The sequence below is a fragment of the Methanobrevibacter sp. UBA412 genome, assembly GCA_002495685.1.
GTDB lineage: Archaea > Methanobacteriota > Methanobacteria > Methanobacteriales > Methanobacteriaceae > Methanobrevibacter_A > Methanobrevibacter_A acididurans.
Window position 1 is genome coordinate 9,350 of the sequence record DAGJ01000024.1, and the last position, 57,671, is coordinate 67,020.

Below are 57,671 nucleotides of genomic sequence, written 5' to 3' on the forward strand. Positions count from 1 at the left end.
TCAACTAAGTTTTTGACAGTGCCAATAAATATTTTAACAAATTATATAAAACATTAAGATTAAAAAAATTATTATTTATAATAAATTATTTTTAGGTTTTTAGAAAAATGATTAAATTTATTTTAAAATTTATAGGGTCTGAAGAAAAGAAAGAAGTCTTCATTGATGATCAAACATTTTTTGATTATTCTAATGGAGTTGATAATGGAATTAATGAAAGTTCCGATTCAGATTCAGCTAATTTGATATTAGATTTGGGAACAAATGATTATAAAATCAAATATTCAAATTCTTTTAATCATGTAGTTTTAAATCACATATTTAAATTTGAAATCAATCAACCTTTTTTTGAATCCCTTCCTATTTTTAAAGATTTAGGTTTAAAAGAAATTTTGGAGAATATGGAGGAGAATTCAGAGTGTAAATTCAATATTTTCATTTTTCAAGATGATGTTTTAATGCATAATTTTAAAATAACTATTATAAGAACTCCTCACTCTTATGTATGTTTATCTTCATCTATAGGAAATAAATATTTTAAACAAATTTCTCCGCGTGTTTTAAAGTCTTCATCTGAAGCTATATGTTTTATTCAAGATAAAGTAATTGTTTATGTTAATAATTCATTTGCTAATCTAATTTCAAAATCAGTAGAACAATTAGAGGGTTTAAAATTGTATCCTGGAATGAATTTTCCTGGAGCTGACGATAATCAATTATTAAAAGCATTTAACGATTTAAATGAGGGTAAATATTTTTATCATAATCAAGATTTAAAAACAAAAGTTAATGGTGTTGAATGTAGTTTTAAAATTTTTTTATCTGCAATGTCTTATAAAAATAATCCTGCAGTTTTACTTACAGCTATTGATGTTACTAAACAAAATTTATTAAATGAAATTTCATTTAATAATAATAATGAGATTCAAACTCTTAGAAGTATTGGAAATATTGCAGTGTTTAAACAAAAAATTAATAATGCGGAAATAACTTGGTCTCCTGAATATTTAACAATTATGGGTAAATTACCAACTTATAAATCACTCAAATCTGATTTATTTGATTACATTATAGATGAAGATAAAAATTTATTTGAAAAAACATGGATTAAATCTATTAGGACAAAAAATGATGCAATTTCAGAGTTTAGGATTAAAAATGATGAAGGTAAATTAAAATATTTATATTTATACTCTAAAATTCAGTATGAGAATAATGGGAAAATTGTATCAATTAATGGTTTTATCCAAGATAGGACTGAAATTAATGAAAGTAGATATAAATTATTAAATGAATTAGACCAAAGAGAAAATGCAATTAAAGAGATGCATTATGAATCTCAAAAAATATTAGATAATATTTTGAATCAAACAGATTTAAAGTTAAATACTGAAAATTTTAGCCCTAAATTCATTGTGGAAAAATCTCAGAATAGACGTAATGCTTTAAATTTAATTCAAGAAAAAATACATGAATCTCCTAATATATCTTCAATTAATGTTATTGATACATTAAATCCATTTATTAAAGTTCAATTAAAATTTTATAATGTAACTAATGTGAATTTTAATGTTAAAGTTTTAGCTAATATTTTTGTGTCCAGAAAGACAATGATTATCTTAGCATTAATAATAAATGAAATTATAGATAATATAATAAGAGAAGTTTCTACTTATCAAGAAGAAGAAGTTATAATGCGAGTAGATTTAAATGTACAGAAACATATTTCTATTTTTGTAGAAACTAGTGTTACAAATATTTATGCTCAATCTGATTTATCAACTAAAATTCTCAAATATTTAGTCAATGAATTGAAAGGTAGTTTAAAAATCAAAAGAAAAGAATTTAATACTTTAATTGATATATTTTTAGAACAAGAAAGTGTTTAATTTAAAGTTTTAATATTTCTTTAGAAAATAGAATTTTTATTTTTTTTCAGTTTGATCAAGTTCTTCTAATCTTTTTTGAAATTTTTTTATTTCTATATTTAAATCTTGTAAATTTAATAAAAGATGGCTTGCTTCAACACAGTCATCTGATTTTATAAATGAGTATATTTGAGTTAAATATTCTTTTTTTAATATTTGCAAAGAATCTTCTAAATTGATTAATGTTTCTTTATCATAATCATATATACTACTTTTATCGTTAATTTTTTAATCTCCAAAATGTTTTAATTTTTAGAATCTTTAGATTTTTTAATTGCAATTTTGATAATATACTTTAATTCACGATCATTGAATGGCTTAGATATATAACCTGAAGGTGTAGTTTTTAATGCATTTTCAATTATCTCTTTATTGGTATTTGCAGTTAAAAATATAATTGGTATATCTTTTGTTTTTTGTATTTCTTGTGTAGCTTCAATACCATTCATTTCCCCTTTCAACATTATATCCATAAGAATTAAATCGGGATTAACTTCATCAGCTTTTTTAACTGCTTCTTCTCCGTAAGCAATAGTTCCTGGAACATTATAACCAAAATCTTCAAGTCTTAATTTAATGTCTAATGCAGTAATCATTTCATCTTCAACTACTAAAATGGTATCTTTGTTTTCTTTAGAAACTTCTGCAGTTTTGTTTTCTTTTTGTTGATTTGGTTTTTTTATTGGTTTCTTTTGGGGTTGTTTTGGAATTGTTTCTTTATTTGCTGCTTCTGATTTCCCAATACTTTCTTCTATTGCGTTTTTAAATTCATTATCATCAAAGGGCTTTTTAATTACATCAACATTAGTAAAGTTTGATTCTTCAAGAATTTTTTGACCATCATGCCCAGTTAAATAAATAACATTTATTCCATCTTCTAATATTTTTTGGGATGCTTCTATTCCATTCATATCTCCTTTCAGACCAACATCCATAAGAACAAGATTTGGTTTTTTGTTTAATGCTGTTTCGATTGCTTTTTCTCCGTCTGAAACAATTCCTATAATCTCATAACCCATGTCTTCAAGACGAAATTTTATATCAGTTGCGGTTATGAGTTCGTCTTCAACAATAAGAATTTTCTTTTTGGACATCTTTTTTCTTCCTTAATATAATTCCTTAATTTAAAAGTTTTATGTGTAAAAATTTTAATTTATTAATTTTTAAAAAGAATTAAATAATTTTTTAATTATTATATCTTTTTAAAAAAATATGATATGGAAATCTTAAAATTTTAAATTTTTTATATATCTATTTATTTTTTCTGTATTGTATATAAATTTTATTATAATTTTCATTTTTATTTTTATAAATTTTTTAATAATTTAAAATTTAAATAATAAGTTTAATAGATTATACTATAATAATGAATTTTTCTCTGATATGTTTCATTTTAAAATTTTTGGAGGAATATTTAATTTGAAAAAAATTTGATTAAAAATTAAAATTTTTTTAGACTTTGGAGGAATTGATTATGGCTAGAGAATATGTGGGTGAACAAAAGCTGTTGAGAGATGTTCATCATGATGTTAAAAATAATTTGCAAGTACTTATAAGTTTATTGAATTTAGAGGGTCGTTTTGATACTTCTACAAAAAAAGAAATTATTGAAAAATCTGGTGAAAGAATTAGATCCATGGCCTTATCTCATGAAAAGGTTTATGAATCAGAAGATATTGCACATGTTAATTTAAATAGTTTTTTGACTTCTTTTGTTAGAGATATGAATGCTTTAAGTTCTCAACCTAATATTACTACAAATATTGATGCTGAGGATATTGAAGTAAAATTAGATGTTTCTATTCCTTTAGGCTTAATAATTAATGAAATTTTATCTAATACTGCAAAACATGCTTTTCCGAATAATGAGGAGGGTAATTTGAATATTAGTTTAAAAAAAGATGAATCTGATGCTATTTTAATAATAAGTGATGATGGTGTGGGAATGCCTGAGGATGTTGGTCCGGGTAATTCTTTAGGTATGACTATTATTTATAGTTTAGCTGGCCAAATAAATGCTGATTTAACTCTTGATAAAGAAAATGGTACAAAATATATTATTAAATTCCCTATTGAACAATGAAGAATTTATTCTTATTTTTTTTAACTCAAGTTTAAATAGTATAAAGAACTTATCTAAAATATAGTATATGAATTTTTTAAATTTTATTATTAAATTCAATTTTAAATTAATCAATTTAACTAATTATAGGTGTTTGAATGGCAAAGAAAGATGATAAAATGAGTATGCCTATGAGTGGTGCGGGTTTAGTAAGATATTTTGATGATGAAAGTGTAGGACCAAAACTTTCTCCTGAAGTTATCGTTGTTGTAACAATTATCTTAGCTATTTTCTGTTTCGTTTTAAGATACTCAGTTTAAACAATTTAAATTTAACAATAAATATTTTTTATTACTTTTTTGAAAAAAGTATTCTTCTATTTTTAAATTATTTTTTATTTTTAAATATTTTTTTTATTAACATTAAATAAAAAAATTTTAATATTGAATTTTTATACACATATTATTTGTATATAAAATCTAAATTAAAAAAAATAATGAATAGATAATATAAAAATTTTAATTAATACAGTTATTTAGTGATATAATGGATTATTTCAAAAGATTAGAGCAAGAAACAAAAGATTTGTATGAAATAGCTAATAAAGCTAGATCTAAAGGTTTAGATGTTGAAACTAAAACTGAAATTCCATTAGCAAAGGATTTAGCAGAAAGAGTAGAGGGGCTTGTAGGTCCAGAAGGTATAGCTAAACGAATCAAAGAATTAGAAAATGATATGAGTAGGGAAGAAGTTGCATTTCAAATAGCTGCTGAAATAGCTTCTCAAGATGTTGATGAAACTGGGGAAAAAGAAGCTGAAAAGAAAGAACAACTTGCTGATCAAGGTTTAAGGACTGCTTTAGCTATATTGACTGAAGGGGTTGTTGCAGCTCCATTAGAAGGCATAGCTAAAGTTGCTATTAAAAAGAATTTTGATAATACTAAATATTTAGCTGTTTATTTTGCTGGACCTATTCGTAGTGCTGGAGGTACTGCTGCTGCATTAGCTGTTTTATTAGGGGATAAAATTAAACTTGCCACTGGATTAAGTAATTATAAACCTATTAATGATGAAATAGAAAGATATGTTGAAGAAGTTGAGTTATATGAATCAGAAGTTACTAATCTTCAATATTCTCCAACTTCTGATGAAGTAAGAACTGCTGCAAGTAATATACCAGTTGAAGTAACTGGAGAAGCTACTGATCAGATTGAAGTTTCACATAAAGATATGGAAAGGGTAGAAACAAATAATATTCGGGGTGGAGCACTTCTTGCTATGATTGAAGGAATTGTCCAAAAAGCTAAAAAGATTATCAAATATTCAAATACATTAGGGTTACCTGGTTGGGATTGGTTAAAGGAGTTTACACATGAAAAACCTAAAGAGGATGAAAAAGAGGATGAAAATAAAGAAGATTCCTCACCTAAATATATCCAAGATATTATTGGTGGTAGACCAGTATTAGGTTATCCTTCTGAAAAAGGGGCTTTTAGATTAAGATATGGGCGGTCTCGAAATACTGGTTTAGCTGCTATGGGTGTTAATCCTGCAACTATGGAATTAGTGGGATTTTTAGCGGTAGGTACTCAACTAAAAATCGAATTTCCAGGTAAAGGAACTTGTGTTGTTCCAGTAGATTCTATTGATGGGCCTATTGTTAAACTTAAAAATGGTAATGTAATTAAAGTGGATACTGTTAAGGAAGCTAAGAAAGTTAAAAATAATGTTTCTGAAATTCTCTTTTTAGGAGATATGCTAGTTGCATTTGGAGAATTTTTAAGAAACAATCAACCAATGTTAGGTGCTGCTTGGTGTGAGGAGTGGTGGATTGAAACAATTAGAAATTCCAAGAAATATATTAATGATAATAAAAATTTAGATTTGGAAAAACTTGAAACTGAAAAATTATCTGCTAAGGAAGCATTTAATTTTTCAGAAGAATATGATGTTCCTTTACACCCTAATTATGTCTATTACTATAATGATGTTACAATAAAAGATTTGAATGCTTTAATCAAATGGTTAAATTCTTTTAAAGATTCTTTTATTGAAGGTGAAGTTTTTGTCTTAGATCTTTCTTACCAAAAACGTATTTTAGAAGTATTAGGAATACCTCATGAATTAAAAGATTCTAAAGTACTAATTAATTCGGAAATAGCCTATGCGTTATTACATACTTTAACTAATAATCTAGATGAATCTAAAGATAGTACTATTGATGCTTTAAATGATATTTCTAATATTGAAATTAAAAATAAAGCTCCTACTTATATAGGAACTCGTGTGGGTCGGCCTGAAAAATCTAAAGAAAGATTAATGAAACCTGCACCTCATTCACTTTTCCCCATAGGTCATGATGGTGGAAGTAGAAGATTAATTGCAGAAGCTGCTAAAAAAGGTAATATTAGAGTTGATATTGCAAGAAGAAAATGCCCTGAATGTCAATCAATTTCATTTTCATCTTTATGTCCTAATTGTGGAACACCAACTATAAAAGGCAATCCTAAAACAAGAACAATTAATTTAGGGGCAATGTTAAAAAAAGCTTCAGATAATGTTGGAGTAAGACAAGTTGATGAAATGAAAGGTGTTGTAGGTTTAATTTCTGAGGATAAATTACCTGAACCTTTAGAAAAAGGTATTTTACGAGCTAAAAATAATGTATATACTTTTAAAGAAGCTACTATTAGACATGATTCTACAGATTTACCATTAACACATTTTATTCCAAGTGAAATTGGGGTTACTGTAAAAAAACTTTTGGATATGGGTTATGAACACGATTGTTATGGTCAACCAATTGAAAATGAAAATCAAATTATTGAACTAAAAGTTCAGGATATTGTTGTTTCTACAAATTGTGGAGAATATTTAGTTAATGTGGCCAATTATATAGATGATTTATTAGAAAAATTTTATGGAATGGATCGTTTTTATAATGCTACCTGTAAAGAAGATTTAATCGGTCAATTAATTGCAGGTTTAGCTCCTCATACATCTGCAGGTGTTTTAGGTCGTATTGTAGGGTTTACAGAAGCTTTAGCTTGTTATGCTCATCCTTATTTCCATTCTGCTAAAAGAAGAAATTGTGATAGTGATGAAGACAGTGTTATTCTTTTGTTAGATGCTTTAATTAATTTTTCAAAATCTTATCTTCCAAGTACTCGTGGAGGAAGTATGGATGCTCCATTAGTTTTATCTTCTAGAATTGATCCTGAAGAAATAGATGATGAATCTCAGAAAGTAGATATTATGTCTAAATTTTCTTTAGAATTTTTTGAAAAAACTCAAAAGCCATATAAACCTTCAGAACTTTTAGAGTATGTTGATAATGTTGGAATGCATCTTGGTACTCCAGAACAATATGAAAATTTAATGTTTTCTCATCATACTTCTAGTATTCATGCTGGACCTCATCTTTGTCTTTATAAAAGGTTAAATTCAATGCCTGATAAAGTTGAAGCTCAAATTAATCTTGCTGAAAAAGTTAGAGCTGTTGATCAACGTGGTGTTGTTGAAGGTGTTCTTTCTTCTCATTTTTTACCTGATATTATGGGGAATGTTCGAGCATTTTCTAGACAGAAAGTTAGATGTACTAAATGTAATGCTAAATATAGGAGAATGCCACTTACAGGTAAATGTAAGTGTGGAGGTAACCTTGTTATGAGTGTTTCTAAAGGTTCAGTTACTAAATATCTTGAAATATCCCAAAATTTAGTTAATAGATATCCAGTTTCTCATTATTTATCTCAAAGATTAGAAATTCAAGAATTTGGTATTAATTCTTTATTTGAAAGTGATAAATCTAAGCAAAGTTCTTTAGATATATTCTTTGGTTAATCTTTTTTAGTATTACTTTTTAAAATTTTTTTTATTTTATTTAACTATCCTTAATATTCAGAATTACTATTTTTCTGTTGTTATATCTTTATTATTGATTTATACTCTCTTAAATTAATGATTATTAATTATTTATTTAAATTTAATATTTATTACTCCTCTTTTTATCTTATTTATTCTCTTTGAAGTAATACTTTGATTAATTTTATATACTTATTTTCACAGAATATAATATGTTAAGTTTCCGTGATTTTTGGTTTTAATATTGTGATTTAATTATTTATTAATGCATTTTTGCACAAAATAATTAATTCATTTTGTTTATTTACGAACCTTTAGTAAAGTTACGAACATTTATATAATAGTAAGGATAAACAACTTTATTATATAAAATAAATTATTTTCACGAAAAAAAAAAAAAATAGAAATTTTTTATTTATTACCAATGTGGGGTATTATATAATGGAAAACAAATTCAAAACTGGTGTAGTTACACCAAAAGTTAAATTAACTGTAGTAAAAAATAGTGGTGTTGTTGAAAAATTTACTTATGAAAAATTATTAAAATCTTTAGTAATGGTTGAAGCTCCATTTTTTGAATGTGAAAAAATAGTTTCAGATGTTGTAGGGTCATTATATGATGGAATAACAACTAAAGAAATTAAAAAAATGGTTTATGAAGATTTAGAAGTAGTTGATCCAGAAGCAGCAAATAAATACTTAGCAAAAGTAACTTTAAAAGTTAGAACTTCAAGAGATAAAATAGAACCATTTGATTTATCAAGAATAGCAAATACATTAATAGAAGAAACAGGTGCAAGTCAAGAAACAGCATTTCAAATTGCTTCAGATGTATGGAAAGAGCTTAAAAAATTAGATGTTGAATATTTAACTGCTCCTATGATAAGAGAAATTGTTAATACAAAACTTGTTGAATATGGGTTAGAAGATTTAAGAAGTAAATATACACGTTTAGGAATTCCAGTTTATAATATTACTAATTTAATTGAAAATGGTAATAGAAGTAATGCAAATATGATGCATAATCCTGAAACCATACATAAATATGTTGCAGATGAAGCATTAAAACAATATGCATTATTACATATGTTACCTACTAAATTAGCAGATGCTCATATGAGTGGGGATATTCATATCCATGATTTAGAATACTTTGCATCTAGACCGTTAAATTGTTTACAACATGATATAAGATCTTTTATTAAATATGGTTTAAAAGTTGATGGTTCTGGAGATCATACAAGTGTGGCTAGTGCACCTTCACATATGGAAACATTAATGAACCATACTGGGGAAGTAATGCTTGCAGCTCAACAAAATATGAGTGGTGGACAAGCTATGAGTTTATGGAATGTATTTGTTGCTCCATTTGCTCGTGGTAGATCTTATGAAGAAGTTAAACAATGTGTGCAAATGTTAATATATAATTTAAACATGGCATATGCTGCAAGAGGTTCACAAGTACCATTTACAAGTATGCAATTAGAATTTGGAGTGCCTGACTTCTTAAAAGATGTAACTGCATATGGACCAAATGGATTAAATGTAGGGACCTATGGTGATTTTGAAGAAGAAACTCGTATGATAGAAAGAGCATTTACTGAAATGTTACTTAAAGGAGATGCTGAAGGAAAACCTCATTTATTCCCAAATACTATTTACACTTTAAGACCTGAAACTTATAAAGGAGATTATGAAGAAGATTTAAGATTAGTGCATGAATTAAGTGCCAAGTATGGATCTAGTTATTTTGTAAATATGTTCCCTGATTACCGTGGAAATATGGCTAATTATATGGGTTGCCGAACACAATTACAAGATAACTGGACTGGGGACTGGGAAACTGATTGTTTACGGACAGGAAACCTTGCTTATTGTACAATGAATCTTCCAAGAATGGGATATACTTCTAAAGATGAAGATGAAGTATTTGAACAATTAGATGACAAAATGAAAATGGTTGAAGAAGTATTAATGATTCGTCGTCAACAAGGGTTACATGCCTTAAATGATTGGAATATATTACCTTTCCTCACCCAAGACTATGAAGATGATACTTATTATCACATAAATAATGCAACATTGTCCTTTGGTTTTAATGGATTAAATGAAATGTTACTTGCATTATTTGGTGCAGGTATAGAAGATAAAGATAGTAATAAATTTGGTGTTAAAGTTGTAAAATATATAAACGACCATGCACACGATTTACAAGAAGAAACAGGTTTACGTTGGAGTACTATTCAAACTCCTGCAGAAAGTACAGCATATAGATTTGCATCTTTAGATCATGAAATGTTTGGGGATAAAGCTATATTGAATGGAACACAAGGTGCTTATTACTATACTAACAGTAGTCATGTACCTGTTGATACAGATGTTTCATTAGTAAGTAAAATCAAAACAGAAGAACAATATCATCGTTACACTCCTGGTGGACATATTTTCCATGCTTTCATGGGTGAGTCTTACAGTGATCCTGACAGTTTAATGAGTTTAACTGAAAAGATTGCTAAAAATAGTGATATAGGATTCTGGGCTTACAGTTCAGCTTTAAGCTTTTGTTTAAAATGTAAAACATTAATGAAAGGTTTAAACAATAAATGTCCAACATGTGGTGAAACTGATGAAGTTGAATGGTATGATCGTATTACTGGTTATGTTCAACAAGTAGGCCATGCAAAATCATCTAATGGTGGATGGAATGCTGGTAAGAAACAAGAACTTATGGACCGTCGTCGATTTGAAAATGAATAATTATTTTTCTTTTCATTTTTAAATTTTTATTATCCTAATTAATTTTATTTTTCTCATTTTTTCTTATTTTTAAAATTTTTTATAATAAACTTTAAATAATTATAAAATAAAATTTATAACAATAATTAAAGGTTATGTTTGTAAATTATTTTAATTTAAATTTACTTCATTTATCTTATATATAAAGGTGGTTTATATTTCCGAAGAAAAAGAACAAATTGATACTTTAAAGAAACAGATAAAAGATAAAAATCAAAAAATTAAAAATCAAGCAGAAGAATTAGACCATTTAACTAATAATGTAGTACCTCAACTTAAGAAAGAAAATAAAGAGCTTAAAAAACTTAAAAAAGAGCTAACAGATGCTTTGGAAGAAAGTACAAAGAAATATTTCAATCAATTAGAAATTAATGCTGATTTAAGTGATAGTGTAGCTAAAAAAGGTGCTGATCTTCAATTGGCTAAAGTTAGATTCGATGAATTAGAATCTCAAATTTTAGAGATTGAAGAAAAAGGTTTAGCTGAAGTTGAAAATTCTAAAGAATCTAATAAATCTCAAAAAGATTCTAAAAAATCTGATGAATCTTATAATGAATTGGCAGAAGAGTTAAAAAATACTCAAAAAAATCTTAAAGATAAAACAAATGAATTAAATAAAAAATCATCAGAGTTAAAAAATATCAATAAAGAATTATCTAAACTTAATCAGGACACTATACCTAAACTCAAAACTGAACTATCTAATTCTAATCGTGAATTAAATAATATTAAAGAGTCTCAATCTAATAAAAAGGATAATATGAAAGGGGAAATTGCTAAACTTGAAGATGAAGTTATAAAACTCAAAGAAAATATATCTAATCGTACTAAAAGTAATGATAAACTTCATACAGATTTATCTAGTAAAACTAAAACTATCAATAAACTTGAAGAACAAAATAAGAAACTTAATAAAGTTATTAAATCTCAATCCGAAAGAGGATTATTTGATAGAATAAAAAATAAATCTACAAAGATTGATTAATTAAAGAATTTTTTTTATTTTTTATTCTTTAATACTTTTTTTTAAAGCTGTGCTTTTTATGTGTAATGATTCTTCTTTTATGAAAATAGCTATTAACGAGGCTAAAATTTCTTTAATGGAAGGAGGGATTCCTATTGGTGCTGTTTTAGTTAAAAATAATAAAATTATATCTAAAGGACATAATAAATTAATTCAAAATGGTTCTGTTATACTTCATGCTGAAATGGATGCAATAGAAAATGCAGGTAGATTATCTGGTGAAGATTATAAAGAAATAACATTATTCACTACTCTTTCACCTTGTCCAATGTGTTCTGGTGCAATATTATTATATAATATTTCAAGAGTTGTAATTGGTGAAAATAAATCTTTAATGGGTGCAGAAGATTTATTAAGAGAAAATGGTGTTAAAGTGGATGTTTTAAATATTTTAGAATGTCGGGATTTACTTTTAAATTATATTAAAAATAATCAATTGCAATGGGATAGTGAACTAGAAAAAGTAGGTAATTCTACAAATATTTTTTAATATTTTAAAAAATATAAAAGAAAAAGATTTTAATATTTATGCTTCTTGACGTAATCGTTTAATAACAAAATCTTTGTCTAATGTTAAAAGGAATGAAGCAGCACGTGGGCCTTGTTTTTTACCTAGTATCATTTTATATATAGCTTGAAAACCTTTTTGTGGTTTCAATTCATACTTTTCTAAAATCTCATACATTTCGTCGTGTAAATCTTTAGACTGTGTAAATTCTTTTTCTTCCATAATATCTGCTAAATCTTTTAAAAATGATATTTGTGCATCTTGAAGAGGTAAGTTTGGAATATTTTTTCTTTGTACTTCGAATTTGACAAATTTTGGAGCATAAAGTTCTAACCAATTTTTAACATTATTAACTCTTTCTTGATATTGTGCTAATTCTAATTCAGTTAAATCTTCAAATTCTTTTTCCTGATAATATGGACTTAATTGTGAATTTCTTTTTAATATTCCATATATTGTTTTCAAATCATTTCCAGCTATTTGATATGCATTAACTAAGAATCTATATGGTGGTCTAAAAGGCATTGTTTTATCATTTGTTATTTCAGATATTTCATATATTTTTCTGAATTTTTTCCCTTCTTTTTCTGAAGGTGCTTCTTCTTCATTGAAATATACTTTTTCAACAGTGTCAAATTGATCCATTAAATCTAAATAATGCATTTTTGGTGAGAAATCTTTTGCTTTCATTGGTTTACTTCTAAATAAGAAATAATTTAGACTTTCTGCGGGTCCGATTTTTAACCATTGTTGAGGTGTAAAGAATACACCATGGGATTTACTCATTGCTTCTCCGTCTAATGTAATCCATTCATAAGGTACAGGGTATGGTGCTTCGTAGTTAAAAATATCTTTGGTGATAATTTTACTAACATCATATGATCCTCCACTTGCAGCATGGTCTTTTCCAAATGGTTCACATGTTATTTCAAAAATTTTCCATCTTGCAGCCCATTCCACTCTCCAAGTTAACTTACCATTTCCTGTTTTAAAATCTACTTCTCCTTCATGTCCACATTCACATTTGTAAGATACTTTATCGCCTTGGAAATCATATGCTGTGGTTGTGTTTACTCTTCCACATTTTTCGCAGATAGGATTATATGGTAACCAATCTTCAGCTAATGGTGTTCTTCGGTATTGGTTCATTATTGATCTTATTTCATCTGCTTTATTTAGGGCAATTTTTATGTAATCATTGTATTCCTCGTTTTTATACATTTGAAATCCGGATTTGGTTGTAAGTTCTATACCAAATTGGTTTAATGTTGATAAAAATGGTTTTTCAAAATGTTCTACAAAATTTTTACAACATCCATCTGGGCAGGGGATGTTTGAATAAGGCATTCCTAAATATTTGTCGTAATTTTCTGGTAAGGGATAAGGTACCTTTCTGAGAGGGTCATGGTCATCTGCTATCCATATTGTTTCAGATTCTGATCCTAATTCTCTTAATTTTTTCCCTATTGCATTTGCTATAAATACATCACATGAATTTCCTATATGTATGGATCCTGATATAGATGTTCCACTAGCTATCGTATGTTTGCCAACATCCATTTCATATAAATCATTAACTATTCGTTCTATCCAATGTTCCATTGTTTCACCATTATAATAATTGTATGTTTTTTTAATTTAATTAATTTCAATAATAAATAAAATTTAGTATTTTTTAATAAAATTTTTTTTAAAATGAGAATATTAATTATAAGAATCAAATAATTCTTATGATTTATATTTTTAAATCATATTATAAAAAGATTAAGAATTTTGAAAAATAGTTTTTTAATGTTTTTGTTTTTTAAAAAAGAGTGTTGGTTTTTGTTTTAAAAAAATTATTGAAGTAAAAATGATTTTTTTACTTCATTTAATATTATTAATTTTTTTCAGAATTTGCATTGTGCATATCATCGAAAAAGTCCGGTTCAGCACGATCTAACCATTCATTAACTATTTTTATCGCACAGAAATCCCCACACATGGTACAAGTATCGGAATCTTCAGGAGGTCTTTCATCTCTTTTTGCACGTGCATCTTCTGGGCACATTGCTGCATCATATTGTGCTTCCCAATCTAAATTTTTACGTGCATTAGCCATAATTAAGTCTTTTTCTCCATTATGGACTCCTTTAGCCATATCTCCAACATATGCGCCTATTCTTGTTGCAATAACTCCATCTTTAACATCTTGAGGGGAGGGTAATGCTAAATGTTCTGCAGGAGTTACATAACATATAAAATCAGCACCAGCTTTTGCAGAAGCTGCAGCTCCTATTGAAGATACTATGTGATCATATCCTGGTGCAATATCACATACTAAAGGTCCTAACATATAAAATGGTGCGTCTCTACAAAGTTTCTTTTGTATTGTAACATTTGCCGGAATCTCGTTTAGTGGTATGTGTCCGGGTCCTTCTATCATTGTTTGAACTCCAGCTTCTCTTGCTCTATCTACTAATTCCCCTAGTACTATTAATTCTTGTACTTGTGCTCTATCTGTTGAATCTGCAATTGATCCTGCTCTCATTGCATTTGCCATGGACATTACTACATCATATTCTTTAGCGATTTCTAGTATGTAATCAAAATTTTTGTATAAAGGATTTTCTCTTTCATTTTCCACAATCCATGAAGAGATAAATGCTCCTCCACGACTTACTAAACCTGTTTTTCTTCCTTGTTTTTTTAATCTTGCTAATGTTTCGATATTAACACTGCAATGGATAGCCATGAAGTCAATTCCATCTTTAGCTTGTTTTTCTATTGTTTTGAACATGGAATCTTCATCCATGTATATTGCAGATCCTTGATTTCTTATACTTTCAATTGCTGCTTGGTAAACTGGTACACTTCCTACTGGTAATGAGGACATTTTTAGTATTCTTCTTCTAATTTCATCTAAGTCTCCACCAATACTTAATTCCATTAAACAGTCTGCTCCATTATCTATTGCTATTTGGGCTTTTAATTCTTCTTCATCAAAATTTACTATGTCTGTTGAAGTTCCTACTGTTGCATTTACTTTAGTTTTTAATCCTTTACCTATTCCTGATGCTTTTATGTCGTGATTTATGTTTTTAGGAATAGCTATTGTTCCATTTTTTACGGAATTTAATATAAAATTTTCAGATTTTCCCTCTTTTTTCGCTACAGTTTTCATTTCGTCAGTAATTATACCTTTTTTTGCACTTGTTAATTGGGTCATTTTTTGCTCACATCTTATACTATTTTTTTTAATTGTAATTTTAATTAAAATCAATTAAACTTGAATCAATTAAATTTTAATTTAATTTAAGCTTATTTGAATTATATTTAAGACTTTAACTTTATTATATATAAAATTAATCAAAAAAATAGAAAATAGAAAATAGAAAATTAATAGAATTCTTTCATTCTATTAGTGGCTTCTACTAAAGAAGGAATATTAGTTTGACAACCTTTTTTTTCTACAATGAAACTTGAAACAGAAGATGCAAATTTGGCACATTCTTCTAGAGAATATCCATTTAAAAATTTACTTAAAAATGCTGCTCTATAAGAGTCTCCAGCACCGGTTGGGTCAACAGCGGGCTTATAAATAGCTTCAATATCAATTTTACCATCTTCACTATAAATTTTACTACCTTTTTCTCCACAACTTTTAACAACTATTTGAGGACCTAATTCTATCAATCCATTAATATCTAAATTTAAACTATTTTGTATTCTTTCGATTTCAAAATGATTTCCAAATAATATATTAATATCACCAATAACCTCTTTAAGTCGTTCAGGATTATACATACCTAAATCTTGACCGGGATCAAAAGATATCAATTTTTCTTCAGTTCTAGCTTTTTTACCACATTTCCAATTAAAATCAGGATCTCCAGTAGCCAAATGCACGGCTTTAGATTCTGCAATAGCTTTATCTGGTGTTTTTGAATTTTTAAAATTCTTACCCGCTCCCCAATAAAAATAACTAATTTGATCGTTATTATTATTTGTAAAAACAAAAGCTGTAGGTGTAGTTTCATTATCAACTACAATCATTGAATCAATATCTATTCCTTTATTTATCATTTCTTTAGCATATTTAGAATTTTTAAATTCTCCCCCAACAGCAGATATTAAAGAAGTTTTTAAACCCATTGTGGCTGCAACCATAGCAACATTAGCAGCAGCACCTCCATTTAAATTTTTCATAGAATTAATAGCAGATGATGTGTTTGCTTTAGGAAATTCATCAACAGTTATTATACAATCTAAAGCAGTATGTCCAATTGTAAGTAAATCTTTTTTTGTCATAAAAATAGTCACCTTTATTTTTAAATTATTTTAATTAGAATTATTTTCACAATATTTCATATTAAATTTTATACTTTAATATTATTCTAATTTTTCCTACCACATGAAAAGTATTTTAACAAATACTCATTTTAAAATCTTTTTTTATTAGTTAATTTTCCAAGGTTTTATTGGTTTGAACCCTTGCTCAAATATTTTATTTTGACCTTTATTCAACATGTATTCTATAAATTCTTTATTTTCTTTTTTATTATCATTAACTTCTATTAAACTAATAATATGATTAGTTTCTACTTTTAAAATATCATTTCCGTGAAAATAACTAGCATTTAAAAAAGTGTATAAATCTGAATTATTTTTAACTATTTTAAATGCATCAAATTGGGATTTAACTTCTTTTATAATATTAAATTTCACATGTTTTTGTTTTAAAGTATCCCATACTAATCTCTGGGCACTACCTTTTACACTAACAAAATTTTTCCCATTCAAATCTTCTATAGTTTTAATTGGTGAAGATTTATTATTAGAAACTAAAGTGAGATAATCATAACCTATGGCTGTGAAATCTAAGTTATTTTGAAAACCAATTAATGGATCGTCTAAAGCTAAAATATCAATTAAATTCCTTTTTCCTAATTCAAATGCACTTTCATCATCACTACTAAATACTGATATATCGAATGGGATATCATTGCTAATTGATTCTAAAAGTCCTGAGACAATATGTCCTCCAGCAATATTTATTTTATTTGATTCGTTAAGTCTAATTTGATATTGATTATAAATTTTAATTAAATTTAAACCTTCTTTTGTTAAAGTAGTTCCTGAACCATAATTATTTTTAACTAATTTAAACCCTAATTTATTTTCTGCATTTTTTATTTTTCTATCTAATGCTGAATGAGAAATATTTAATTTTTGAGATGTTTTTCTTATGGATTGGGTTTTTTTCAATGATTTTAATGATTCAAATAATTTATAATTATAAATGTACCCATTAATATCTAATTCAATTTTAGGTTTTATATTATTTTCATTCATATGATTTAATCTCTGTTTTTTATTTTTAAAATAAATAATTATAAATATTTAAATTATTATATATATTTAATAATTATTTTTATTATCAAATTTTATTAATAATATTATTGAAACTTTTTATAAATATTAAGGTTGGCTAAAAATTATGGAATTAATGAAAACATCAATTAAAGCGATGTTAAAGAATATTGAAAATGCTGAAGAATATTTAACTGAAGATAGCATTAATCAATTCATTGAAATTTTAACTACTTCTAAAAATATTTTTGTTACAGGGGCTGGAAGATCAGGTCTTGCAGGTAAAGCATTTGCTATGAGATTAATGCACTTAGGACTTAGTGCTTATGTTGTAGGTGAAACTATTTCCCCCGCTATATATGAAGATGATTGTATATTAGCTATTTCAGGGTCTGGTGAAACTAATACTATTGTTAATGCTGTTCAAATAAGTAAAAATAGAGGATCTAAAGTTTTAGCTTTAACTTCTTACCCTAATTCTTCTTTAGGTAAATTAGCTGATTCTATATTGTATGTTCGAGGTAGGACTAAAGCTGAAGTTGATGATCAAGATTATCTTAAAAGACAATTTGATGGTAATTACACTTCTTTAACTCCTTTGGGTACTGCTTTTGAAATAACTTCACTTGTATTCTTAGATGGGCTTGTTTGTGAATTAATGCAAGTAATGGGAAAAACTGAAAGTGATTTAAAGTCTAGACATACCGTTTTAGAATAATTTTCTTTATTTTTAGTTTAAATTAATCCGATTTGGGTTTGTATAAATATTAAATCTATTTCCTCTGACAAACCCTATCATTGTAATATTTCCTTTTTCTGCAATTTCGTAACCTGAATTTGAGGGTGCTGCATTTGATATTAATATTGGTATTCCTACTCTTATGACTTTAATAACCATATCTGCGGGCATTCGTCCACTATAGGTTATATAAGATTTTGATAAATCATAATCTTTATTTATGGCTGCTCCTATTACTTTATCAACGGCTACATGTCTACTTACATCTTCTCGGATTATGTAGTTGTCTTTATAAATTATTTGTGCTACATGTGTACCTCCTGTTTGTTTCCATAGTGGTGCTTCTTTTTTTAATCTTTGTATATTCTGAAGAATGTCTGTAGCATTAATTTTTAAATTAGATTTTACTGGAGTTATTTTTTTTATTTCTGATCTCCATCCGCCACCACAATCGGATAAGATACAACCTCCTTTTGTGTCTATTTCAGTAGGTTTTATTCTTATATTAATATTTTTACCATTTTTTTCAATTTTTTCAATGTCCTCTACTTTGTTTATTAATCCTTCTCCTGAAAGATAGCCTATTACAAAATCTTCTAAGTTTTCAGGGTATGTTGAAAATTTTCTTTGGGGTAATTGATTAATTTGTAAATTAATATTTTCATCTTTTATAATTTTTTCACTTACTTCGTGGGATTGTTCATTTTCATATTTTATGGCTTTTACTTTTTTTATTTTTTCCATAGGTGATGCCTTTCCTTAGTTGATAAGATTTTATTCTTTTTTTATTTTAATTATTATTCTTTTTTTATTTTTTATCTATTAATCTTATTATATAACTATTGTTATATTATATTTTAGTAAATTATTTATATTAATTTAATGTAAAATATATTCATATCGTTAATATTTATATCTCTTAAAAATTATTTTTTTAAAAAATAAAGTTTTAATATTCTTTATTAGTTAAATAAATCAATAAATAAGTTAAAAAATTAATATATATTTATATTAACTTTAATAATTAGATTTAAATTAAATTTAACGTTAGCAATAAATGTATAATATTAAAACAATTTAAGATATTCTCAGTTTTGTGATAATTATGGAAAAGAAAACAAAAATAATATTAATCCTTTTAATGATTTTACTTATATGTGCTATTGGGGTAACAGCTTTCATGTCCCCTTCTTCCACATCAAAAGGAAATACAACAATAACTGATATGGCAAATAGAACATTAACAGTACCATCATCAATAAACACAGTAGTTGCAACAAGTCCTCCTATGACAACAATAATTTACATGTTAGCTCCTGAAAAATTAGGAGGCCTCAATTTCCAATGGACTAATGAAGAATTAGAATATGTTCCTAGCCAATATAAAGATTTACCTAATATAGGAGGATGGTATGGTTCAAATGATGGGAATTATGAACAATTCATAGCATCTGATCCTGATGTAGTTGTAGAATCCTTAGATGAAGGAAGTTCAGATAACTCTACAATAACCGATAGACAAGAAAAATTTGGAACAATACCTGTAGTAGGTGTAAATGATACTACAGATGTAACTAAAATTGATTCTTCTATTAAATTTATAGGAAAATTAATTGGAGCTGAAGACAAGGCTAATTCATTATGTGCATTTAATGATAAGTACATCAACAAAGTTAAAGAAGTTAATTCAACAATTTCTGATAATCAAAGAAAAACAGTTTATTATGCAGAGGGAGAAGATGGATTAAGCACAGATCCAAATGGTACTTCACATTCTCAATTAATAAGTTTATGTGGGGGAAACAATATTGCTGATGTAGGAACACAAGAAGGTGAAGGTCAAATTTCAGTTTCCATAGAACAAGTTGTAGGATGGAACCCTGATGTGATTATTGCAAATGATCCGGACTTTTATAATAAAGTATACTCAGACCCAACATGGTCAAATATAAATGCAGTAAAAAATCATCAAGTTTATTTATCCCCACAATCCCCATTTAAATGGTTTGATAGACCACCAGGTGCTAATATTATTATAGGAGTACCATGGACAGCTAAAGTATTATATCCAGATCAATATTCTGATATTCATTTAAAAGATGTTACTAAAGAATTTTATTCTGACTACTATCATATAGACTTAAATGATCAACAAGTAACTGATTTACTTAAAAGTTCTGGATTGAACGAATCTCAAATTGCATAAAGAATTATAACATTGGTTAAAATATGGATGAATCTGGATTATTATCAAAAAATCATGAAATTATCGCTTATAGTATCCTAATTTTTTTACCTATAATTCTTTTTTTTATAGCTTTTATGGTTGGAAGATATCCTATTACTCCAATACAGGTAATACAAACAATTTTATCTCCAATATTCCCTAATTTGGCAGTTTCACCCACAATTTCTAGTATAGTTTTTGATGTTAGATTACCTCGTATAATTGCGGCTGTATTGGTTGGGGCTTCTTTATCTATTGCAGGTGCGACTTTTCAGGGTTTATTTAAAAACCTTTTAGTGTCTCCAGATTTACTTGGTGTGAGTAACGGTGCAGGATTTGGTGCAGCTTTAGCTATACTTTTTTCAGCAGGAAATTTCTTTATACAACTAAGTTCATTTATCTTTGGTTTAATATCTGTATCTATCACATATTTAATATCTAAAAGTTATAAAATAGAAGGAACTTTATTATTAGTACTCTCAGGGATAGCTGTGTCTGCATTTTTTAATGCACTTATTTCCGGTACAAAATTTTTAGCTGATCCTTATGATAAATTACCTGAAATTGTGTTTTGGTTAATGGGAAGTTTAGGAAAAGTTACCACAGATCAATTATTAATGATATTAATACCAATGTTTATAGGTTTAGTTATAATCTTACTTTTAAGATGGCATTTAAACCTCTTAAGTATGGGGGATGATGAAGCACAATCTTTAGGTTTAAATCCTAATCGTTTAAGAATAATACTTATATTTGCATGTACTCTTGTAACTTCTGCAGGAGTAAGTATTAGTGGGGTTATTGGATGGGTTGGATTAGTAGTTCCCCATATAACCCGTATGATAGTTGGTCCGGACCATAAATTATTATTACCCGCTTCATTAAGTATTGGGGCAAGTTTTTTGTTATTAATTGACACTATATCTAGAACAGTTATAGCTATTGAAATACCATTAGGAATATTAACTGCACTAATTGGAGTTCCAATATTCTTATATTTATTACGTAAAGGTTATTCACAATGGTAAAAAAATTGTAAAATATATTTAATTAAATGAGTTGAAAAAAGATATGGAAAAAATAATGGAAGTAAAAAATATTTCATTTTCTTATGAAAAAGATTCTCCCGAAATTTTTGAGAACATCACTTTCAATATTGAAAAAGGTGATATTTTATGTATATTAGGTCCTAATGGGATAGGAAAAACTACTTTAATAAAATGTTTAAATGGTTTACATGAAATTAATAATGGTGAAATTTTATTAAATAAAAAAAACATTAAAACATTATCTTTTAAAGAAATATCAAAAATGATTGGTTATATCCCTCAAGGTCATATTCCTTCATTTCCATTTTCAGTATTTGATGTGGTGTTAATGGGGAGAACACCTTATATTAACCTTTCAGCAGCACCAAAAGAAAAAGATTTAACGATTACGGAAAATGCATTAAAAAATATTGGAATATATCATTTAAAAGATAAACCTTATACTAATTTAAGTGGAGGAGAACGTCAATTAGTATTTTTAGCTCGTGTATTAGCACAAGAACCAGATATTTTGATTTTAGATGAACCTACATCTCATTTAGATTTTGGTAATCAAATAAAATTACTTGAAATATTAGAAAATTTATCTAAATTAGGTTTAGCTATAGTTATGTCTTCACATTTTCCAGATCATGCATTTATAGCATGTAATAAAGTAGCTATAATGAAAAATAAAAAATTTATTGATTTTGGCACACCTGAAGATGTAATAACTGAAGAAAATCTTAAAAAAGCTTATGGTATTAATGTGAAGTTAATAAATTTTGAGGATAGGAAAGTTTGTATACCTTTAAAAACGAATTTAAACCTTAATCTTGAAAATTTTAAAAAAATTTAATTATTAAAATAAATATTAAAGGAGAAAAAAAATGATAACTAAAGAAGCATATGAAGAACAATTAGCAAAAGCAAAAGAATTTCATGGAGAAGTTTGTGGAGGAATAGCAATAGGAACCAAATTGGCCATGTATGGTATGGATCTTATGGGTATGGAATTAAATACTCGTCATAAAAACTTAATTGTTTTTGTTGAAATAGATAGATGCATGGCAGATGCAGTGCAATCAGTTACAAAATGTAGTATGGGTAAAAGAAGTTTAAAACAAATGTATTATGGGAAATTTGGTGTAACTTTTTATAATATGGATACAAAAGAAGCTATCCGTGTGTCAGATGCAGATGCAAATAGTAAAGAAGATATATGTGAAACTAAAGCAGAAATGATTCAAAGATTCATGGACACTCCTGCAGAAGAATTATTTAATGTAGAAAAAGTTAAAATTAGACCTATTCCTGATGCTCAAATACCTGGAAGTGCACATACAAGTACATTTTGTTCAGTTTGTGGAGAAAAAGTCACTGATGATAGACATTTAGTTAGAGCTGGAAGACCTATTTGTAAATCATGTGCTGAAGAATCCTATTATGAATTAATTGATTAAAAAAATAAATAATTTTTTTAATTATACATAAATTTATTTTTTTTAAATTTTTCTAATATTATTTTTAAAATTTCTTTTTTTAGTTTAAGTTTACAATTTAAATATTTTCTTATAATTTCTAAAAAAATTAAAAAAATAGGAAATATAAAATTAAAATATTTTTTTATATAACTTTTTAAATTTTAATAACTAGGTATTTCATTGTTGGGAACATTATATTTCTCAATCACATAATAAATACGTTCAGTACTTTTAAGTGAACCTGCTGATACTTCAATAATATTATCACTAGATTTATATTCTGAAGGATTAAATGTAATAGTCCCTGTTCCATTAGTAATTTCTATTTCGGTTTCAGTTCCATTAACATTGAGTGTGAAAAATAGTGTGAATGTTGGGAGATTTGTATCTAAAGTATTATTCTTGTAAAAGTTTACATTATATGTTCCAGGTTTTGTACAGGTTATATTAAATGTAATTGGGGTAGTTTTTATTCTAGGACACATTGTTCCAGCTCCAACAGTACCATTTAAATCCCAAGTTACTAAATGGTTTGTACCATACCAATTTGCACCAATAACAAGTTTTAAACTATCATTCCATTGTCCAGGTCCATAAATTCCTTCTGGATTAGCACTCATTTCACCTAAAATCATCATACTAGGTCCTTTAGCATTATTATATATTGCATTATCTGTAACAACTGGATATATCGCATTTTCTGCTAAATCATAATGTTTCCAAAAAGTAATTCCTTCTAATGCATTTTCACAAATAAGATTTTTAGTTATAGTAATGCCGGTACTATAATTAGAATCAATAAGTATTCCAATATAATTATTAATTATACTATTGTTTATTATACTTGCATTTACTCCAGAGTTATTTAGATATATACCATAACCTAATGGTCCTTCTGGAACTTCAAGTGTATAATTTCCCACATTTTCATTAATTGTATTATTGAAAACTTTTGTGTTACTTACATTATAATCATAGTTTATTCCGTAATTATTTTCTTTTAAAATATTATTATTTACAAAAATATTTTGAGAGTTGTTTAAATAAACTCCATTTTCATATGAACTAATAGTATTATATTCTAATACTATATTACTACTATTTAATATGCCAACACCATTTCCGGGCATTATTTTTAAGCCTTTTGCATATTCTGTTTTATATTCAGAATCTAAAATATTTTTAATACTATTATTACTTAGTTTAATATTGCTAGTATTTTCTATTTTTATACCAGTTCCTTCATAACTTATGAAGTTAAAATTACTTATATTTGAATTCATTCCTGATTTAGTTATTAAAAATATTTCACTACCATTTATTCCATTTAATGTTGTGTTAATGTTTGTAGTAATGTTTAATGGTTTATTAATTATCAAAGAAATGTTATTATAATTTTCACCTAAAAATAGTATATTTGATTCATTATTTGAATCAATTAATTTTTGAATTTCATCATTACTAATATTTTGAGGAATGTATAATATATTATTTTTATTAATTATAATTTTATTAGTAGTTTCACAAGGTGCATATTTTTCATTTCCCAAATATTCAACTTTAACAGTATAATTTCCTGGATTAAAATTTATCTGAATTTCACTTACACCCTTTTCATTAGTATACAAAGTATAAGAAATGGACTGATTTCCATTATAAAAAGTTATTAAAAGCTCTTGATTAACAAGAGCATTGGTATCATTATCAATTAACAATACATTATAATAACTTCCTTTAATAGAATTTAAATCAGATCCAATTAATTTAGTTTTTTTTTGACTTGTTGTAATAACATTTATAGTAGCACTTGCACTAGAATCAACATATTGACTTGTTTCCCCAAATGAACATTCAGCAGTATATACTCCTGGGTAGAGGTTAATTTCTAGTTGGTATTCTCCGTTGTTATCGGTTGTTTGCCAGTATATTTTATTAGCGCCTGTTTGCGGGTTAGTTAATTTTAATGCTATGTGTTGTCCGATTATTGGGTTTCCTTGGTTGTCAGTTAATTTTCCAGTGAAGTTTTGTCCTGCACCGTATATTTCTTTAAAGTCGTTTGCAGTTAAAATAGTATCAATACTTTTATTAGTAGGTATATCAGAATCATTTACATTATAAAATGCATATGGTCTATTACCACCATCTAATGACCCCATTCCAGGACCAATAACTGTAACATTATTTCCAGTCTTTAAAAAACTAGCATTTCTAAAGTCAACTACAGCTGTACCATTATGTATTTCAGTAATACTATAAATATCACCTGTTACAGGGCTTGTAGCAGTATTATTTTTATTTAAAAAGAATGTCATTTCAACACTGTTAAAATCTGTAGCAACACTTCCATTATTTTTATATACAAAAGAAAATGAATAAACACCATTGGATACTTGTGTAATATTTCCAACTATAAGATCTTTATAAGGATTAGCACTTCTTAATTCTCCTGGAGCATAAGATGTACTTCCACAAAATAGTTCGCCATAGTAAATATTACTCCATATAAATATTTGTCCAGTTCCAGTAGTATAATGCCCATTACCATCACCTACATAAGTATAAGTATCAGTAGTTGCATTATAATCATAATCTCCATTATTACTTTTTGTATAAACTGCAGTGAAAACAGCTCTTTGTTTATGGAATCCAAAGAAATTTTGATCGACTATTTGAATATTTTGATTTATAAGATTTCTTACACGATAATCATTGAATATTCCATACATTCCATTTTCATATATGAAATTTCCACGAATTAACATATTAGTAATATTATTATTAACATATATTCCAGCACCCATTGTGGCACGGCTTTGGTCTTGAATATTTCTATTATAAAAAATTTTATTATTTAATATTTTTACATTATCTGCTGTACTCGCATTAATTCCATATAAATTAGCAGTAATATTATTCATATCAATTGTGGTTTGTGAAACACCCTCATCCAAACTAATACCATTTAATGTGTTTTCATGAATATAATTATTTTTAATTAAAGTACTATCTGAATTTTCAAGTATTATTCCTTTAATTGAATTTTTTATGTTTGAATTAGAAATTGTAGTATTTTTAGCCCCTTTAATAAGTATGGCTTGTCCATTTGTAGAACTAACAGTACAGTTAGTGATTAATATGTTATTTCCACCATTGATATATATACCATAAGGATCTACAATATTTCCGGATTCTACTTCATTTATTAAAGTAAATCCTGAAAGTACAGAATTTGAAGCTTCTGATGTGAAGTAAAATATACCTAATCCATTAGAACCTTGAGTATTTGAAGGACAAGTCGACATTGTAGTTCCACAATTACTTATAATATTTAATTGTTTATTAACTATTATATGACAATGTACATAACTTGTTCCAGTAATAAGGATAGTATCTCCAGCATTTGCTTTGTTAATAGTATCTTGAATAGTTGGATTGTCCATCTGATTTTTACTTGAACCATCTACTATGTAAGTTGTTCCATTACTTGTTCCAAGTTTATAATTATTAGTTGATTCATTAATATCCTGTGATTCTGTTATTGTATTTATTGAATTTGCAGATATCTCTTGATTAATATTTGTATTATTAATATCTTGATTAATACTTGAGTAACTTGCTGTATTATTAATATCTGCAGCCATCACAGAGCTTATAGAAAATATAGAAATTAATAAAGTTAAAGATATTAATAAGAATATTTTTTTCTCCATTATTTATCCTCAAATTTTTTTATTTATATTAAAATTTTATAACACATGTTAAGTTTTTTTGAAAAAAAATATTCTGATAAAAACAGAACTATTAATTAGTTCTATTTATCAGAATATAAAGATTTTTATTTTATTTAAGCATTTGTTACAGTAATAGTACCGTCAACAGATGAGGATGTGTAATAGCTGGTTCCTTCATATGAAACGTTTACTGTGTAACTACCTGCGTATAATTCGATTGGGATTTGGTATGATCCTGTTGTATCAGTAGTTCTCCAGTATACTTTGCTTTGTCCGTTACTGTTGGTGAGTTTTATTGCAACATGTTGACCTACAAGTGCTCCGCCGTTTGCAGTTAATGTACCGGTTAAGTTTTGAGCAGCACCATAAACTTCAGTTAAATTGTTAACAGTTAAGACTGTTACGGTTTTGTTTTCAGGAGCTTTAACTCCTATGTTAGCAGTTCCCATACTTGCATTGTATTTAGTGTTTCCTGCGAAACTGTAGGTTACAGTGTAATCTCCAATGTATAAGTTGATTGGTAATTGGATTTGACCGTTTTCATCAGTTGTTGTCCAGTAAACTTTACTTTGACCATTACGGCTGAGGTTTAATGCGATATGTTGACCTACTACGTAGTATCCGTTACTATCGGTTAAGGTAGCAGTGAAGTTTTGTCCGTCACCATAAGTTTCAGTGAAGTTTTCTGCGGTTAATTTTGTGTTACTGTATGGGTTAGTTATGATTACAGTACCATTAGTACTGTTTCCTTCCCAATCTGCTTGGAAATATTTGTATGGTGTAACGTTATTGTATGCATTGTTTGCTAATGTGATTGCACCAGTTACATCTAAGGATGTAGCTTTGTTGTATATTTCAAATGCAGTAATTTGAGCTGGGTCTTGACCTTCAGCTGCAGAGAATATATTATTTGTAATTGTTATATTACCTATTGGGCTTGGGTATCCATGTGCGGTGTTACTTGCTTCAGAGTAAATAACAGTGCTTCCCCATTGGTTAACTTTTAAGTTTTTGAATGTGTTGTTTATAATAGTTGTTGTGGTTGCAGATTTGGTAAGAGAAATTGCATCAGCTATTCCACTATCAAAAGTGTTACCTTTAACTGTTATGTAACCTACTCCACCACCGAAGTACATTCCATAGGAAGCATTATAGAAGTAATTGTTAATAACTTGAACATATTGAGCATTAGATGCTACAGATATTGCATCAAGTACATTTCCTTCAACAACACTATTTTGAATGGTGATATTGTTACCACCCATTATGTTTACTGCTTTATCTCCTTTTTCTTTATTTCCGTCGTGAGTTATTTTTTCTGTTACACCTGTGAAGTAACAATTTGTTACTAAACAGTTAGTACATCTACCAAAGTAAACTCCACTTGCTCCATTATAAAAGGAACAGTTAGAAATTGCTATATCTTTTACACTATTTGAGTAAATTCCATAACCATTATCATTTGCTTTAGAAGCATTGTTTTGTGTCATGTGGAAGGATATTCCACTTATTGTTGTTCCATCAGGGGTAGTAGTGTTACCTGCAATTATATTGAATATTGAGTTACTGTTACCATCACCTAAACCGTAAATATTAGTTTGGTTGTTTCCAGCACCACTAATATATAATTGTTTAGTAATGTTTACTTGATCAATATCTTTATAATCACCTGCAGCAAACTGAATACTATCTCCAGCATTTGCATTATCAATTATTCCTTGTATAGTACTAGTATTAGAACCAGATGTTATATTATAACTTTGACTTGCTGAAACAGTTGATACATCATTGATTGCTAAATTTGAAGCATCATTTGAAACAGTAGTATCATTTGCTATATCTGCAGCAGAAACAGCAGAGACAGTTACAGTTAATAATACTAATAATACTAATGGAAGTAATATTTTTTTGTAATCCATTATTTTTTTTCTCCATTTAAATTTTTTAAAAATTAACACTAATATTACTAAAAAAATAATTTTTAATCATTATTTTTTCCATAAATAATATCCAATATTTAAGAATATAAATTCTTTAATTTCAGAATAAAAAAATAGTTGTAATCTTTAAAAATATCCACTATTTTTTACTTTAAATTTTTTATTAATATTAGTATTAATTATATATACACGTTATGAATATAAATGTTTTTCGAAAAAATTTAGATTGACAAATTTTTTTTAATAATTGAGACTTGACCATAAATATATTTTTCAATGAAAAATTTCTTGAATTTGTAATCTAAGAATTTTTAGAATGATTTAATTATTAATTCTTTTAAATATTTATAAATAAATTAAATTATTGGTTTTAAACAATTTTACATAAGATAAGTGCTATTTTTATTTGTATATATTCGTTTAATTTCATATTTTAATTTTAATTTTAAAATATTATTTTTAATATTTCCTCAAAAAAATTGTTTAACTATTTTCGAAAGGTATATATATGTATATCAAAGAAAGATTTTATTAAATATTAATATAATGTAATAAGTTTGTGGAATTTAAAAATTTATTTTTTTAAGGAGGTGAAAAACCTGAATAATAAATTTACTAAATTATCAATCATATTGGTATTTTTCACTATATTATTAATAAACACAGGATTTGTTATGGCACAACCATTAAATGAAAATAATATTTCTACAAATTCAAGTTTAAATAGTATATTAAATCAAAATTCACAAGTTAATATAACTAATGAGTCTGATATTTCACTTGATGAAAATAATACTCAATATTCAAATAGTATACTTTCTGAAAATTTAATTTCAAATAGTTCAAATATTGTTTATATTGGAGACCAATCATCATATAATAATTCAAATAAAACATTCAATGATTTTATTCAAAATGTTTTGGATTCATCACCTGCAGGATCTACTTTCATTTTTAATGGAAGTTATTATCATGGATTAAATTTAATAATTAATAAACCATCAAACTTAGTAAGTTATGGTACAGTTATTAATTCTTCATCTAATAATCCAGTTTTTACAGTAACTGAAAATGCATCTAGTACAAATATTACAGGATTTAAAATTATTTCTGATGGTGATGGAATTTTTATTAATGGTGCTAATTATGTTTCAATAATTAATAATATAATTTCCACTAATGGAAATGGAATTTATGGAATAAATGCTCATAATTTACTTATTATGAATAATACGATTACGAATAATGCTAAAAACGGTATTTACTTAGATAATATTGAAAATTCTATTATAAAAAAGAATTATATCTCATTTAACAAGATAGATGGTTTATATTTAACTAATTCCAAAAATATTGAAATATTAAAAAATACATTTTATTCAAATGAAGAAGGAATTAAAGTAGATAAAAATGTAGATTCATTAAATATAACAAATAATATCTTTAATAATAATGGTGGTGTATCTAAAAAGTATGCTATTGTATTTAATTCTATATCTAATGTAAACCTTAAAAATAATACTTTTAATGATAATGGAAATGGTATCAATATTAATGCAGAGACTAATAATTTTAAAATAGTGAGTAACTCTTTCACTGGTGGAAATATTGGTGTCAATTTTGGTGCAAATTATAAAAAAGTTTCAAAAGGTTTAACTTTGGAATATAATGCTTTTCAAAAAGGAACTGGGCACTGTTTAGAAGCTAGAGATAGTATTTATGAAGAACTTGGCGGAATTGTTGTTGGAGCTAATTGGTTTAATGGAAATACAAATAATGGATTTATTTGTCCAAGAATTCAAGCAGGAATTATTCAAGCAAGTTTAACACAATCAGGATCCAATACTTTTAATGTCATATATACTTATAATGGACAAATTGTTACAAATTTAGCAAGTTTTGTTGCTACAGTATTTGTTAATGGTGTAGGTCAACAAATGTCTGTAAGTCAAGGTTCAGGAACTTTCACTGTATCTGGTGGAGTGGGATCTTCAGCTAATGTTAATTTTGGAGGTTCAACAGAATCATTTAATGTTAATGTTCAAGAATGGAAAGATAATAATAATCAAAATCAGAATAATAATTCTAATAATAATAGTAATGGCACAACTACTAATTCAGGTAGTGGATCTCAAGGTTCTAGTACAAGTAGTGGTTCTAATTCAGGAACTTCTAGTGGTAGTGTGAGTTTAACTGGTAATACTATTTCAAGTACTAGTTCTAGCGGTGAAAGCTCTAGTAGTTCTTCTAGTTCAAGTTCTAGTAGCTCTTCTAGTGCAGGTAAAACATCACAAGCTTCTTCAACTGCTGCTAATTCTCCAGTTACAAAAGCTTTAAGTTTAGATGAAGATTCATTTAGAGTTTTAGGTATTCCAAGTTTATTATTACTAATAATAATTGCAATTGGTTTTTATTATCGTGAGTACATCATAAGATTCTTGAAAAATGATTTAAAAATTTAAATTTAATTTTCATATTTTTTCTTTTTTATTTTTTTAGTATAAATTTTTCATAGAATAATTTTCGTTATGAATTTAATTACATGCCGATTCGGCTTTTAATGAAAAAACCATTTAAAAAAAAGCTTTTTAATGTCTTATTCTTTTAATTATTTAATATTTATTAATATTTTTTATATTTAATCATAGTCGCTCTTTTGTTTTTATATTAACCTTCATAAATTTTAAATATATTTTTTTAAAGAATTTAAATTTAAGAAAACTTTTATATAATATTACCGATTAAATAAATTATATTATAATAGAAAAATGTGATAAAAAATGTTAAATTTAATTTGGTATTATTTAATAATTATTTTAATTTTATTTGCTATTAACTTTGGATTATTGTTGGATGTTGCAAAATTAAATTTTAAAAAGTCTATTACCTTTTCGGTTATTTACTCAATATTAATATTTATCATGTCTGTAATTGCATTAAATTATGGTAGTTTATTAACATTTTTTAGTAAGATTATTCCATATGTCCTATTTACAGTTGGATTAATTCTCTTAATTTTAATTATGTTTTATTTATATAAATGGAATAAAAATGAGGTTAAAGCAAAAATTAACTCATTAATACTTTTAATTACCATAATCTGCCAATTTACATTAATATTTTCATTAGTTGCTATATGGAATCCTCAAAGTTCAATATTTTTCAATGCTGGAATTGTTTCTATAATATTTTTAATAATGTCTATATTATCTTCATGGATTTTAAAAAATGCTATTAAACAAATTCCTGGAGGAATTAGTGAATTTATAATTTTAGAATCAATTTTAGTCATGATCTTTGGTTTGACTTTTAATTGTGTTAAAGGGTTAAATTATGAAGATTTTACTCCTTTTACAATATTAACTCCGACATATGAAGTTATAATGTTAATTATTGGAATTATATCATTAATCATTGTAGGAGTATTTCTTAATGATTATAGTTTAAAGAAAAATCAATAAATATAATATAAATATTGTTTTAATTTTTTATAAAAAAATGGAGAAAATTTATAATGATAATAGTTGGTACTGAAATATTAACTACATTTATTCATATTGTGTCTGAAAGTTTACTTACTCCTGTTGTAGTGCTTTTAGTCCTATTTTTAATAATATCTATATTGGCTATCGGTGGATTAATTAATGAAAAATATACTAGAAAGCCAATGAAAAAAAGAGAATTAGAAACTCTTTTAAATGATGTAGATAATTCTTCAAGTCCTGAAGAAATTAAAAATCATGTTAAGTCAAGTACTCTTTTTAATACTCAAAAAGATATTATTGTTAATATTATTGATAATCATAATTTAGATTTAGAAGCTAGAAAATCTTTTGCTACAAAATTAGTTGAAGATGAGCAAATGATTTTATTAAAAAAGACTAATCTCACTGATATTTTTGTTCGGCTTGGTCCTGTACTTGGGTTATTAGGTACTTTAATTCCTTTAGGTCCTGGTCTTTCTGCATTAGGTTCTGGTCAAATAGCGACTTTAGCTAGTTCTTTAACTATTGCTTTTGATACTACTGTCATTGGTTTAACTATCAGTTCTTTGTCTTATGTGGTGTCTAAATATAAAAAACAATGGTATGAATCAGATTTAACAACTCTTGAGACAGTTGCGGAATCTGTGCTTGAAAAATTATCAAAGATATAATGTGATGTTTTAAAGGAGTGTTTTAAATTTTAAGAAAAAGAAAACGTTTGACTGAAATGGATGATGATGATCCGATGGCATCTTTAACAAATTTATCTGATGCTATGTTAGTTTTAGCGTTAGGGTTCTTAATATTTGCTATTTTGGCTTTAAGTGCTAATCCAAATATTCTATCTGAAACTTCTCAGCAATCTCAGCAATCTCAAAATACTCAACAGATTAGTACTGGAGAAACTTTTACTAATGATACAACTGCTAGTGGGAGTTCTTCTGGTCAAGGGTATAGTGAAGTAGGTAAAGTTTATAAAGATCCTGATACGGGAAAACTTGTTATGGTTTCATCTTAATTTTTTACTTTTTATTTTTTTATTTTAAGATTGTTCATATCGTTTTAATATTTTTGTTTTTAAAGTTTATTTTTTTTCAGATATACTATAATTTTATTCTACTAATTTTGGTTATTAATATTATTTAGTTTTAAAATTTTATTTTATTTGTTATTTTGTTCGAGTTTTGTAATTGTTAAAACTAGTATATAAATCTTACTTTTTAATTCATATCGTAAATAGTTTTTATAATAAAAATGTTAAATAGTATACATAATACTCTTTATTGTGAGGTAATTATATCGAGTATTATTTTTTTTAAATATGGGATAGTATAAAAGAGGTAATAAAAAATGAGTTCATCTTTTAAAAGTCCGGGTGATACAGCAAAAGCTGTAGCATCTATCGGTGGAAGTAAAAATAATCTTTCAATTGCATCTCTTGCAATTTTAGGATTCCTTGCTGGTGCTTACATTGCATTTGGTGGAATGTTAGCTGAAATATGTAATGCTGGAATGGCTGCAGCGGGTTTCCCTCCGGGTATTTGTAAATTTGTATTTGGTGCAGTGTTCCCTGTAGGTTTAATTATGGTTGTAATTTGTGGATCCGAATTATTTACTGGTAATGTTATGTATATGACTGCTGGTGTTTTAGATGGAAAATCTAGCATTGGAGATTTATGTAAGAATTGGGCTGGAAGTTGGGTTTTCAACTTCGTAGGAGCTTTATTCGTTGCTTTCGTATTAGCATACTTATCTGGTTTAATGACTGCAGATCCATTTATGGGCAATGCACTTACAGTTGCAAACACTAAAGCATTAGGTGGAGCAAGTTTCTTATCAGCTGGTAAAGCTGTTAAATCTATCACTTGGGTACAAGCTTTAATAAGAGGTATTGGATGTAACTGGCTAGTTTGTTTAGCTGTATACATGGCTGTAGCTTCTGATGATATAATTGGTAAAATTGTTGGTATTTGGGTACCAATTATGCTTTCGTAACTTTAGGTTTCGAGCACAGTGTAGCTAATATGTTTTTCATACCATTAGGTATGTTCTTAGGTGCAAAAATATCAGTAGTACAATTATTATGGAATAACTTAATACCAGTTACAATCGGAAATATTATCGGTGGAGCATTATTTGTAGCATGCGCCTACTGGTATGTATATGTTAAAGAATAAAGTAAAAAATAATTAAACAATTGTTTATATTATTAACTTTTCATTTAGATTTTAAGGAGTAATTATTTATTCCTTAAAATCTATTTTTTTAATTAAAAGTTAATATTTAAATGTAATTTGTTTAGGGATTATGTTAAAATTTGTTGTTTATTATAAAATATTTAACAATTTTAACTTTTATTAATATGGAGATTATAAAATGGTTGCGAAAAATGTCCCAAAAATAGAATATGTTCCAACAATTTGTCCATACTGTGGTACTGGTTGTGGATTAAATTTTGTTGTAAAAGATGGGAAAATTATAGGAGTTGAACCTTGGAAAAGGCATCCTGTTAATGAAGGAAAAGTTTGTCCAAAAGGTAATTTTGGATATGAATTTATTAACCGGGAAGATAGATTAACTATTCCTTTAATTAAAGAAAATGGGGAATTTAGAGAAGCTTCTTGGGATGAAGCTTTAAATTTAGTTGCAAATAAGCTAAATGAAGTGAAAGCAGAAGATCCGAATAAATTAGGATTTTATGCTTGTGCTAGATCCCCTAATGAAAATATTTATGTAACTCAAAAATTTGCTAGAGTAGCATGTGGAACTCATAATGTAGACCACTGTGCACGTATTTGTCACGGTCCTACTGTAGCAGGATTAGCAACTTGTTTCGGTTCAGGTGCTATGACTAATGGATTTGACAGTATAATGCAAGCTGATGTCATATTTGTAATTGGTGCAAATAGTATGGAAGCACACCCATTATTTGGTAGAAAATTAATCAAAGCTAAACAGAATGGGGCAAAAATTATAGTTGCTGACCCAAGATATACACCTACAGCTAAAATAGCAGATAAATATTTAGAATTCAAAACAGGTACTGATGTAGCTTTAATGAATGGTATGATGAAATATATTATTGATAATGATTTACAAAATACTGAATTTATTAAAGACAGAACTGAAAATTTCGAAGAATTAAAAGAAATTGTATCTAAATATGATATGGATAAAGTATGTGAAATAACTGAAGCTGATAAAGATAGTCTTATAGAAATAACAGAAGCTTATGCAAAAGCAGATAAAGCAGCTATTGTATACTCTTTAGGTATTACAGAACATTCACATGGTGCAGATAATGTAATGTGTACTGCAGATCTTGCAATGTTAACTGGTAACTTAGGGAAAGAAGGTGCTGGTGTAAATCCATTAAGAGGTCAAAATAACGTACAAGGTGCTTGTGATATGGGAGCACTTCCAACAGATTATGTTGGATACAGAAAAGTTGCTGATCAAGAAACTACTGACTGGTTTAACAATTATTATGGTACAAATTTATCAACAAAACCAGGATTAACATTAGTTGAAATGATGAATGCTGCTCATTCTGGAGATTTAAAAGTATTATATATTCATGGAGAAGATCCAGTTTTATCTGATGCGGATATTACTCATACAAAAGAAGCATTAGCTAACTTAGATATGCTTGTTGTTCAAGAATTATTTATGACTGATACTGCAGCTGAAGCAGATGTTGTATTCCCAGCAGCAGGTTGGGGAGAACAAGAAGGAACATTTACCAGTGGTGAAAGAAGAGTACAATGTTTACACAAAGCTCAAGACCCACCTGGTGATGCAATGTTAGATTGGAAAATAATGGAACAATTAGCAATAAGAATGGGTGAAGATGCTCACCCTGAACAATTCCATTATGAAACTTCAGAAGATATCTTTAATGAAATTAGAGAATGTGCACCAATAATGGCTGGAATGGATCGTAAAAGATTAGACTCACCTGAAGCTTTACATTGGCCTTGTTTAAGTGAGGATGATCCTTGTCAACCATTAATGTATACAGAAAAATTCTCACGTCCTAATGGTAAAGCTATTTTCATGCCACAAGAACATAGAGGACCAGTTGAAGTTACTGATAATGAATACCCATTATTATTAACCACTACACGTGTATTGTTCCATTATCATGCTGCAATGACTCGAAGATGTAAAACTTTAGATAATGAGGTTAAAACTGGATATATTGAAATGAATAGTGAAGATGCTAAAGAATTAGGTATACTTGATAAAGAAATAGTCAAAGCAAGTTCTAGAAGAGGAAGTATTGAAATAGCTGCTAGGGTCACTGATAATATTAAACGTGGAATTGTAAATATACCTATGCACTTTACAGAATGTGCAGCTAACATGTTAACTAATTCTAATTCTTTTGATCCTAAATGTAAAATGGTTGAATTAAAAGCATGTGCTATTAAAGTGGAAAAAATGGAGTAGATCGCATGTCAGTAAAAGTTAACGATAAATATTATGCATATTCTGCAGACAATGCAATTTATGACGAAGGAGAATATGGTGGTGTTGTAACCACTATAATGAAATACCTTTTAAAATCTGGAACTGTTGATGCAGTACTAGCGGTTGAAGAAGGATTCGATTTATATGATGCTAAACCTATTTTAATCACTGATCCTGAAGATATTATTAAATCTGCTGGTTCTTTACATTGTGGTACTCTAAATTTAGCAAAATTTTTAACAAAATATATTGATGGTGCAAGAGATTTCAAGGTAGCTGTTACATGTAAACCATGTGATGCAATGACCATTAGAGAATTAATGCGCAAAGGTAGAATTATAGAAGATAATGTTATAATGGTAGGAGTAAATTGTGGTGGAACATTACCACCAGTTCCAACTATGAAAATGTTTAAAGAAGTCTATGGTGTAAACCCTGCTGATGTTGCTAAAGAAGAAATAGCTAAAGGAAAACTTATTGTAGAAACTAAAGATGGTGAAGAAAAAGGAATCAAAATCGATGAATTAGAAGCAGAAGGTATGGGCCGAAGAGAAAACTGTCAAAGATGTGATATGAACATTCCATCTAATGCTGATATAGCTTTAGGTAATTGGGGTGTTATTGGAGATTTAGCTGGTAAAGCTACATTTGTTGAAGTTTTCACTGATAAAGGTGCTGAAATATTAAACGGTGTTATTGATGAAAAATTAATCGAAACAGCAGAACCTATTGAAAAAGGTATTGAAATTCGGGATAAAATCAATAATATTATGGTTAAACAAGCATCTAAACAAAAAGAGAAAGACTTTGCAGGCACAACTGGAGATATTCTTGATGTATTAAATAAATTCAAAAAAGATATGTCCACTTGTATGAAATGTTATGGTTGCCGTGAAGCATGTCCTTTATGTTATTGTGAAGATTGTTGTCTTGAAACCGAAGGACCTGAATGGGTACCTGGAGGATACACACCTGCAGCTCCATTTTTCCATTTAACTCGTATGGTTCATATGGTAGATGCATGTACTAACTGTGGTCAATGTTCTGAAGTATGTCCATGTGAAATTCCAGTTTCCAAAATTTTCGCTACTGTAAACAATAAAGTTAAAGATATCTTTGGTTATTATAGTGGTGTGGAAAACGACGATGTACCTTTACCATTCACTGAATTTGAGTTACCGGATAACAGATAAACATTTTTTTAGGAAATAAAACCTTTTATGGTTTTATTTCAATATTCTTTTTTTATTAATCGATGTGCATTGCATATCATATTAAATATATATAAATTAAAAAAAACTAAATTAATTATAATTATTAGTTTGTAAAAGCTTATTTTTCTGAATTTTTCTAAAAAATTTACTATTTATAAAAATTAGGTGTTTATTATGAGAATTTGTTCTGTTGTTGGAAATAAAGATAGTGGGAAGACTTCTTTAACTGTAAGAATCATTAAGGAACTTAAAAAAAGAGATTTTAAAGTAGCTAGTATAAAACATTCACATCATAATATGGTTATGGATAAAGAAGGAACTGATACTTTTAAACACAAAGAAGCAGGTTCTGAAACTGTTGTTGGAATTGGATCTTCTACATTTTTTAATATAGATAAACAATTGTCTCTTGATAGGATATTGTTTTTAATTAAAATTATTTCCGAATCTGAACCAGATTTTGTTGTCATAGAAGGATTTAAAGGTTATAATTATCCAAAAATTGCTACAACTCCGGATGTTGTTGATGATTTTACTATTGCGTCTGTTGATGCGAAAAATATGGATGATTCTGATGTTAGTTTATTAGTTGATAAAATTGAAAATTATGGTTATGATATAATTGACACTTTGTTTGTTGATGATTGTGGTTATAATGATGGTAAAGTAATAGCTAAAGCTTTTATTGATGGAAATTTACAATATGATTTAGAAAAACAAGCAGATATTTCTGTTTCAGTTGATGGTGTTAATATTGGAATTAATGCTTTTGTAAATGATTTTATGAAAAATACTATTTTGGGAATGTTAAATTCATTAAAAACTACTGAGTATGGGGTTAAGGATTTTAATAAAATTGAAATATTAATTAATAATAAAAAAGTTTGATTAAAATAATTTTTGGTTTATGTGATTGGATGGATAAGATTAAAGATACTTATAATAGACCTATAATTTCATTACGTATATCTATTACAAATCGTTGTAATATTCAATGTTTTTATTGTCATCATGATGGAATGTTAAATTCTAAAGAAGAAATAACTTCAGATGAAATATTTCAGATAGCTAAGGTAGCTAAAAATTTAGGTGTTGAAAAAGTTCGTCTTTCTGGAGGTGAACCTTTAGTTAGATCTGATATTGTGGATATTGTTAAGAAACTTAATACTTTAAATTTTAAAGATATATCTATTACGACTAATGGTATATTTTTAGATAAATATGCTGAAGATTTAGTTAAAGCAGGATTAAAACGTGTTAATGTTAGTTTGGATACATTGAAACCTGAGACTTATAAGTGTATAACTAAAAAAGATTATTTAAGTGAGGTTAAAAATGGTATCCTTAAATCTGTTGATGTTGGCCTTTATCCTGTAAAAATTAATATGGTTGTTATGAAAGGTATAAATGATAATGAAATTCATGATATGTTTGGTTTTTGTAAAGATAATGGCTTAATTTTACAGTTAATTGAAATTTTGGAAACGGATAATTGTGAAGATAATGATTTTAATGAAAAATATCATTTTGATATGACTCCATTAGAAAAGGAATTTACTGATTTGGCTAGTGAGGTTACTGTTCGTAAGTTTATGCAGGATCGTAAAAAATATTTTATTGATGGTGGTGAAGTTGAGATTGTTCGCCCTATGGATAATACTAAATTTTGTGAGAATTGCACACGTCTTAGAATAACTCCTGAAGGTAAAATTAAACCTTGTTTGCTTAGAAATGATAATCTTGTCGATTTGATTTCTCATATTAGGTCTGGGGATTCTGAAAAAGATTTAGAAGAAATTTTTATAAGTGCTGTTAATTCTCGTGAACCTTATTTTATAGATGATTAATTTATTCATGTGTAGTTACTACACATTGTTGTTTTTTTTCTTTTTTTTCTTATTTTTCGACATGAAAACACTTACATAAGGTACTAAATTTTTATTATTTTCAATAGGAATAAATTTTTCTTATTTTATTATTTAAAACTTATTTTTGTTTTATTTTTTAAATTAATTAATTAATGGGTTTATTTAAGCTTTTTAAAATATATTTTCTATTATATTGCTTTTTAAACCTCAAATTTTAATTATTTAAATTTTAAAAAAGTGTAGTTACTACACAGTTTTATTTAAGTATTTCTATTTAGTTCTAGTAGCACCTTTTATAAGTTGAAAAAACAAAAATTTAATTAATACACAGTGAATGATATCATGCCAAAACATATAACATCAGGTCTGAAATATTTAGCTGCAGTAAGACTTAGAAATCAAGGTTTATCTCAGAAAAAAATTGCAGAAAAATTAGATATTGATCGTTCTACAGTTTCACATTACTTAAATGGAAGTAATTTGTCTTGGAATTCAATAGAATTTGCTAAAATATTAACTCAACTAAATAATAAAGATTTTTTGTTAGTAATTCAAAATTTATTCCATGATTTGGATAAAATTAGAGTTATAGCTTTAATATTCAAAGAAAAAAATTATAATGGAATAGTGAATGATTCATGTATTGGTTGTGGATTATGTGTAGATTTGTGTATATTGGAGGCTATTAGTTTAAATGCACTAACAGCTCAAATAAACTCCTTTTATTGTTGTGGATGCCATACCTGCGAAGAGGCCTGCCCAACAAATTCTATCAAAATTTTGGAGGAAAAAGATGATCAAAAACGTGAAAGAAGTTAAAGGTAAAGACTTTAACATAAAAAGATCAGCAGCAGAAGGTAGACAATTATCTTTCAATGATCATATCTGTATTGGATGTGGGATTTGCGAAAATACTTGTCCAGTAGGCGCAATAGAAATTGCTTCAGTTGGTAATGTTTCTCGTAACTACTTCAATACTGAATTCAGTGGTCATAAAAAGATTGCTCAAAACATGGTTTCAAAACCAAACTATGTCAAAGTAACAATTGATGAAGATAAATGTGTCCTTTGTGGTATGTGTAGTGGGTTATGTCCAGCAGATGCTTTAGATTTAACAATTGGTGGGGAATCTATTAAAAATATGGAATCTTATCCATCTTATGAAAAATCAATGACTATTGATGATGATGAATGTGTGCTCTGTGAAAAATGTCAAATAGCTTGTCCTAGAGATGCTCTTACTGTAAAAAGAGACTTACCAAAACGTTCAGATTTAGTTACTGGTGAAATTGAAGTTGACAAAGATACTTGTATTAATTGTGGAATATGTGAAGAGTTATGTCCTGCAGAAGCAATTGATGTGACAAAAGAACCAGGTTCAGAAGACATAATTATTGATAAAGATAAATGTGTTTACTGTCTTGTTTGTAAAAAAGCATGTCCTGTTGATGCTATTAAAGCAGTTTGTCGGTCTTGTTCATATGGGGAATATGATTTTGACCCAGAAAAATCTGTTACAACTGGTAATGTAATTATTGATGAAAAAGAGTGTATTAACTGTGGATGGTGTGAAGGAGTATGTCCTACCAATGCAGCAACAGTTACTAAAGCATTTGAAGGTAAATTTGAAATTGATGAAGATAAATGTGGTGAATGTGGAGCATGTATAGATACTTGTCCATGTAATGCATTATACTTCCCTAAATCAAAAGGATCTGGTGATATGGATTCTTCTATTAAAATTAAAGAAGAATTTTGTATACATTGTGGTGCATGTGAAAAAGTATGTCCTAATGATGCTTTAACTGTAAAACGAACTAAAATTAATAATACACCAACCAATTCTAAAGCATGGCAAGATGCTATAAAAGCTTTAAAAAATTAAACGGTGATGATTAAATGGAACTTAAAGTAGATCAAGATAGATGTTTAGGTTGTGGGGTATGTGTTGTTTCTTGCCCCGTAAATGCTAGAATCAGTCCGGAAAATGCTGGAGGAGCTGGTTCAAAAACAACAGAAACAATAATGATGGTTGAAAATGGATTCATAAAACTCTTCAGCCCAGATAAATGTGAAGAATGTGGAACATGTCAAATGTTCTGTCCTTGTGACGCTATATGGTTAGAATAAAAAGGAGAGTAAAAATATGTTTTATGCAAACACTTATTTAGATAAACCAGTAGTAGATGATTTGGAACAAACTCCTGGTGAAGGATCTGAAGACATACTTAATTGTATGTTAAATACAGGTTCTGACATCTACCAAGGAGCATGTAAAAAAAGAGGATCCACATTAAAAGAAGAATATAAAAATGCTTCTGGAACTTGTTATATGGATCCTAGAGATATGATGAAGTTAGGTGTAAACAATTGGGACACCGTTTTAGTAAAAACTAAATTTGGTGAAGTAGTATTGAATGCTGCTAAATCAAGAGATGCTCCTCATGAAGGAACTGTATTTATTTGTAAAGGACCATGGGCAAATACTATTGTGAGCCATGAAACTTACTGTTGTTCAGATCCAACATATAAAGGAATTCACTGTACTGTGGAAAAAACAGATAGAAAAGTATTATTAATGGCAGATTTAATGAGATTAGTCTATAAAAAATATACAGATGAAACTGATGATGAAGTCATTGAAAATATGGATTCTTTAGGTGAACGACCTGTTTATAGAGGACGTAAATGGGAGGAATTAGAATGAGTTATGAACCACCAATAACTGATTATGATACTATTGTAGAAGATTGTACTTGTGCATTTTGTGGATGTAACTGTGATGATTTAGATTATTTAATAAAAGATAATCATGTAGTTGCAGTTAGACATGCTTGCAGATTAGGTGCAAGTAAAATCATGGAAGATATCGATCAAAGATTATTAGTACCTATGGTACGAGCAGATGATGGAGAACTTGAAGAAGTAGAATGGGATACAGCATTAGATAAAGCTGCTGAATTAATTGCACACTCTATTAGACCTGTATTTTATGGATGGTCTGAAACTTCTACTGAATGTATGAAAGAAGGACTTGAATTAGGAGAATATATTGGAGCAGTTTTAGATAATCAAGCTACTATTTGTCATGGACCAAGTTTACAAGCTATGCAAAATGCAGGATATCCTATTCAAACATTAGGTGAAGTTACTAACAGAGCAGATATGGTTGTATACTCTGGAAGTAATGCAATGAATTCACATCCTAGACATTTAGCAAGATATGCAGTTTTCCCTAGAGGATACTTTAGAAAACGAGGAAGATTTGATAGAACTGTAGTTACAATGGATCCTAAATTTTCAGATACAGCTAAAATGTCTGATAAATGGATAGGGTTTGAACAAAATGGGGATTATGGATTTTATAATGCTATAAGAGCTGTTTTAAAAGGTAAAAAACTTCATGCTGATGTAATTTCTGGAATTCCAAAAGAAGATATTTATGAATTAGTGGATCAAATGAAATCTGCAGAATTTGGTGTTCTATTCTTTGGTCTTGGTTTAACTCACACATTATCAAAACAAAGAAATATTGATATAGCAATAAAAATGGTAATGGATTTAAATAAAGATAGTAAATGGGGACTCACTCCTATGAGGGGCCACTTTAATGTAAATGGATTCAATATATTCATGGCATATGAAACAGGATTTGCATTTGGGGTAGATTTCTGTAGAGGATATGCAAGATATATGTTAGGGGAAACCAATACTATTGATTTATTAACAAGAAAAGAACCAGATGTTTTCATGGTTATTGCAGCTGATCCAGGTGCTCACTTCCCTAATGGTGCAAATCAACATTTAGCTAACATTCCAGTTATTCAAATAGATCTTCACTGGGGACCTACAACAGAATTAGCTGATGTTGTATTACCGGGTTCATTTATTGCGGTTGAATGTGCAGGTACAAGTTATCGTATGGATGGAGTACCTATCTATATGAAAAAAGCTATTGATAAACCTGAAACATGTCGTGATGATGAGTGGATTATAAGAGAAATTAAAGAAAGAGTAATGAAACTCAGAAAAGAGCCTAACGTAGCTCCTAAATACGTACCTAACCCAGCAGCAGAATAATTGAAGGAAGTGATTTAATGGAATATATACTAAAAAATGGTATTGTTTACGATCCTGCTAATGGCGTAAATGGAGAAAAGAAAGATATAATGTTCAAGGATGATAAAATCGTTGACAGTGTATCTGATAATGCCAAAGTCATAGATGTAACTGATAAAATTGTAATGCCTGCTGGTGTAGATATTCATGCCCACATTGCAGGACCTAAATTAGTTGTAGGTAGATTATACCGACCAGAAGATTCAAGAAGAGGAGTAACTCAAAAAACCGCTCATGAAAAAGGTGAATCTGGATTTTCTATACCAAGTTGTCCAACAACAGGTTATAGATATTCTAGAATGGGATATGGAACAGTTTGTGAAGCAGCAATGCCTCCTTTAGAAGCAAAACATACTCATGAAGAAATTAATACAATTCCAAACATAGATGTAGCCCCATTACCTTTATTTGGTAATAATTGGGTTGTAATGGAATATGCAAAAGAAAATAAAATAGATGAATTAGCTGCATATGTATCAGCTTGGCTTAAATTATCTAAAGGATATGGTATTAAAATAGTAAATCCATGTGGAACCGAAGCATGGGGATGGGGAATGAATGTTCATGGATATGATGATTCTGCACCTTATTTTGATGTAACTTCTAGACAAGTAGTAAGAGCTTTAACAAAAGTTAATGAAAAGTTAGGACTTCCTCACTCAATACATATACATCCAAATGATTTAGGACACCCTGGAAATACTGGAACTACTATTGAAACATTAGGATCTGTTAAAGATATTGCTAAAAGTACATTACCTTCTGCTTCATTAAGAGATCAAGTTATGCATTGTACTCATTTACAATTCCATTCTTATACTGGAACTAGTTGGAAAAATGCAGGTTCAGGTGCACCAGATGTTGCTAAATTTATTAATCATAATAAATATCTTACTGGAGATGTAGGTCAAGTTACTTTTGATGAAACTACTACTATGACTGCTGATGGTCCAATGGAATATGATTTATATAAATTATCAGGATTAAAATGGGCTAATAAAGATGTTGAATGTGAAACAGGTTCAGGAATTATTCCATGTATCTATTCACCTAAAAATCCAGTAAACACTTTACAATGGGCTGTTGGATTAGAATTATTCTTATTAATTAATGATCCATGGCAACTTTGTTTAACTACTGATAGTCCTAATGGTGGTCCATTCATCAGATATCCTAGAGTTATTTCCTGGTTAATGAGTAATAAACGTAGAATGGAAATGATTGAAAATAGAGAAGTACATAAATGGGCTGAAAAAAGAACAACCCTCGCTACACTTGATCGTGAATACGATTTCAATGATATTGCTATTATAACAAGAGCTGCTCCTGCTAAAATAGATGGATATACTGATAGAGGAGCATTAACTCCTGGATTCAAAGCTGATATTGCTGTTTATGATATTAAACCTAATGAATTTGATCCATCTAGAAATCCTAAGGAAGTTGAAAAAGCATTTAGTCGTGCTTTATACACAATAAAAGATGGACAAATATTAGTTAAAAATGGTGAAATTGTACAAACTAAACCAAGTCATACAATATGGACAAATGTTACTGGTTTAGAAGACCAAGAAGCTAAGGTAATTGAAGATATTATGCCTTTCTTCAAGCAATATTATTCAGTTAAATGGAGTAATTACAAAGTACATGACCATTATGTACCAAATCCAATAAAAATTGATGTGCCAGTGAAGTAAATAAGGAAGTGTTAAAGTGAAAACAATAACTTTTGATCAAATAAAAACTTCTTCCATTGCTTTAGAATTTGATGAATTAAACACTGATAATATCTATACATGGACAGAAGATGATTTTGCAAAATATACTGTACCAGTTGGTAACTCAAGATTTCCAATCACAGATTATTTTAAAATAACAGTTGAAGGAGAAGCTGATTCTCCTAATGAAGTTAAAATGATTATGAATGGTGATATGGGAAGAGTTAAATATATTGGTTTCAGAATGAGTGGTGGAGAAGTCATTATTAATGGTAATGCTGATCTTCATGTAGGTGCAGAAATGTCTGGAGGTTACGTTTTAGTTAATGGTAATGCTCAAGCTCATGCTGGCCGTGAAATGTCTGGTGGAAAACTAGAGATTATGGGAAATACTAAGGAATTTACTGGAGCTTCTTACATTGGAGAATGGAGAGGTGTCACTGGTGGAGAAATAATTATTCATGGTGATGCTGGAAAACAATGTGGAGAATGTTTAACCGGTGGAAGTATCCATGTTCTAGGAAACTGTGATATTTTAGCAGGTATTCACATGACTAAAGGTACAATAGAAATTGATGGTAATGTTAACCGTTGGCCTGGTGGTCAAATGAAAAATGGTAATATTATTATTCATGGTAAATTAGGAAGATTACTTGAAGGATTTGTTGAACAAGGTATTGTAACTGATCCAGAAATATCTGGTAAAGTTTATGCTGGAAAATATATCCAATATTCAGGTGATATTGCTCTTAATGGTAAAGGTGGATTATATATTGATGCTGAAAATAACAGAGATAAATTATCTGCTTATTCTGAAGGAAATGATGAATATATTACCCTTGGAGATTATTAAATAATCTCCTAATTTTTTTTTAAACTGTTTTTATAATTAAATTTTTAAAATTATTTATTAATATTTTTGGAGTGATATGTAATGGAAAATGAAGAAAAGGAATTAATTATGAGTCCTGATGAAATGGTAGATTATATTCGTAAGAATGTTCAACCTACTGATACACTTGAAATTTCTTATAATCGTATTTTTGCTCCAGGTGAAGTTTTAACTATTACCGAAGAAGATGAAGAAACAGGTGAGGGGCTTCGTGTAAGTTTGCAACTTAATGGTGAAATTCTTAATCAGAACATTGAGATTGATTTAAATGATATTAAAGATGAACTTCTTGAATTACGTCATGTTAAAAATGGTAATGTAGTAGTGATAGAAGCTGAAATGCCTGAAGTTGATTTTACATATTCTTATAAATAATTTTTTTTACATTTTAAAACAAAACTTATTTGTATAACTACTAACAAATATTGTTAGTATACTAAAATAAATTTTTTAAAATGTAATTTATATAAAAAATTTTTAAGAGGTAAATAAAAATGGTTAAAACAGTAAAAATGTCTCCTGATGAACTTTTAGATTATTTAGAAAAAAATTTAAAGATTCATGATCATGCAGAAATATCTTATAATCGTATTTTTGCTGAAGGTGAAATACTTAATATAGATAAATCTGAATATAATGGGGTTCCAGGTTTTAAAGTATTAATAAATTTAGATGCAACATCATTAAATCCAACTATTGAAATTGATTTAATAGAATTTAAAGAAGAATTGGTTGAATTTTTACATAATCCCCAAATTGGTGAACCAATTTTAATAGAATTATATTAATTTTTAATTTTTATTTAGATTAAATTTATTATAACTTTCGATTATGTTAACATTCATTGATTTGAAAATTAAATAAATTTCATTACCCTTTTTAATATTTAATAATTCATATGAATTTTTTGTTAAAATTCCTTTAAATTTCACATTTTCTACTTCTGTAACAACATTGATTATATGCCCTGCTATTTCAATATTTTTAATAATTCCTTTGAGTTGATTTTTTGCTGAAGATTTTATTTTATCATTTGAAAATATAATGTTCTCAGGTCTTATTGCAACTAAAACTTCCTGATTTTCAATATTCTTATTCTTATCATAATATTCTTTGTCTGCACTGTATAATGTTAAATTATCATTAATTTTAATTTCCATTAATCCATCATTATACATATCTACTTTTCCTTTTATAATGTTGTTAACTCCAACAAAATCTGCAACAAATTTATTATTAGGCTTTGAAAATACTGTGTCTATATAGTCCAATTGGTGAAGTATACCATTTTTCATTACACCTACACGATCTGCTAAATTCCAGACATCATTAAAATTATGAGTCACATGGACAAATGTTGTTTTATACTTCTTACCTATGCTTTTAATCAAAGAAGTTAATGTTGCTTGAGTAGTTACATCTAAAGCACTAAAAGGTTCATCCATTAAAATAATTTTAGGTTCAACAATAAGAGCTCTAGCTAATGCTGTTCGTTGTGATTCCCCACCACTAAGAGTAGTCACATCCCTATGTAAAATATGACTGATATTCATAATATTAGCCATATCTTTAATTTTTAAATCTATTTCTTCATTAGTTAATGATTTTTTATTTTTTAATCCATAAGCTATATTATCATAAACATTCATACTTGGAAAAAGAACATGATCTTGATAAACAATTCCAATATGCCTATCTTCAGGTGCAATATCATTAAGAATTTTACCATTTAATTTAATTAATCCTTCTTTTGGGGTGTAAAATCCAATAATTGTTTCAAGTAATACAGATTTTCCAGAACCAGTAGGGCCAATTAAAACAAGATATTCTCCTTCTTCAACTGAAAGATTAATATTTTTTAAATGAAATTCCCCAAGATCCACAGATAAATTTTCAACTTCTAAATACATTTCAATCCCTAAAAAATAAATATTTAATTTTTTCCCATTATCTTAAACTCAAACACTTTTTTGATTATTATAAGTTTCAGGAGCATATTTTTCCATTATAGCAATTGTAATAAATGAGATTATTACTAATAAAATTCCAGATGTAATAGCCATATCTATATCACCTGTTGATAAATTCAAATACATTGAAATAGCTAAAGTATCTGTTTTCATTAATATGCCTCCACCAACAAATAAAACCGCAGCAAATGTTCCTATACATCTTGCAATAGTAATAATTATTGTTGCGAAAAGTCCTTGTTTTGATAAGGGTAATGTAATATTAAAGAAAGTATCAACTTCATTATAGCCTAAACTTCTTGAAACAAATTCATATCTAGGATCTATATAATTAAATGTAGAATGTAACATTTTTATGGCATATGGTAAAGCTACAAAGAATTCTGCTATAATAATTCCAGTACTATTAAAAACTAGTTCAATCCCTAAACTATTTAATATTCCCCCAATTCCATAATTACCTAAAAACATTAAAAGTGCTATACCAATAACAATTTCAGGAAAAGCCATAGGTAAATCGAGTATGATTTTAAATAATTTTTTTAGGGGAAAATCATATCTACTTAATGTATAAGCCATAGGTATACAACATATTACTACTATTGTGGCAGAAACTAATGAAGTACCTATGGTTAATCCTATAGCATAAGTTAATTCAGGAGAAAATAAAGAAGATATGAATCCATCTACTGAAGTAATTAAAAACATGCTTCCAATTACTGCAAAAAATATTAAAGTAACTATTACTGTGATTCCAATAAATAACCATTCAAATTTAGAACGCATAATAATCTTATCCTCTTAATCTCCTAATAATTTTTTAAAAAAACTTTTTTTTATTCTATTTCAAATCCCCATTTTTCCCAAATTTTCTTTCCTTCATCAGATAGGATAAACTCTTGGAATTTTTGTGCTGAACTATTATCCTTTGTGAATTGAGTTGTGGCAACAGGTATTGTACTTATAGAATTTTCATTTTTAGGTATTTCTACAACTTCAATTTTATCTTTTCCTTCTTGCCATACAGTCATGTCTTCCCATATAATAGTAGCATCTACTTGTCCTGATACTATATAAGTTAATAATTGATTAACTGTAGTAGTTGTAACAGTAGGGTTTATTGTTAAATTATTTTTTTCAATAATTTTTTGGGATGTTTTTCCAATAGCAGGACCTTCAGCTTGACCTAAACCTACTTTAACATCAGATCTTTCTAAATCTTTAAGTCCAGTAATATTTTTAGGATTACCTTTTTGTACTACTATTACAGGTACATTTTTAGTAATGTTCTGTTCTGTATCATTTTGGATGTAACCATTCTCTTTAGCTTCTTTCATATATTTATAAGCTGCAGGTAAAAAAATATCTCCACTTTTTTGGGTTTCTAAAGTTGAGAATAGTTCTCCACTTCCCCCATATTTCATATTTACTTTAATGTTAGGATATTTTTTGTTGAATTCGGTTACTAAATCATTACCTACTTTACTGAAACCAGCTCCAGCTAGTACAGTTACAGTACCTGATTCACTAGATTGTTGTGTTGTTGATATTGCTCCTGTGTAATAACTACCAGCTATAATAGCTATAATGGCAATAATAACAATTATTATAAAAATTTTTTTATTATTCATTTTTTATTTCTCCTTTTTAAAAAAAAGTTTGTATTTTCATACATATCGATATTTTTATTAATCAATATTTAAGATTTTCTATCTGATTCGAGGTTTTAAAAAAAAGAATATTGATGTTTAAAATTTAAAACATCGAAAAGAAGATTTTTATAATATTATTTAAAAAAAGTTTTATTTAGTTGGTGTAAATATTGACTAACATTTCTTTAGGTATTACAATAGCTTCACCAAAAGGATTAATAGCTATGCCTGCAATATCTTCTTCTGTATTGCTATCTAACATTTCTAAATAAGTTTCTAAGTTAATTATAATTGCATCTTTTTTTTCTGGATCTTTACTTAACTCTTCTTCATCAGTAAATGCAGGGAAAAAGTTTTTTCCATCTTCTGAACTGATTAACATAAAATTCATAGGGGTATTTTTATCTAAAGTTATAGTTCCGTCAGATTCTATCTTTTCTTTCATGTTCCCTTCAACTTTAATATCTGCAGGAGCTAAAAAAGATGCATTTTTAAGTTCTGCTAAAAATTTTTCTTCAGTATCTTCATTATAATTTTCATGTAAGTTTTTAATTACCTCTTTTAATCTATCATTTTCTAGGGGTTCCATTTCTTTTGCCATATTATTTTTCTCCGTTATTTATTTTTATAAGAATCCTGTTTGTTTTACTTATAAATTTTTCTTAATTTATATATCTATTAAATTAATATTAAACATAATATTTAATGTTTTACTTATATTACTTTATCTTTCATTTTAAAATTATTAAGTTTTCATAAAAAGTTTAGGGATATATTAATATTTAATGAATTTTTAAAATATTTTTAAATTTTTTCTAATTCATTAAAAGGAATTAATTTTTCAGCAGCTTTTACTTCAATATCAATGTTATTTTCTTTCATTGCTGCAATTGAATTTAACCCACTACCTGCAACAATTCCAAAATTGTAATTATTAACTTTAGCATTATAAACTAACTCTCTAGGTTTTCCAATTTTATAAATTGATAATCCCATATCAATTAGTTTAGATAAAATATCTTTACTTTTTTCTCTTGCTACATAAGGTACTTCTTTAATAGAAGCTAAAGCATTTTGAGGATAAATCTTCTTTTTTGTAATATTAGTCATATTTTTAAAAATGAAAATTTTGTGAGGATCTAATGAAGAACCATTATATGAAATCATTTCAATAAATTGGGGTGAACTTCCTATTTCAATTAATCCACCATATTTAGGAGTGCTTAAAATCCCATTATTCATTAAAATTCCATCAATTGTTAAACTACAAATAGTACCTATACCTATTTTATTAGGATTACCTGGATGATTAATTAATTTGTAATATGGATTAATATAATCGGGAGAATCTTTGTATGTTTTTTTCATAATATTTAAAGCAAAATCTAAATCTTCTTTATCAATATAGGATATATTAGATATTATCTTTCCCTTTTCAGAATTTAAATCAAAATTTACTTTTTGTATTAAATTCCAAGATTTTGAAAGTAAGAAAGGTATCCTATTTTGATTTGATTTTTGGGATGTTTTTAATATATTTTTAGGTTTTGAGATTGACTTTAAATTTTTATATTCTTCAAATTCGTCTATAGTTTCAATGTCTACATCATAATTTAATTCTTGAGCTGCACATAAAGGTGTAACTCCTCCAATTAATGCAATTCCCACTAAACCTTCATTAACAGGCACTCCTAATGTGGTTTCTCCATTTTCTCCAATTTTTAATATACCATTAATACCTATTTGATTTAATTTCTCAAGAATGTTAATTGTTTTTTCTCTAGCTGCACTAGGAATTACTCTAAAATTTGCAGGTATTATACCATTACCATTTTTCACAACTTCTCTAACTGAAGTCATATCCTTTGCAATGAAAGCATTTAAAGGAGACATAGATGTTTTTTTATAAGAAATTAATTCAGTAAAATTTGTAGGAGTATAATCCTCAACATTAACAAGACCTCCATAGATAGGTTGGGATGCTATTCCATTTGATAAAAGAATTCCATCTATAGTTGTACTACAAATAGTTTTTATTGAATATCCTAAAGATTCTCCTATTTTATTTTTTTCAACACTTATTAAGGGGCTAACTGCTAGTCCTGCATCAAAAACATTTTTAACTACTTCAAATGCAGATTCGTCTAAAACATTAGATTTATTGACTATTATTTTCCCGGTTTTTTTCTCAAAATCAAAATTTGTTTTATACATCATTTCTTCAAATTTTGAATAAATAAAATCTACTTGGTCATAAATTAGTCCTTTTTCAAGTTTTTTTCTTCCAGATTCAGTGATTATTCTTCCAGAATATCCTTTTCTTTTACTGAATCCTTTTTCATCTAATATTTGCATGTGGTATCTTACAGCTCTTTCTCCTAAGTTATAACCTTTATTTTTTAGTTCATTTGCTATAACTTTAGAACCAATTGCTTTGTCTTGTTCACTTAAAATTCTGAGAATTTCTATCATACGATGTTCTGATTCTGACATTGTAGTTACCTTTGTAAAATTTAAGAAAAAAGAATTAAAATTTATTTTTTATTAAGTTAATTTATATTTTTTTTTAATAAGTTTCTATTTTATTTTTGAATTAAGAAATAGTAAAAAAATGTTTTTTTTTAAAAAAGTAAAAAATTAAAAAGAGGTTTAGTTAATTATAAATCTAAGTATCTTTCTTGTTCATATCCAAATACTTGTACTCTGTAATCGTCCCATTCTGCATATTTGGATTTTAAGAATGCTTCACTTATGTGTTCGCCTAAACCATCCATAATTATATTATCTTCTTCTAATGCATGGTATGCTTCCCATAAACTTGAAGGTAATACATTAATTCCTAATTCTTCACGTTCTTCTTCAGTTAATTTGTAAATGTTTATTTCTGTTGGTTCGCCGGGATCAATTTTATTTTTTAATCCGTCCATTCCAGCATATAACATTGCTGCAAATGCTAAATAAGGATTACATGCTGGATCAGGTGCTCGGTATTCAATACGTGTTCCTTTTCCTCGTGCAGCAGGAACTCTTATTAATGCTGATCTATTTTTAAGACCATATGCTTCGTAAACAGGTGCTTCGTATCCTGGAACTAATCTTTTGTAAGAGTTTACTATTGGGTTAGTTATTGCAGTTAATGCTGGAGCATGTTTTAATAATCCTCCAATGAAATATATTGCTTCTTGAGAGATTCCACTTTCGCTTTCATCGTCTGCGAATAAGTTTTCTTCGTCTTTAAATAAACTTTGGTGACAGTGCATTCCACTACCATTTTCTCCAAAGAATGGTTTTGGCATGAATGTTACTCTATAATCTAATCCATCAAACTGTGCCATGTTATTAACTATAGCTTTTATTGCTTGTTTGAATGTTATTACTGCGTCAGCTGTCTTTAATGCATCGTCAAATTTAAATGCAATTTCATTTTGTCCAGGTCCTACTTCGTGGTGACTTACTTCAACATCAAATCCTAATTCTTCTAAGTTTAATGTTAATTCTCTTCTGAAATCAGGTCCTTTATCTTTTGGTTCTACATCAAAGTAACTTGCATCATCGTAAGGTACGGGATATCCGTCTTCATCTATATTAACTATGAAAAATTCTGGTTCTGGTCCAATATTATAATTGTATCCATATTCATCTTTTAATTTTTTTAGTGCATGCTTAAGTATGCTTCTTGGGTCTCCTACGAATGGTTTTCCTTCAGGGGTCCAAATATCACATATAAATCTGCATACTGCAGATTCTTCAGGTCTCCATGATAATTGTGAGTATGTGCTTATATCCGGTTTTAAAATTAGGTCACTATCATTGATTTCAACGAATCCTTCTATTGAGGATCCATCGAATGGCATTCCTTTGGTGAAAAAGTTTTCCATTTCTCCTTTTACATATGGAACTGCTATACTTTTTGGAACTCCATTTAAATCTACGAATTGAAGTCTTATGAATTTGATATTATCTGCTTCCATTCTTTCAATAATATTTTTTATTTCGTCTGACATGTAATAAATTCTCCATTTATAATTAGTTATGTTTTATCTTTGTATGGGTTTACTTTTAAGTTTTGTTTTTTTTAAGTAAATTAAATTGGAAGTTAGCCGGAAGGTTACTTCCTACGGAATTACATTTCCACCTAATACTATATAAACTTTTTTAAAATAATACAAAAACTAAAAAAAATATTATATTAATTCATTAAAAAAATTTAAAATAAGAATTATAATTTAACAGTACAAAAAGAATTCAAATTCAATAAATCAAACTTAAAAATATTCGGAGAATAAATAACTTTTCCAACACCCGTAATATATTTATATGCCTCAAATGCTTGTAAAGCCCCAATTATATTAGGAACTGGGCCGATAACTGGGGGAACACCATTATTTAATGATTCAATCTCTTTAACAATTTGGGCATTGATTTTTTTATTAACTGAAGGTAATTCAAATAATTCCTCATAACTTTCACTATCCTTAGTAAAAACAGTAATTTGTCCCATAGTACCATGAATTGCCCCATGAACTAAAGGGATATTATGTTCTTTAGTAAATCTAGATAAAATAATTCTTGAAATTAAATTATCCAATGCATCAATAACAATATCACAATCACCTACTAAATCATTAACATTACTTTCATCTAATTCTTCGTTAAAAGTATTAACTTTCACATAAGGATTAACTATTCTTACTCTTTCTTTTCCAGTTTCACTTTTAGATTTTCTTAAAGTTGAAGTTGTACTCAATAATTGTCTATTTAAATTGGAGAAATCAAAATAATCTTTATCAATAAGATTTAACTCTCCAACACCCATACGAGCTAGCATTTCTATAACTGAACCACCAATACCACCACAACCAACAACTCCTATTTTTGATTCTTTAAATCTTTTTTGCTGGCTTTTTGTAACAATACTCATTTGTCTACTTGCAATTTCCCAATAACCCATTTCCATATATCTTGTTGGCATTTTCATCACTAATTATAATTAAATTTTATTTAATTTAATATATCTATTTTATATTAATAATTTTTAATCTTATATAATTAAAATTAAATAAAAAAAACAAAAAAAGATTTAAAATAAGTTAAAATTTTCACCAAATAATTCATGAACTTTTTTAAGCTCATTAGGAATGTTAATAAGTTGAGGGCAAAAATTTAAACATTTGCCACAATTATTACATTTATCTGCTCTACTATTATCTGAAATTAAGTTAAAATAATGCATACTACTAGCAGCAGGATCATCCAATATCTTAGCTATATTATACTCTCTAAAACAATTAGGAATATTAACTCCATTAGGACAAGGCATACAATACTGACAACCTGTACAATCATTACCCTTTTTAAATCTATATTCCCTAGCCACTTCATTAATTAAACTTAAATCATTTTCTGAAATAGAATTAACTTTAGCATTACATGCAATTTCGATATTCTCTTGAACTTGTTTTAAAGAATTCATGCCACTAAGAACACAATCAACATTTTCCATATTCCATAAGTAATCAAAAGCCCATTCAACAGGAGTTCTATTAACTTCAGCAGTATCCCACATATCTTTTATATCTTTAGGAATATTTTCAACCAATCTTCCACCTCTAAGAGGTTCCATAATAATATTTCCAATTCCCATACTACTAATCAAATCTAATCCAGCAAGACCACTTTTATAATTTTCATCTAAATAATTCATTTGACTTAATACAACTTCCCATTTATCATATTCACTTAAAATACTCATCAATATATCAAATTCGGTATGTGCAGAAAAACCTACATGTTTTACCCTACCATCATTTAAGATATCATCTAAAAAATCAAAAACATCTAAAGATTTATAATTGGACCAATATTCGCTATTTAATCCATGTAATAAATAAATATCAATATGATCTGTCTTTAACCTAGATAATTGTTCATTAAATATGTTTTCCATATCATTTTTTTCTTTAATTAACCAACTAGGTAATTTAGCAGATAATAAAACTTTTTCTCTATAACCATTTTCTAAAAAATTTCCAATAACAGGTTCACAATTACCTTTACCCTTTAAATCAGTAGCATGGAATGAATAACCTGTATCAATTATATTTATTCCATTATCAATACCATAACTAAGTATCTCATTAGTTTTTCCTAAGTTAATTTCATCGTTAGAATTTTCGTGGGGTAAACGCATAGCTCCAAAACCTAAAATAGAAACTTTTTCGCCAGTATTCCCTAATTCTTTATATTGCAATTTTTTTCACCTAATACTTTTATAATTTAAAATAGATTATCTAAAAATGATATTTAGTAGCGATTAATAATTATTTAGGTTATAAATTATTTAAAAATAGTTAAAATTAATGTATATTATTCCTGGGATTGTAAAAATGCCGGGAACGGGATTCGAACCCGTGGCCTCACGGTATCCCAGGAATTGTCAGAGCACTGCTTAAAACCCTATGAGCCGTGCGCTCTAACCAGCTGAGCCACCCCGGCATCTGACAGTAATAAAATTTTAGTAACTAATCTCTTATAAAGTTTTCCCTTTTTACTAAATTTTTGAAAATAATTATCCAGTAATACATAAATTAAAAAATTTATTTTTTCATAAAAAAGATAAATAAAATTTTAATACATAATTTTTAATAAAACATATAATAAAAAATAGTAATATAATATAATAATATAACTTACATAAAAAATAATTTTTAAATTTAAAAAGTGATTATCAATGAGTAAAGTAAAAGATATGGCCCTTGCCGATGAGGGTATAAGAAAAATTAAATGGGTTCAAAAACACATGCCTGTTCTTGAACATATTAAAAAACAATTTGAAGAAGAAAAACCTTTTGAAGGAATTACCATAGGATCTTGTTTACATTTAGAACCTAAAACTGTAAATTTAGGATTAACATTACAAGCAGGAGGGGCAGAAGTAGCAATGACTGGTTGTAATCCCCTCTCAACTCATGATGATGCAGCAGCAGGAGGAGCAGCTTTAGGATTAAACATTTATGGGTGGAGAGAACAAAGTGAAACAGAATATTACTCAACTATAAATGATGTACTAAGTCATAAACCCGACATAATAATTGATGATGGGGCAGACATGATTCTAACAATTCATGAAAAACGACCAGATCTTTTAAAAACAATTATGGGTGCATGTGAAGAAACAACAACAGGTGTTCATAGATTAGAAGGAATGCATGCTGATGGTGCATTAAAATTCCCAGTTGTAGCGGTCAATGATGCATATACTAAATATCTATTTGATAATCGTTATGGTACTGGACAATCCTCATTAGATGCTATCATGGGAACAACTAATATGTTAATTGCAGGAAAAAATGTTGTTGTATGTGGATACGGTTGGTGTGGCCGTGGAGTAGCATCAAGAGCTGATGGTTTAGGAGCAAATGTAATAGTAACTGAAGTGGATCCAATCAGAGCTTTAGAAGCAAGAATGGATGGTTTTAGAGTAATGACTATTAGAGAAGCTGTCAAAATCGCTGATTTAATAATAACTGTAACAGGAAATATTGACATTATTAAAGGTGATGACTTCAAATATATGAAAGATGGATGTTTACTAGCA

At 27.7% G+C, this 57,671-nt stretch carries 47 protein-coding genes, 1 tRNA gene and 1 pseudogene (1 of these 49 cut by a window edge); 31 read left to right on the forward strand and 18 right to left on the reverse strand.

The genetic code is table 11. From position 1 onward, the window contains the following. The first annotated feature begins 107 nt into the window (after positions 1-107). A complete protein-coding gene (locus BP997_RS07320; RefSeq protein WP_413824603.1) occupies positions 108-1,889 on the forward strand; it encodes a PAS domain-containing protein in 1,782 nt (593 codons plus the stop codon). A 36-nt stretch (positions 1,890-1,925) separates the two neighbouring features. Here the strand turns inward: BP997_RS07320 and BP997_RS07325 are convergent, their stop codons facing one another. Together BP997_RS07325 and BP997_RS07330 are read right to left on the reverse strand one after the other, a co-directional pair. After that, a complete protein-coding gene (locus BP997_RS07325; RefSeq protein ID WP_409198157.1) occupies positions 1,926-2,090 on the reverse strand; it encodes a hypothetical protein in 165 nt (54 codons plus the stop codon). 83 nt (positions 2,091-2,173) lie between these two features. Next, positions 2,174-3,022 carry a response regulator gene (locus BP997_RS07330; protein WP_409198156.1) on the reverse strand — a complete coding sequence of 283 codons (849 nt, stop codon included), beginning with the start codon at positions 3,020-3,022 and terminating at the stop codon, positions 2,174-2,176. A gap of 380 nt (positions 3,023-3,402) precedes the next feature. Between BP997_RS07330 and BP997_RS07335 the strand changes: the two genes are divergently transcribed. The 6 genes from BP997_RS07335 (at position 3,403) to BP997_RS07360 (ending at position 12,164) form a co-directional block, all read left to right on the forward strand. Then, entirely contained in the window at positions 3,403-4,011 is a 609-nt protein-coding gene (locus BP997_RS07335; protein WP_409198155.1) for a sensor histidine kinase, read from the forward strand. Between the two features lie 137 nt (positions 4,012-4,148). Further along, positions 4,149-4,310, forward strand: a complete 162-nt coding sequence (locus tag BP997_RS07340) for a preprotein translocase subunit Sec61beta (protein ID WP_409198154.1) — start codon at positions 4,149-4,151, stop codon at positions 4,308-4,310. 226 nt (positions 4,311-4,536) lie between these two features. Continuing rightward, on the forward strand, positions 4,537-7,833 hold the full coding sequence (polC, locus tag BP997_RS07345; protein ID WP_413824600.1) for a DNA polymerase II large subunit: 3,297 nt from the start codon (positions 4,537-4,539) through the stop codon (positions 7,831-7,833). A gap of 462 nt (positions 7,834-8,295) precedes the next feature. Beyond that, the gene (gene nrdD, locus BP997_RS07350; RefSeq protein ID WP_409198152.1) at positions 8,296-10,611 is read left to right on the forward strand and encodes an anaerobic ribonucleoside-triphosphate reductase; all 2,316 of its coding nucleotides are present in this window, start codon (positions 8,296-8,298) and stop codon (positions 10,609-10,611) included. Positions 10,612-10,798: 187 nt separating this feature from the next. Beyond that, entirely contained in the window at positions 10,799-11,635 is an 837-nt protein-coding gene (locus tag BP997_RS07355) for a hypothetical protein (RefSeq protein ID WP_413824598.1), read from the forward strand. Between the two features lie 58 nt (positions 11,636-11,693). Continuing rightward, positions 11,694-12,164 (forward strand): nucleoside deaminase, encoded by a 471-nt coding sequence (locus BP997_RS07360; protein ID WP_409198150.1) that lies wholly within the window; start codon positions 11,694-11,696, stop codon positions 12,162-12,164. 36 nt (positions 12,165-12,200) lie between these two features. On the opposite strand, the gene lysS is transcribed toward BP997_RS07360, so the two are convergent. The 4 genes from lysS to BP997_RS07380 all read right to left on the reverse strand — a co-directional run bounded on the left by lysS (position 12,201) and on the right by BP997_RS07380 (position 17,516). Further along, the gene (gene lysS, locus BP997_RS07365; protein ID WP_413824596.1) at positions 12,201-13,784 is read right to left on the reverse strand and encodes a lysine--tRNA ligase; all 1,584 of its coding nucleotides are present in this window, start codon (positions 13,782-13,784) and stop codon (positions 12,201-12,203) included. 277 nt (positions 13,785-14,061) lie between these two features. Beyond that, positions 14,062-15,390: a phosphomethylpyrimidine synthase gene (gene thiC / locus BP997_RS07370; RefSeq protein ID WP_413824593.1), complete on the reverse strand. Its 1,329-nt coding sequence runs from the start codon at positions 15,388-15,390 to the stop codon at positions 14,062-14,064. 170 nt (positions 15,391-15,560) lie between these two features. Continuing rightward, positions 15,561-16,472 (reverse strand): carbohydrate kinase family protein, encoded by a 912-nt coding sequence (locus BP997_RS07375; RefSeq protein ID WP_413824590.1) that lies wholly within the window; start codon positions 16,470-16,472, stop codon positions 15,561-15,563. 147 nt (positions 16,473-16,619) lie between these two features. After that, the gene (locus BP997_RS07380; protein ID WP_413824588.1) at positions 16,620-17,516 is read right to left on the reverse strand and encodes a LysR family transcriptional regulator; all 897 of its coding nucleotides are present in this window, start codon (positions 17,514-17,516) and stop codon (positions 16,620-16,622) included. Positions 17,517-17,661: 145 nt separating this feature from the next. On the opposite strand from BP997_RS07380, the gene hxlB reads away from it, so the two are divergent. Next, positions 17,662-18,252, forward strand: coding sequence for a 6-phospho-3-hexuloisomerase (gene hxlB, locus BP997_RS07385; RefSeq protein WP_413824585.1), 591 nt, complete (start codon positions 17,662-17,664; stop codon positions 18,250-18,252). 12 nt (positions 18,253-18,264) lie between these two features. On the opposite strand, the gene fdhD is transcribed toward hxlB, so the two are convergent. Continuing rightward, positions 18,265-19,017, reverse strand: coding sequence for a formate dehydrogenase accessory sulfurtransferase FdhD (fdhD, locus tag BP997_RS07390; RefSeq protein ID WP_413824583.1), 753 nt, complete (start codon positions 19,015-19,017; stop codon positions 18,265-18,267). Between the two features lie 361 nt (positions 19,018-19,378). On the opposite strand from fdhD, the gene BP997_RS07395 reads away from it, so the two are divergent. Genes BP997_RS07395 through BP997_RS07410 form a run of 4 tightly spaced genes read left to right on the forward strand, consistent with a single transcriptional unit; the run spans position 19,379 to position 22,991 of the window. Beyond that, positions 19,379-20,479, forward strand: coding sequence for an ABC transporter substrate-binding protein (locus BP997_RS07395; protein WP_413824580.1), 1,101 nt, complete (start codon positions 19,379-19,381; stop codon positions 20,477-20,479). 23 nt (positions 20,480-20,502) lie between these two features. Continuing rightward, positions 20,503-21,528 carry a FecCD family ABC transporter permease gene (locus BP997_RS07400; RefSeq protein ID WP_413829067.1) on the forward strand — a complete coding sequence of 342 codons (1,026 nt, stop codon included), beginning with the start codon at positions 20,503-20,505 and terminating at the stop codon, positions 21,526-21,528. A 43-nt stretch (positions 21,529-21,571) separates the two neighbouring features. Further along, positions 21,572-22,387, forward strand: coding sequence for an ABC transporter ATP-binding protein (locus BP997_RS07405; RefSeq protein ID WP_413824575.1), 816 nt, complete (start codon positions 21,572-21,574; stop codon positions 22,385-22,387). A gap of 31 nt (positions 22,388-22,418) precedes the next feature. After that, positions 22,419-22,991: an FmdE family protein gene (locus BP997_RS07410; protein WP_413824573.1), complete on the forward strand. Its 573-nt coding sequence runs from the start codon at positions 22,419-22,421 to the stop codon at positions 22,989-22,991. Between the two features lie 182 nt (positions 22,992-23,173). On the opposite strand, the gene BP997_RS07415 is transcribed toward BP997_RS07410, so the two are convergent. Then, a complete protein-coding gene (locus tag BP997_RS07415; protein ID WP_413824570.1) occupies positions 23,174-26,722 on the reverse strand; it encodes a right-handed parallel beta-helix repeat-containing protein in 3,549 nt (1,182 codons plus the stop codon). Between the two features lie 134 nt (positions 26,723-26,856). Further along, positions 26,857-28,662 carry a right-handed parallel beta-helix repeat-containing protein gene (locus BP997_RS07420; RefSeq protein ID WP_413824567.1) on the reverse strand — a complete coding sequence of 602 codons (1,806 nt, stop codon included), beginning with the start codon at positions 28,660-28,662 and terminating at the stop codon, positions 26,857-26,859. Between the two features lie 695 nt (positions 28,663-29,357). Here BP997_RS07420 and BP997_RS07425 point away from each other — a divergent pair. The 18 genes and pseudogenes from BP997_RS07425 to BP997_RS07510 all read left to right on the forward strand — a co-directional run bounded on the left by BP997_RS07425 (position 29,358) and on the right by BP997_RS07510 (position 47,240). Further along, positions 29,358-31,145, forward strand: coding sequence for a right-handed parallel beta-helix repeat-containing protein (locus BP997_RS07425; RefSeq protein ID WP_413829069.1), 1,788 nt, complete (start codon positions 29,358-29,360; stop codon positions 31,143-31,145). Positions 31,146-31,463: 318 nt separating this feature from the next. Further along, the gene (locus tag BP997_RS07430; protein ID WP_409198136.1) at positions 31,464-32,144 is read left to right on the forward strand and encodes a DUF2162 family putative transporter; all 681 of its coding nucleotides are present in this window, start codon (positions 31,464-31,466) and stop codon (positions 32,142-32,144) included. 53 nt (positions 32,145-32,197) lie between these two features. Beyond that, on the forward strand, positions 32,198-32,839 hold the full coding sequence (locus tag BP997_RS07435; RefSeq protein ID WP_409198135.1) for a MotA/TolQ/ExbB proton channel family protein: 642 nt from the start codon (positions 32,198-32,200) through the stop codon (positions 32,837-32,839). A 26-nt stretch (positions 32,840-32,865) separates the two neighbouring features. Continuing rightward, positions 32,866-33,186: a DUF2149 domain-containing protein gene (locus BP997_RS07440; protein WP_409199106.1), complete on the forward strand. Its 321-nt coding sequence runs from the start codon at positions 32,866-32,868 to the stop codon at positions 33,184-33,186. 332 nt (positions 33,187-33,518) lie between these two features. Then, positions 33,519-34,345: pseudogene (locus tag BP997_RS07445) on the forward strand (formate/nitrite transporter family protein). Positions 34,346-34,544: 199 nt separating this feature from the next. Beyond that, positions 34,545-36,620: a formate dehydrogenase subunit alpha gene (gene fdhF, locus BP997_RS07450; RefSeq protein ID WP_413824558.1), complete on the forward strand. Its 2,076-nt coding sequence runs from the start codon at positions 34,545-34,547 to the stop codon at positions 36,618-36,620. A 5-nt stretch (positions 36,621-36,625) separates the two neighbouring features. Continuing rightward, positions 36,626-37,834, forward strand: a complete 1,209-nt coding sequence (locus BP997_RS07455) for a Coenzyme F420 hydrogenase/dehydrogenase, beta subunit C-terminal domain (protein WP_409198132.1) — start codon at positions 36,626-36,628, stop codon at positions 37,832-37,834. 195 nt (positions 37,835-38,029) lie between these two features. Next, positions 38,030-38,743 (forward strand): molybdopterin-guanine dinucleotide biosynthesis protein B, encoded by a 714-nt coding sequence (mobB, locus tag BP997_RS07460; RefSeq protein ID WP_413824555.1) that lies wholly within the window; start codon positions 38,030-38,032, stop codon positions 38,741-38,743. A gap of 29 nt (positions 38,744-38,772) precedes the next feature. Then, the gene (gene moaA, locus BP997_RS07465) at positions 38,773-39,702 is read left to right on the forward strand and encodes a GTP 3',8-cyclase MoaA (RefSeq protein WP_413824552.1); all 930 of its coding nucleotides are present in this window, start codon (positions 38,773-38,775) and stop codon (positions 39,700-39,702) included. Between the two features lie 363 nt (positions 39,703-40,065). Further along, positions 40,066-40,542 carry a 4Fe-4S binding protein gene (locus BP997_RS07470; RefSeq protein ID WP_409198129.1) on the forward strand — a complete coding sequence of 159 codons (477 nt, stop codon included), beginning with the start codon at positions 40,066-40,068 and terminating at the stop codon, positions 40,540-40,542. Continuing rightward, positions 40,517-41,608, forward strand: coding sequence for a tungsten-dependent formylmethanofuran dehydrogenase subunit FwdF (gene fwdF, locus BP997_RS07475; protein ID WP_413824550.1), 1,092 nt, complete (start codon positions 40,517-40,519; stop codon positions 41,606-41,608). The genes BP997_RS07470 and fwdF overlap by 26 nt, the downstream gene beginning before the upstream one ends. Positions 41,609-41,622: 14 nt before the next feature. Further along, a complete protein-coding gene (locus tag BP997_RS07480) occupies positions 41,623-41,853 on the forward strand; it encodes a 4Fe-4S binding protein (RefSeq protein WP_409198127.1) in 231 nt (76 codons plus the stop codon). A 16-nt stretch (positions 41,854-41,869) separates the two neighbouring features. Then, positions 41,870-42,430, forward strand: a complete 561-nt coding sequence (locus BP997_RS07485) for a molybdopterin dinucleotide binding domain-containing protein (protein WP_409198126.1) — start codon at positions 41,870-41,872, stop codon at positions 42,428-42,430. Next, positions 42,427-43,803 carry a formylmethanofuran dehydrogenase subunit B gene (locus BP997_RS07490; protein WP_409198125.1) on the forward strand — a complete coding sequence of 459 codons (1,377 nt, stop codon included), beginning with the start codon at positions 42,427-42,429 and terminating at the stop codon, positions 43,801-43,803. The genes BP997_RS07485 and BP997_RS07490 overlap by 4 nt, the downstream gene beginning before the upstream one ends. A 17-nt stretch (positions 43,804-43,820) precedes the next feature. After that, positions 43,821-45,539: a formylmethanofuran dehydrogenase subunit A gene (locus BP997_RS07495; protein ID WP_413824547.1), complete on the forward strand. Its 1,719-nt coding sequence runs from the start codon at positions 43,821-43,823 to the stop codon at positions 45,537-45,539. A 16-nt stretch (positions 45,540-45,555) separates the two neighbouring features. Beyond that, complete coding sequence (locus BP997_RS07500; RefSeq protein WP_409198123.1) at positions 45,556-46,413, forward strand: formylmethanofuran dehydrogenase subunit C; 858 nt, start codon at positions 45,556-45,558, stop codon at positions 46,411-46,413. An 81-nt stretch (positions 46,414-46,494) separates the two neighbouring features. Next, on the forward strand, positions 46,495-46,827 hold the full coding sequence (locus BP997_RS07505; RefSeq protein ID WP_413824544.1) for a DUF2097 domain-containing protein: 333 nt from the start codon (positions 46,495-46,497) through the stop codon (positions 46,825-46,827). Between the two features lie 119 nt (positions 46,828-46,946). Beyond that, positions 46,947-47,240: a DUF2097 family protein gene (locus BP997_RS07510; protein ID WP_413824541.1), complete on the forward strand. Its 294-nt coding sequence runs from the start codon at positions 46,947-46,949 to the stop codon at positions 47,238-47,240. 3 nt (positions 47,241-47,243) lie between these two features. On the opposite strand, the gene BP997_RS07515 is transcribed toward BP997_RS07510, so the two are convergent. The 9 genes from BP997_RS07515 to BP997_RS07555 form a co-directional block, all read right to left on the reverse strand. Then, entirely contained in the window at positions 47,244-48,362 is a 1,119-nt protein-coding gene (locus BP997_RS07515; protein ID WP_413824538.1) for an ATP-binding cassette domain-containing protein, read from the reverse strand. 48 nt (positions 48,363-48,410) lie between these two features. Then, positions 48,411-49,208: an ABC transporter permease gene (locus tag BP997_RS07520; RefSeq protein ID WP_413824535.1), complete on the reverse strand. Its 798-nt coding sequence runs from the start codon at positions 49,206-49,208 to the stop codon at positions 48,411-48,413. 50 nt (positions 49,209-49,258) lie between these two features. Beyond that, positions 49,259-50,053, reverse strand: a complete 795-nt coding sequence (modA, locus tag BP997_RS07525; protein ID WP_413824532.1) for a molybdate ABC transporter substrate-binding protein — start codon at positions 50,051-50,053, stop codon at positions 49,259-49,261. 175 nt (positions 50,054-50,228) lie between these two features. Beyond that, positions 50,229-50,675: an SseB family protein gene (locus tag BP997_RS07530; RefSeq protein ID WP_413824528.1), complete on the reverse strand. Its 447-nt coding sequence runs from the start codon at positions 50,673-50,675 to the stop codon at positions 50,229-50,231. A gap of 203 nt (positions 50,676-50,878) precedes the next feature. After that, positions 50,879-52,567, reverse strand: a complete 1,689-nt coding sequence (locus BP997_RS07535) for an NrpR regulatory domain-containing protein (RefSeq protein WP_413824525.1) — start codon at positions 52,565-52,567, stop codon at positions 50,879-50,881. A gap of 164 nt (positions 52,568-52,731) precedes the next feature. Next, on the reverse strand, positions 52,732-54,078 hold the full coding sequence (gene glnA / locus BP997_RS07540; RefSeq protein WP_413829071.1) for a type I glutamate--ammonia ligase: 1,347 nt from the start codon (positions 54,076-54,078) through the stop codon (positions 52,732-52,734). A 215-nt stretch (positions 54,079-54,293) separates the two neighbouring features. Next, on the reverse strand, positions 54,294-55,046 hold the full coding sequence (locus BP997_RS07545; RefSeq protein WP_413824522.1) for a HesA/MoeB/ThiF family protein: 753 nt from the start codon (positions 55,044-55,046) through the stop codon (positions 54,294-54,296). Positions 55,047-55,154: 108 nt separating this feature from the next. Then, a complete protein-coding gene (locus BP997_RS07550) occupies positions 55,155-56,324 on the reverse strand; it encodes an aldo/keto reductase (protein WP_413824519.1) in 1,170 nt (389 codons plus the stop codon). Positions 56,325-56,461: 137 nt separating this feature from the next. Further along, a tRNA-Met gene (locus BP997_RS07555) sits at positions 56,462-56,569 on the reverse strand. 235 nt (positions 56,570-56,804) lie between these two features. On the opposite strand from BP997_RS07555, the gene BP997_RS07560 reads away from it, so the two are divergent. Continuing rightward, positions 56,805-57,671, forward strand: partial view of an adenosylhomocysteinase gene (locus tag BP997_RS07560; RefSeq protein WP_409198111.1) — the 5' portion only. The gene runs 384 nt beyond the window's last position; only the first 867 of its 1,251 coding nucleotides appear in the window; the start codon lies at positions 56,805-56,807; the stop codon falls past the right edge of the window.

Coding starts and splice junctions, on each gene's coding strand:
- BP997_RS07320 (WP_413824603.1), top strand. CDS start 108: ATGATTAAATTTATTTTAAAATTTATAGGGTCTGAAGAAAAGAAAGAA.
- BP997_RS07330 (WP_409198156.1), bottom strand. CDS start 3,022: ATGTCCAAAAAGAAAATTCTTATTGTTGAAGACGAACTCATAACCGCA.
- BP997_RS07335 (WP_409198155.1), top strand. CDS start 3,403: ATGGCTAGAGAATATGTGGGTGAACAAAAGCTGTTGAGAGATGTTCAT.
- BP997_RS07340 (WP_409198154.1), top strand. CDS start 4,149: ATGGCAAAGAAAGATGATAAAATGAGTATGCCTATGAGTGGTGCGGGT.
- polC (WP_413824600.1), top strand. CDS start 4,537: ATGGATTATTTCAAAAGATTAGAGCAAGAAACAAAAGATTTGTATGAA.
- nrdD (WP_409198152.1), top strand. CDS start 8,296: ATGGAAAACAAATTCAAAACTGGTGTAGTTACACCAAAAGTTAAATTA.
- BP997_RS07360 (WP_409198150.1), top strand. CDS start 11,694: ATGTGTAATGATTCTTCTTTTATGAAAATAGCTATTAACGAGGCTAAA.
- lysS (WP_413824596.1), bottom strand. CDS start 13,784: ATGGAACATTGGATAGAACGAATAGTTAATGATTTATATGAAATGGAT.
- thiC (WP_413824593.1), bottom strand. CDS start 15,390: ATGACCCAATTAACAAGTGCAAAAAAAGGTATAATTACTGACGAAATG.
- BP997_RS07375 (WP_413824590.1), bottom strand. CDS start 16,472: ATGACAAAAAAAGATTTACTTACAATTGGACATACTGCTTTAGATTGT.
- BP997_RS07380 (WP_413824588.1), bottom strand. CDS start 17,516: ATGAATGAAAATAATATAAAACCTAAAATTGAATTAGATATTAATGGG.
- hxlB (WP_413824585.1), top strand. CDS start 17,662: ATGGAATTAATGAAAACATCAATTAAAGCGATGTTAAAGAATATTGAA.
- fdhD (WP_413824583.1), bottom strand. CDS start 19,017: ATGGAAAAAATAAAAAAAGTAAAAGCCATAAAATATGAAAATGAACAA.
- BP997_RS07395 (WP_413824580.1), top strand. CDS start 19,379: ATGGAAAAGAAAACAAAAATAATATTAATCCTTTTAATGATTTTACTT.
- BP997_RS07400 (WP_413829067.1), top strand. CDS start 20,503: ATGGATGAATCTGGATTATTATCAAAAAATCATGAAATTATCGCTTAT.
- BP997_RS07405 (WP_413824575.1), top strand. CDS start 21,572: ATGGAAAAAATAATGGAAGTAAAAAATATTTCATTTTCTTATGAAAAA.
- BP997_RS07410 (WP_413824573.1), top strand. CDS start 22,419: ATGATAACTAAAGAAGCATATGAAGAACAATTAGCAAAAGCAAAAGAA.
- BP997_RS07415 (WP_413824570.1), bottom strand. CDS start 26,722: ATGGAGAAAAAAATATTCTTATTAATATCTTTAACTTTATTAATTTCT.
- BP997_RS07420 (WP_413824567.1), bottom strand. CDS start 28,662: ATGGATTACAAAAAAATATTACTTCCATTAGTATTATTAGTATTATTA.
- BP997_RS07425 (WP_413829069.1), top strand. CDS start 29,358: ATGGCACAACCATTAAATGAAAATAATATTTCTACAAATTCAAGTTTA.
- BP997_RS07430 (WP_409198136.1), top strand. CDS start 31,464: ATGTTAAATTTAATTTGGTATTATTTAATAATTATTTTAATTTTATTT.
- BP997_RS07435 (WP_409198135.1), top strand. CDS start 32,198: ATGATAATAGTTGGTACTGAAATATTAACTACATTTATTCATATTGTG.
- fdhF (WP_413824558.1), top strand. CDS start 34,545: ATGGTTGCGAAAAATGTCCCAAAAATAGAATATGTTCCAACAATTTGT.
- BP997_RS07455 (WP_409198132.1), top strand. CDS start 36,626: ATGTCAGTAAAAGTTAACGATAAATATTATGCATATTCTGCAGACAAT.
- mobB (WP_413824555.1), top strand. CDS start 38,030: ATGAGAATTTGTTCTGTTGTTGGAAATAAAGATAGTGGGAAGACTTCT.
- moaA (WP_413824552.1), top strand. CDS start 38,773: ATGGATAAGATTAAAGATACTTATAATAGACCTATAATTTCATTACGT.
- BP997_RS07470 (WP_409198129.1), top strand. CDS start 40,066: ATGCCAAAACATATAACATCAGGTCTGAAATATTTAGCTGCAGTAAGA.
- fwdF (WP_413824550.1), top strand. CDS start 40,517: ATGATCAAAAACGTGAAAGAAGTTAAAGGTAAAGACTTTAACATAAAA.
- BP997_RS07480 (WP_409198127.1), top strand. CDS start 41,623: ATGGAACTTAAAGTAGATCAAGATAGATGTTTAGGTTGTGGGGTATGT.
- BP997_RS07485 (WP_409198126.1), top strand. CDS start 41,870: ATGTTTTATGCAAACACTTATTTAGATAAACCAGTAGTAGATGATTTG.
- BP997_RS07490 (WP_409198125.1), top strand. CDS start 42,427: ATGAGTTATGAACCACCAATAACTGATTATGATACTATTGTAGAAGAT.
- BP997_RS07495 (WP_413824547.1), top strand. CDS start 43,821: ATGGAATATATACTAAAAAATGGTATTGTTTACGATCCTGCTAATGGC.
- BP997_RS07505 (WP_413824544.1), top strand. CDS start 46,495: ATGGAAAATGAAGAAAAGGAATTAATTATGAGTCCTGATGAAATGGTA.
- BP997_RS07510 (WP_413824541.1), top strand. CDS start 46,947: ATGGTTAAAACAGTAAAAATGTCTCCTGATGAACTTTTAGATTATTTA.
- BP997_RS07515 (WP_413824538.1), bottom strand. CDS start 48,362: ATGTATTTAGAAGTTGAAAATTTATCTGTGGATCTTGGGGAATTTCAT.
- BP997_RS07520 (WP_413824535.1), bottom strand. CDS start 49,208: ATGCGTTCTAAATTTGAATGGTTATTTATTGGAATCACAGTAATAGTT.
- modA (WP_413824532.1), bottom strand. CDS start 50,053: ATGAATAATAAAAAAATTTTTATAATAATTGTTATTATTGCCATTATA.
- BP997_RS07530 (WP_413824528.1), bottom strand. CDS start 50,675: ATGGCAAAAGAAATGGAACCCCTAGAAAATGATAGATTAAAAGAGGTA.
- BP997_RS07535 (WP_413824525.1), bottom strand. CDS start 52,567: ATGTCAGAATCAGAACATCGTATGATAGAAATTCTCAGAATTTTAAGT.
- glnA (WP_413829071.1), bottom strand. CDS start 54,078: ATGTCAGACGAAATAAAAAATATTATTGAAAGAATGGAAGCAGATAAT.
- BP997_RS07545 (WP_413824522.1), bottom strand. CDS start 55,046: ATGCCAACAAGATATATGGAAATGGGTTATTGGGAAATTGCAAGTAGA.